The organism is Flavobacteriales bacterium, from assembly GCA_016779935.1.
Taxonomy (GTDB): domain Bacteria; phylum Bacteroidota; class Bacteroidia; order Flavobacteriales; family UBA7312.
In genome coordinates this window covers 1-57,671 of the sequence record JADHMQ010000003.1, presented here as the reverse complement: position 1 = coordinate 57,671, position 57,671 = coordinate 1, and the positions used below count along the sequence as shown (strand labels likewise).

At 33.4% G+C, this 57,671-nt stretch carries 50 protein-coding genes (1 of these 50 running past the window's edge); 17 read left to right on the top strand and 33 right to left on the bottom strand.

What is annotated here, in order from left to right:
- The 6 genes in view from ISP73_03025 to ISP73_03000 are tightly spaced (at most 59 nt apart) and all read left to right on the top strand, a layout consistent with a single transcriptional unit that may run on beyond the window.
- Window positions 1-195 carry the 3' portion of a DegT/DnrJ/EryC1/StrS family aminotransferase gene (locus tag ISP73_03025; protein ID MBL6657560.1) on the top strand. 924 nt of this gene lie to the left of the window's left edge, so the window shows 195 of its 1,119 coding nt (coding positions 925-1,119); its start codon lies beyond the left edge, outside the window; the stop codon is at window positions 193-195.
- On the top strand, window positions 188-2,047 hold the full coding sequence (locus ISP73_03020) for a polysaccharide biosynthesis protein (GenBank protein MBL6657559.1): 1,860 nt from the start codon (window positions 188-190) through the stop codon (window positions 2,045-2,047). The genes ISP73_03025 and ISP73_03020 overlap by 8 nt, the downstream gene beginning before the upstream one ends.
- A gap of 5 nt (window positions 2,048-2,052) precedes the next feature.
- Window positions 2,053-3,126 (top strand): DUF1972 domain-containing protein, encoded by a 1,074-nt coding sequence (locus ISP73_03015; GenBank protein ID MBL6657558.1) that lies wholly within the window; start codon window positions 2,053-2,055, stop codon window positions 3,124-3,126.
- A 59-nt stretch (window positions 3,127-3,185) separates the two neighbouring features.
- The gene (locus tag ISP73_03010; protein MBL6657557.1) at window positions 3,186-4,562 is read left to right on the top strand and encodes an undecaprenyl-phosphate glucose phosphotransferase; all 1,377 of its coding nucleotides are present in this window, start codon (window positions 3,186-3,188) and stop codon (window positions 4,560-4,562) included.
- Between the two features lie 48 nt (window positions 4,563-4,610).
- Complete coding sequence (locus tag ISP73_03005; GenBank protein MBL6657556.1) at window positions 4,611-11,621, top strand: T9SS type A sorting domain-containing protein; 7,011 nt, start codon at window positions 4,611-4,613, stop codon at window positions 11,619-11,621.
- Between the two features lie 59 nt (window positions 11,622-11,680).
- Window positions 11,681-13,288, top strand: a complete 1,608-nt coding sequence (locus ISP73_03000) for a hypothetical protein (GenBank protein MBL6657555.1) — start codon at window positions 11,681-11,683, stop codon at window positions 13,286-13,288.
- Window positions 13,289-13,365: 77 nt separating this feature from the next.
- On the opposite strand, the gene ISP73_02995 is transcribed toward ISP73_03000, so the two are convergent.
- The 6 genes from ISP73_02995 to pdhA form a co-directional block, all read right to left on the bottom strand.
- The gene (locus tag ISP73_02995) at window positions 13,366-13,722 is read right to left on the bottom strand and encodes a hypothetical protein (GenBank protein MBL6657554.1); all 357 of its coding nucleotides are present in this window, start codon (window positions 13,720-13,722) and stop codon (window positions 13,366-13,368) included.
- Window positions 13,723-13,771: 49 nt separating this feature from the next.
- A complete protein-coding gene (locus tag ISP73_02990) occupies window positions 13,772-14,968 on the bottom strand; it encodes a hypothetical protein (GenBank protein MBL6657553.1) in 1,197 nt (398 codons plus the stop codon).
- A 55-nt stretch (window positions 14,969-15,023) separates the two neighbouring features.
- The gene (locus ISP73_02985; GenBank protein ID MBL6657552.1) at window positions 15,024-17,450 is read right to left on the bottom strand and encodes a phenylalanine--tRNA ligase subunit beta; all 2,427 of its coding nucleotides are present in this window, start codon (window positions 17,448-17,450) and stop codon (window positions 15,024-15,026) included.
- 58 nt (window positions 17,451-17,508) lie between these two features.
- Window positions 17,509-19,602, bottom strand: coding sequence for an ATP-dependent DNA helicase RecG (gene recG, locus ISP73_02980; GenBank protein ID MBL6657551.1), 2,094 nt, complete (start codon window positions 19,600-19,602; stop codon window positions 17,509-17,511).
- Window positions 19,603-19,666: 64 nt separating this feature from the next.
- Window positions 19,667-20,908 carry a pyruvate dehydrogenase complex dihydrolipoamide acetyltransferase gene (locus ISP73_02975; GenBank protein MBL6657550.1) on the bottom strand — a complete coding sequence of 414 codons (1,242 nt, stop codon included), beginning with the start codon at window positions 20,906-20,908 and terminating at the stop codon, window positions 19,667-19,669.
- 4 nt (window positions 20,909-20,912) lie between these two features.
- The gene (pdhA, locus tag ISP73_02970; GenBank protein MBL6657549.1) at window positions 20,913-21,908 is read right to left on the bottom strand and encodes a pyruvate dehydrogenase (acetyl-transferring) E1 component subunit alpha; all 996 of its coding nucleotides are present in this window, start codon (window positions 21,906-21,908) and stop codon (window positions 20,913-20,915) included.
- A 234-nt stretch (window positions 21,909-22,142) separates the two neighbouring features.
- Here pdhA and ISP73_02965 point away from each other — a divergent pair, with 234 nt between their 5' ends.
- Window positions 22,143-22,775, top strand: coding sequence for a hypothetical protein (locus tag ISP73_02965; protein MBL6657548.1), 633 nt, complete (start codon window positions 22,143-22,145; stop codon window positions 22,773-22,775).
- Between the two features lie 3 nt (window positions 22,776-22,778).
- Here the strand turns inward: ISP73_02965 and ISP73_02960 are convergent, their stop codons facing one another.
- From ISP73_02960 to ISP73_02950, 3 genes are all read right to left on the bottom strand, one after another.
- On the bottom strand, window positions 22,779-23,366 hold the full coding sequence (locus tag ISP73_02960) for a hypothetical protein (GenBank protein MBL6657547.1): 588 nt from the start codon (window positions 23,364-23,366) through the stop codon (window positions 22,779-22,781).
- A 93-nt stretch (window positions 23,367-23,459) separates the two neighbouring features.
- Entirely contained in the window at window positions 23,460-25,460 is a 2,001-nt protein-coding gene (locus tag ISP73_02955) for a urocanate hydratase (GenBank protein MBL6657546.1), read from the bottom strand.
- Complete coding sequence (locus ISP73_02950; protein MBL6657545.1) at window positions 25,457-25,642, bottom strand: hypothetical protein; 186 nt, start codon at window positions 25,640-25,642, stop codon at window positions 25,457-25,459. The genes ISP73_02955 and ISP73_02950 overlap by 4 nt, the downstream gene beginning before the upstream one ends.
- 50 nt (window positions 25,643-25,692) lie before the next feature.
- Between ISP73_02950 and ISP73_02945 the strand changes: the two genes are divergently transcribed.
- Window positions 25,693-26,586 carry a pyridoxal-phosphate dependent enzyme gene (locus ISP73_02945; GenBank protein ID MBL6657544.1) on the top strand — a complete coding sequence of 298 codons (894 nt, stop codon included), beginning with the start codon at window positions 25,693-25,695 and terminating at the stop codon, window positions 26,584-26,586.
- A complete protein-coding gene (locus ISP73_02940) occupies window positions 26,568-27,431 on the top strand; it encodes a glucosaminidase domain-containing protein (protein MBL6657543.1) in 864 nt (287 codons plus the stop codon). The genes ISP73_02945 and ISP73_02940 overlap by 19 nt, the downstream gene beginning before the upstream one ends.
- Window positions 27,432-27,433: 2 nt before the next feature.
- Here the strand turns inward: ISP73_02940 and ISP73_02935 are convergent, their stop codons facing one another.
- The 7 genes from ISP73_02935 to ISP73_02905 are packed head-to-tail and all read right to left on the bottom strand — an operon-like array spanning window position 27,434 to window position 35,720.
- Window positions 27,434-30,067 (bottom strand): hypothetical protein, encoded by a 2,634-nt coding sequence (locus ISP73_02935; GenBank protein ID MBL6657542.1) that lies wholly within the window; start codon window positions 30,065-30,067, stop codon window positions 27,434-27,436.
- Between the two features lie 29 nt (window positions 30,068-30,096).
- A complete protein-coding gene (locus ISP73_02930; protein ID MBL6657541.1) occupies window positions 30,097-30,696 on the bottom strand; it encodes a ribonuclease HII in 600 nt (199 codons plus the stop codon).
- Entirely contained in the window at window positions 30,697-31,263 is a 567-nt protein-coding gene (efp, locus tag ISP73_02925; protein MBL6657540.1) for an elongation factor P, read from the bottom strand.
- A 4-nt stretch (window positions 31,264-31,267) separates the two neighbouring features.
- Window positions 31,268-32,047, bottom strand: coding sequence for an acyl-ACP--UDP-N-acetylglucosamine O-acyltransferase (lpxA, locus tag ISP73_02920; protein MBL6657539.1), 780 nt, complete (start codon window positions 32,045-32,047; stop codon window positions 31,268-31,270).
- A 5-nt stretch (window positions 32,048-32,052) separates the two neighbouring features.
- Window positions 32,053-33,435 (bottom strand): bifunctional UDP-3-O-[3-hydroxymyristoyl] N-acetylglucosamine deacetylase/3-hydroxyacyl-ACP dehydratase, encoded by a 1,383-nt coding sequence (locus ISP73_02915; protein MBL6657538.1) that lies wholly within the window; start codon window positions 33,433-33,435, stop codon window positions 32,053-32,055.
- Window positions 33,436-34,473, bottom strand: a complete 1,038-nt coding sequence (gene lpxD, locus ISP73_02910) for a UDP-3-O-(3-hydroxymyristoyl)glucosamine N-acyltransferase (GenBank protein MBL6657537.1) — start codon at window positions 34,471-34,473, stop codon at window positions 33,436-33,438. It lies immediately after the preceding gene.
- A 14-nt stretch (window positions 34,474-34,487) separates the two neighbouring features.
- Window positions 34,488-35,720 (bottom strand): HD domain-containing protein, encoded by a 1,233-nt coding sequence (locus ISP73_02905; GenBank protein MBL6657536.1) that lies wholly within the window; start codon window positions 35,718-35,720, stop codon window positions 34,488-34,490.
- Between the two features lie 47 nt (window positions 35,721-35,767).
- Here ISP73_02905 and ISP73_02900 point away from each other — a divergent pair, with 47 nt between their 5' ends.
- The 4 genes from ISP73_02900 to ISP73_02885 are packed head-to-tail and all read left to right on the top strand — an operon-like array spanning window position 35,768 to window position 39,336.
- The gene (locus ISP73_02900) at window positions 35,768-37,330 is read left to right on the top strand and encodes a bifunctional response regulator/alkaline phosphatase family protein (GenBank protein MBL6657535.1); all 1,563 of its coding nucleotides are present in this window, start codon (window positions 35,768-35,770) and stop codon (window positions 37,328-37,330) included.
- A gap of 5 nt (window positions 37,331-37,335) precedes the next feature.
- Window positions 37,336-37,752, top strand: a complete 417-nt coding sequence (gene tsaE / locus ISP73_02895; GenBank protein ID MBL6657534.1) for a tRNA (adenosine(37)-N6)-threonylcarbamoyltransferase complex ATPase subunit type 1 TsaE — start codon at window positions 37,336-37,338, stop codon at window positions 37,750-37,752.
- Window positions 37,745-38,956, top strand: a complete 1,212-nt coding sequence (locus ISP73_02890; GenBank protein ID MBL6657533.1) for an alanine dehydrogenase — start codon at window positions 37,745-37,747, stop codon at window positions 38,954-38,956. Before tsaE ends, ISP73_02890 begins: the two co-directional genes overlap by 8 nt.
- Window positions 38,956-39,336: a DUF4258 domain-containing protein gene (locus ISP73_02885; GenBank protein ID MBL6657532.1), complete on the top strand. Its 381-nt coding sequence runs from the start codon at window positions 38,956-38,958 to the stop codon at window positions 39,334-39,336. The genes ISP73_02890 and ISP73_02885 overlap by 1 nt, the downstream gene beginning before the upstream one ends.
- Here the strand turns inward: ISP73_02885 and ISP73_02880 are convergent.
- The 9 genes from ISP73_02880 to rsfS form a co-directional block, all read right to left on the bottom strand.
- Window positions 39,333-40,517: a proline dehydrogenase family protein gene (locus tag ISP73_02880; GenBank protein MBL6657531.1), complete on the bottom strand. Its 1,185-nt coding sequence runs from the start codon at window positions 40,515-40,517 to the stop codon at window positions 39,333-39,335. The two genes, ISP73_02885 and ISP73_02880, sit on opposite strands and share 4 nt — an antisense overlap.
- Window positions 40,499-41,143, bottom strand: a complete 645-nt coding sequence (locus ISP73_02875) for an O-methyltransferase (protein ID MBL6657530.1) — start codon at window positions 41,141-41,143, stop codon at window positions 40,499-40,501. Before ISP73_02875 ends, ISP73_02880 begins: the two co-directional genes overlap by 19 nt.
- Entirely contained in the window at window positions 41,143-42,363 is a 1,221-nt protein-coding gene (locus ISP73_02870) for an insulinase family protein (protein MBL6657529.1), read from the bottom strand. Before ISP73_02870 ends, ISP73_02875 begins: the two co-directional genes overlap by 1 nt.
- Window positions 42,364-42,442: 79 nt before the next feature.
- Window positions 42,443-42,817, bottom strand: a complete 375-nt coding sequence (locus tag ISP73_02865) for a hypothetical protein (GenBank protein MBL6657528.1) — start codon at window positions 42,815-42,817, stop codon at window positions 42,443-42,445.
- 40 nt (window positions 42,818-42,857) lie between these two features.
- A complete protein-coding gene (locus ISP73_02860; protein MBL6657527.1) occupies window positions 42,858-43,508 on the bottom strand; it encodes a phosphatidylserine decarboxylase family protein in 651 nt (216 codons plus the stop codon).
- A complete protein-coding gene (locus tag ISP73_02855; GenBank protein ID MBL6657526.1) occupies window positions 43,505-44,326 on the bottom strand; it encodes a phosphatidate cytidylyltransferase in 822 nt (273 codons plus the stop codon). Before ISP73_02855 ends, ISP73_02860 begins: the two co-directional genes overlap by 4 nt.
- Entirely contained in the window at window positions 44,313-44,495 is a 183-nt protein-coding gene (locus ISP73_02850; GenBank protein MBL6657525.1) for a DUF2007 domain-containing protein, read from the bottom strand. The genes ISP73_02855 and ISP73_02850 overlap by 14 nt, the downstream gene beginning before the upstream one ends.
- Complete coding sequence (gene ftsH / locus ISP73_02845) at window positions 44,482-46,428, bottom strand: ATP-dependent zinc metalloprotease FtsH (GenBank protein MBL6657524.1); 1,947 nt, start codon at window positions 46,426-46,428, stop codon at window positions 44,482-44,484. Before ftsH ends, ISP73_02850 begins: the two co-directional genes overlap by 14 nt.
- Before the next feature lie 2 nt (window positions 46,429-46,430).
- Entirely contained in the window at window positions 46,431-46,808 is a 378-nt protein-coding gene (rsfS, locus tag ISP73_02840) for a ribosome silencing factor (GenBank protein MBL6657523.1), read from the bottom strand.
- A 72-nt stretch (window positions 46,809-46,880) separates the two neighbouring features.
- Here rsfS and ISP73_02835 point away from each other — a divergent pair, with 72 nt between their 5' ends.
- Window positions 46,881-47,618, top strand: a complete 738-nt coding sequence (locus ISP73_02835) for a biotin--[acetyl-CoA-carboxylase] ligase (protein MBL6657522.1) — start codon at window positions 46,881-46,883, stop codon at window positions 47,616-47,618.
- On the opposite strand, the gene ISP73_02830 is transcribed toward ISP73_02835, so the two are convergent.
- Window positions 47,598-47,996 carry a hypothetical protein gene (locus tag ISP73_02830; protein ID MBL6657521.1) on the bottom strand — a complete coding sequence of 133 codons (399 nt, stop codon included), beginning with the start codon at window positions 47,994-47,996 and terminating at the stop codon, window positions 47,598-47,600. The two genes, ISP73_02835 and ISP73_02830, sit on opposite strands and share 21 nt — an antisense overlap.
- Entirely contained in the window at window positions 47,997-48,638 is a 642-nt protein-coding gene (locus ISP73_02825) for an orotate phosphoribosyltransferase (protein ID MBL6657520.1), read from the bottom strand.
- Between the two features lie 7 nt (window positions 48,639-48,645).
- Between ISP73_02825 and ISP73_02820 the strand changes: the two genes are divergently transcribed.
- Window positions 48,646-49,245: an NUDIX domain-containing protein gene (locus ISP73_02820; GenBank protein MBL6657519.1), complete on the top strand. Its 600-nt coding sequence runs from the start codon at window positions 48,646-48,648 to the stop codon at window positions 49,243-49,245.
- Here ISP73_02820 and coaD read toward each other — a convergent pair.
- The 4 genes from coaD to ISP73_02800 are packed head-to-tail and all read right to left on the bottom strand — an operon-like array spanning window position 49,237 to window position 51,659.
- Window positions 49,237-49,698 (bottom strand): pantetheine-phosphate adenylyltransferase, encoded by a 462-nt coding sequence (coaD, locus tag ISP73_02815; protein MBL6657518.1) that lies wholly within the window; start codon window positions 49,696-49,698, stop codon window positions 49,237-49,239. The genes ISP73_02820 and coaD overlap by 9 nt on opposite strands.
- Window positions 49,695-50,231 carry a 16S rRNA (guanine(966)-N(2))-methyltransferase RsmD gene (gene rsmD, locus ISP73_02810; protein ID MBL6657517.1) on the bottom strand — a complete coding sequence of 179 codons (537 nt, stop codon included), beginning with the start codon at window positions 50,229-50,231 and terminating at the stop codon, window positions 49,695-49,697. The genes coaD and rsmD overlap by 4 nt, the downstream gene beginning before the upstream one ends.
- Window positions 50,222-51,106, bottom strand: coding sequence for a DUF3822 family protein (locus ISP73_02805; GenBank protein MBL6657516.1), 885 nt, complete (start codon window positions 51,104-51,106; stop codon window positions 50,222-50,224). The genes rsmD and ISP73_02805 overlap by 10 nt, the downstream gene beginning before the upstream one ends.
- Window positions 51,042-51,659, bottom strand: a complete 618-nt coding sequence (locus ISP73_02800) for a hypothetical protein (protein ID MBL6657515.1) — start codon at window positions 51,657-51,659, stop codon at window positions 51,042-51,044. Before ISP73_02800 ends, ISP73_02805 begins: the two co-directional genes overlap by 65 nt.
- An 85-nt stretch (window positions 51,660-51,744) precedes the next feature.
- On the opposite strand from ISP73_02800, the gene ISP73_02795 reads away from it, so the two are divergent.
- Both ISP73_02795 and ISP73_02790 read left to right on the top strand, forming a co-directional pair.
- Entirely contained in the window at window positions 51,745-53,157 is a 1,413-nt protein-coding gene (locus ISP73_02795) for an AAA family ATPase (protein MBL6657514.1), read from the top strand.
- 8 nt (window positions 53,158-53,165) lie between these two features.
- Window positions 53,166-53,717 (top strand): 1-acyl-sn-glycerol-3-phosphate acyltransferase, encoded by a 552-nt coding sequence (locus ISP73_02790; GenBank protein MBL6657513.1) that lies wholly within the window; start codon window positions 53,166-53,168, stop codon window positions 53,715-53,717.
- Here the strand turns inward: ISP73_02790 and ISP73_02785 are convergent.
- A complete protein-coding gene (locus tag ISP73_02785; GenBank protein ID MBL6657512.1) occupies window positions 53,714-54,685 on the bottom strand; it encodes a hypothetical protein in 972 nt (323 codons plus the stop codon). The genes ISP73_02790 and ISP73_02785 overlap by 4 nt on opposite strands.
- Window positions 54,686-54,831: 146 nt before the next feature.
- Window positions 54,832-57,671 (bottom strand): T9SS type A sorting domain-containing protein (locus ISP73_02780; GenBank protein ID MBL6657511.1); only part of this gene is annotated, 2,840 nt, incomplete at its 5' end.

The following is a 57,671-nucleotide window of genomic DNA, read 5'->3' as shown; positions in this document are numbered from 1 at the left end:
TTAGAAGATGAGAATATTGAATCTAGACCATTATGGAAGCCGATGCATATGCAGCCAATTTTTAAAACTGCCAAAATGTATGGTGGTTCTGTTTGCGAGGAGCTTTTTCAAAAAGGATTATGTTTACCTTCTGGTTCTAATTTAACTAAAGATGACCTTAATCGAGTAATAAAGGTAATTAAAGACAATGCTTAAAGAAAAGTTCACACATCTCTCTAGAAAGCAGAAGCAAATCATAATGATACTTTCTGATGTTTTCATTTTACTGTTTTCTATCTGGCTTTCCTTTGCTTTGAGATTAGGTGAATTTTGGTCTGATAGGTTGTACATGAATCAATGGATTTTCATTCTCATTCCAATAGTATCTATCCCCTTGTTTATACGCTTAGGTCTATATAGGTCAGTTTTGAAATTTATGGGTACTAAAGTTATTGTTACAGCTTTTCAGTCCATAACTATTACAAGCCTTATAGTTGGTTTTACAATGATGATATTTAGAGAAGCAGATATGCCGAGAACGGTCATTCTTATATTTTGGTTTGTCTCCAGTATACTAATTATTATCATGCGATTTTTATACAAAGGCTACCTATATTCATGGGACAATTTTGTAAATGATAGAAAACCAACAATAATTTTTGGGGCAGGAAGTGCAGGAGCACAGATTGTAGAAAGTTTACGAAAAAACCATGAATACGCACCAATTGCATTTATTGATGACGACAAAAGTAAACAAGGAACATTCATTAACTTTACTAGAATTCACCCTTTTTCGGACTTAAAAGATATAATTAAGAAAAGAAAAGTAAGGGTAATTTTATTAGCAATTCCTTCACTATCTGAACAGAGAAAGCGAGATTTACTTAAAAAACTATCAAAGTATCCTGTTGAGGTAAAGCTATTGCCATCGCTTTCAGAAATAGTAAGCGGGAGAGTGTCTATGGAGAGCATTAGGCACGTACAAGTTGAAGATATTCTTGGCAGAACTCCAGTAAAACCCAAAACATCTTTACTCAAGAAAAATATTACTAGCAAGAATGTTTTAGTCACTGGAGCTGGTGGGAGTATTGGCTCAGAACTATGTAGGCAAATATTGGAGTTGAAGCCTAGTAAGATAGTCCTTTTTGAACACTCGGAATTTAATCTGTATTCAATTGATTATGAATTAACATCACTAGCTGAAAAGGATTGTGAAATTATTCCAGTTTTAGCGGATGTTAAGTCGATAAATAAGGTTGATAATGCTATCAAAGAAAATAACATTGATACCATATACCATGCGGCTGCCTACAAGCATGTTCCAATGGTTGAAAAAAACACAGTTGAAGGCGTATTCAATAATGTAATGGGCACTTATAATGTAGCTGTTTGCGCTAGGGATAATAATGTTGAGAATATGGTTTTAATTAGTACCGATAAAGCCGTAAGACCTACAAATGTAATGGGAGCGTCAAAACGCTTTTCAGAACTAGTGTTGCAAGCCTTAAACTCTGAAAAATCGAATACTTGTTTTAGTATGGTTCGATTTGGTAATGTACTAGACTCTGCAGGCTCAGTAGTGCCTTTATTTAGAAGGCAAATAAAAGAGGGAGGACCAGTAACCGTTACTCACTCAAAAGTTACGCGATATTTTATGTCTATACCAGAAGCTGTTCAATTAGTGCTTCAAGCTGGAGCTATGGCAAAAGGAGGAGATGTATTTGTATTAGATATGGGAGAGCCTGTTAGAATTCTTGATTTAGCACACCGAATGATTAATTTAAGTGGACTTAGTCCTATCACCTCAGAGAACCCTGAGGGAGATATAAAAATTAAATTCACAGGCCTTCGTGAAGGAGAGAAATTATATGAAGAACTATTGATTGGTAAGGATGTTACCCAATCGAAGCACCCTCAAATCATGCAAGCAAATGAGGATTTTTTGAGTTGGCAAAAGGTGAGTTCATTAATTGAAGAAATTAAAACTATTCATGAAAATCTTGATGATAAATCGATGAGGAAGGTTTTAATTGAAAATGTTGAAGGGTACAAGCCAGCAAAACATTAGCTGAAATGAAATTAGCCATTATTGGTACTAGAGGAATCCCTAATAATTACGGAGGGTTCGAACAATTTGCAGAATATTTGTCTGATGGATTATCTAATCAAGGACACGATGTCTATGTTTACAACTCGCACAATCATCCTTTCAAGGACAAAAAATGGAGAAAAGTAAATATTATTCATTGTTTTGATCCAGAATATAAGATTGGGACAGTTGGTCAATTTATTTACGATTTAAATTGTATTCTAGATTCTAGAAAAAGAGATTTTGATGTTATTCTCCAATTAGGTTATACTAGTAGCTCAATTTGGAATTTTTTATTCAAAAATAACATTAAGCTCGTCACTAATATGGACGGTTTAGAATGGAAAAGAACTAAATATTCTTCAATTACTAAGCTATATTTAAAGTATGCTGAAAAATTAGCTGTAAAACACAGTGATAAATTAATAGCGGATTCTGTTGGAATCAAAAATTACCTTCAAGAAAAATACTGTGTTTCCTCTACATTTATTCCATACGGTGCAACGGTATTTAATTCTCCAAATATTAAATACCTTGAGGGGTTTGGATTAGAACCTAAGGCTTATGATATGATTGTTGCACGAATTGAGCCAGAAAATAATGTTAAAACAATTATCGATGGTTTTTTAGATTCAGATGTTTCCAGAAAATTAGTGGTAGTAGGCAATATGAATACTAGTTTAGGTAAGGAATTAAAAACTTACGTGAATGATTCTCGAATAATATTCTTGGGTTTTGTTTCTTCAATAGACCTATTGAACAATTTAAGACATTATTCCAATTTGTATTTTCATGGGCATACTGTTGGGGGAACGAATCCTTCTTTATTAGAAGCAATGGCTTCAAGTAGTTTGATATGTGCTCATGATAATTCGTTTAACAAATTAATACTGCAGGAGCATGCGTTTTATTTTATTTCAAAATTTGATGTGACTAAAATTGTCAATTCAATCCATAAAACTGAGCACTTAAATTGGTGTAAAATCAATACAAAAAAGATAAACGATAATTATCAGTATTCAAAAATAGTCTCTCAGTATGAGCAATTGTTGATTTAATTTTGATTTAGTTACGATTCTTACTATATTTATATTTAGCCTTTTCTTAACAAGTTTTTATGAATATTAAAGCATTAAAATTACGTTTGCTATTTAGTTTTGGTGATGTTTTTCACCTTACCATTGCGTTCTTGTTGGCTTACAGAATTACTTTTTTTTCGCTTGATATTTCTGATAAATACTTGTTTCTTTTGATAATCGTAAACTTGAGTTGGTTGCTATTAGGGTTCTTTTTTGGATTATTTGACTACGAACGAGCCTCTAGGTTTGAATTAGTACTATCAAATTTATTAAAAGCAGTAATTGTTCACGCTCTTATTATCTCTACACTTTTATTCTCTTTAAAAACAAACTCCTTTTCTTATGACCATTTATATTATACTTTTGGGCTGAGTTATTTAATACTATTTGTTTGGAGAATATTTTCTGTTTTTCTTATTAAAAAATATAGGCGACTTGGATATAATTACAAAGAAATAGTAATTGTTGGTGCTGCCGAAAAATCTACCCAACTCGCTCAATTTTTTCTAAACAATGAGCATGGATATAAGCTTCAAGCATTCTTCTACTCCAAACCCTCTTCACAGAAATTAAGTTGCCCATGTTTTCATATTGATGAATTAGATGAATTTTGTAAAAATAATAGAGTAGAGGAGATATTCTATTCTGATTCGATTTATGATGAAAGTTTACTAATGAGCATCATTAAATTTTGTGATGATAATATGATTAGGCTTAAAATAACACCTGATTTTACCAGCTTTAAACAGCGAAAAATTAATATTGATTTGTATGGTGTTATACCCGTTATTACGTTAAGAGAAGAGCCTTTACAAGATGAGTTTAATAGGTTCGTAAAAAGAATATTCGATATCATATTTTCATTGTTTGTTATTGTGTTTATCTTATCATGGTTAACGCCAATAATAGCTTTGATAATCAAGCTTACTTCAAAGGGGCCAGTCTTTTTTGTTCAAAGGCGTTCAGGATTAGATAACAAAGAATTTGACTGTTATAAGTTTAGGACAATGTCATTAAATAAGTTGTCTGATGTCAAACAAGCGTACAAGGATGATCCACGAATAACAAAATTCGGCAGGTTTTTACGAAGAACAAGTATTGATGAAATGCCTCAGTTCTTTAACACATTGATAGGTAATATGTCTGTTGTAGGGCCTAGGCCTCACATGTTAAAACATACTAAAAGTTATTCTGAAATTATTGATGGATATATGGTTAGGCAACTCGTATTTCCTGGTATTACTGGGGCTGCCCAAGCCTATGGTTTTAGAGGCGAAACAAAGAATATTAAAGACATGGAAGATAGGGTGAAATACGATGTTTGGTATATAGAAAATTGGTCTTTATTGCTTGATGTTAAACTAATCTCTATAACGATAGTCAACCTTTTCAAGACTCAGAAAAATGCTGTTTAGATTGTCTTCTTTTTTATATCTTTGCTTTATTCTTAAAACCCTTGTATCATGAAGAATTTTTCTCTTTCTATTCTCTTTTTATTTTTCTCTTTTATTTCATTATCTCAATGCGTTCTGATTGACTTTCAAGTCTTATCTGAACCCTATTGTCCAGGCAGTTTGAACGGAGGGCAATTACAAGCCAATGTTTCAGGAGGAACGGGTTTCTATACTTACCAATGGTTAAATGAAAATGGAGGAAACTTACCTGGAGGGCCTCAAACAAGTTCTGTTACGAATAGTTTTTTACCAGCCAATCAAGCAATTTGGGTGTTTGTAACTGATACGTTTCAGAATTGCACCGATTCGGCCTCTTACACTTTTACTTCTTATTCCTGTGATCCAGACACTGCAAAATTAGAAGTGTCTAGTCCGTTTGATATTAACCCAGTAGGCTATAACACCTATACTGAGTGTGATGTAAAACTGACTAATCTTGGTTGTCAAGTGTCATTTAAGCCAGAGTTTATAATTTCTCATCTATCAGAACCTTTAGAACAAGGTGATTTTACGATAGAGTATTTTAATACTCAATCTATATGGGAAGTTATTCCATACACTATTAATTCTAATGGCGATGCAGTTGGGTATTGGGGTGGACAAAGTGGTCAAAATCTCAATTGCGAAGAAGAAAGAGTACGGCCAGTTCGTGTTAAATTTAATCAGTTTAATCCAGAAGCCCCATTAGGAGAATATACAGCCTCCTTGAGGTTATGGAATGTCGACCAAAGCGGAAATTTACTGTCTATTATTTCAGAACAAGATCAAGTGTCAGTAACACTAGTTGATACAATTTGTAATACATTATCAATTTCTTCAACCGTTACAGATGCTAGTTGCCCAGAACAAGCTGACGGTCAAATACAAATATCTTCAACAGGAGGATTATCCCCTTATGAATATTCTGTAAATAACAGTTTATTCTCAACCGATAACGTGTACACTTCATTGACAAGTGGTTCTTATACTTTGATAGTAAAAGATTCATTAGGATGTCAAAAGTCCGATACAGTATTTGTTTTTCCTGAGCCATCACTTCCAGATACTTTATGGTTTACAGGGCTTACCCCTTTCGAAGTTGTGATAAACTGGCAAGCCGACTCTACTGTTGATGGCTACCGCTTTAGATACAGAGAATTAGGAGGAACATGGCAAATTGTAGCTTCTGGAATTTTTGATGATAATATTCCTGAAATGTTGTCTAGTAAATCTATTTCAGGATTTTCTCCATCAACGACTTATGAAGTGCAAGTTAGAACTAATTCTTTGATAGATTGTATTGAAGGCTGGTCTTCTTCCTACACATTTACTACGCCTATGGAGTCGTATTCTTATGATGTAACACATACCTGTAGTGGCACTAATTCTGGTCAAATTTTATTTGATGTTCAAACACTTAACTCGTACACCTTTCTATGGAGTGGGCCTAATGGTTTCACATCTACCGACACCTCTATTTCTCAGTTGGCTGAGGGAGATTATACCTTAGAAGTCTCAGATGTTTCTCAGGTGATTTTTGACACACTAATTAGTATTGAAATAAGTAGTTCATTTATTAATTTAACATTAAACGGAGATACTAGTTTGATTTTCGAATTAACTAATGGATTGTTTTTTGCACAAACTTGTGATTTAAACAGCTACCTAATTGCAGATTCTGGATTCACCAACTATCAATGGACTGATGGAACTATTGGGCAACAATTACTTATAGATACTTCGAATATATTCGTTTTTGTAGAAGCATTAGATTCTAATAGTTGTCCTGCTGTTTCTGATTCAGTACATATTTCTATTATAAACGATTACGTTGATTTGATTCAAGCCAACACGAATGGAGCTTATATAAAGAGCGTATATACCTTATGTAGCTCAGACTCTTCAATTGATATTGATATTAGCCCATTTATAAGTGGTAACTATGTGGTTGAATGGCATCGAGTTGTAGGCCAAAATTTTGTAACATTGGGAGATTCATCAGTAATTGAAATTTCACCTACTCAATCCTCAAATTATGTTTTAGAGTTAGGAAATTGCTTTCTGGATTTTAGTATTGACTTCTATTCGCCAATCTTAGATGTAAATCATACAAACCTTGTATGTAATAGTGATAGTAATGCATATATAATTTTATCATCAGACTCCTCGTCTTCAACAGCTCATTTTATTTTAAGAGATTCTCTTGGGGTCGAACTATATAACAACATTTCAAATAACTTAATTGATACTATTTTCGGTTTATCTTCAAATCAATATACTGCTGAATTATTAGACGAGTGGATGTGTTCAGTTTCTACTCTTGTTGATGTTACTCAACCCGATAGTTTAAAAATAGATTCATTAGATATTCAAAATATATTGTGTTTTGGAGATAATTCTGGTCAAGCAACTTTCAAAATTGCTGGTGGTACGCCATCGTATACTATTCGCTTAAATGGAGACACCCTAAATCTATCTCCTAATTCACTTGATTATTATACTATTAATAACCTACTCCCAAACTCTTATATTATTGAAGTGTTTGATGTTAATGGATGTTATTATTCCAAATCATTCCAAATTCTCGAGCCATCCTTATTATCATTCTCTATTACTTCATCTTTAGATTCAATTGTTTGTTTTGGAGATTCAACTGGATTTATTCAAACTGCAGCGATTGGTGGAACTCCAGGATATAATTTCCAGATTTCTAAAAATGATACATTACTTTATTCCCAAACTAGTGACTATTTTGGCTCATTGACTGCAGGTAATTATAAGGTTTTTGTAACTGATACAAATGGCTGTCAAGATTCTGTTGCATTAAATATTTTTCAGAACCCTGACTTTTTAGCTTATGAAGATTCATTATTGCATAAAAATATTTTATGTTTTGGAGATAGCTCAGGAGAAATTGGATTTGATATAAGTGGTATTGGCTCACCTTATCAAGTTGGTTTGCTAAACGACACTTTAAAATATAATGATTCACATATTTTTGATAGTCTAGTTAGCGGAATTTATTCATTTGAAATTACTAATAGTCTTAATTGCTCTAAATATTTGAATATTGAAATTACTGAACCAAATGAATTAATGTTAAATCCCATAAATATTTCAAACCCGAATTGTCAAACTCCATTTGGTACTGCTGATTTTCAACTTTTAGGAGGTGTAGCAGATTATACATTTAAATTAAACGATTCGTTACAAAACATAACTTTAAATAATACTGGGGATTTTAGCCTTATTGATTTATTGCCAAATTCTTATGAGCTATCTGTCTTGGATTCAAACTTGTGTGTAGACACATTGGTGTTTGATATAATGAGTACTTCGAATTTTGTTTTGAGTCTATCTTCTTACACAACAGATACTTTAACGTGCTATGGTGATTCTACAGCTAGTGCTATAGTTAGTATATCTGGTGCAACTGGACCAATAGAATATTCTATTTCACGAAACGACACACTTTTATATACTCAAACAGATACTATCTTTCAAAACTTAATAGCAGGAAATTATCAGATTAATGCAATTGATTCTGTTCTTTGTATTGATTCTGTTCAATTTAGTATCTATCAAAACCCTCAACTACACTTATCTGAAGATTTTACATTGCATCAAGATGTATTATGTGTTGGATTAGGTTTAGGAAAAGTTACAATTGATGTTAGTGGCGGTATCCCTGATTATTCCATTGGAATAGTAAATGATACGATTACTTACGATTACCCTCATGAATTTATAGACCTTCAAGTTGGAACATATGTCTTTGAAGTAACAGATTCTTTGGGTTGTAAGAGTCAAATCACTTCAAATATTGTTACAAACCCAATTTCCCCTGAATTAATTACTCTAAATGTAGAGGATATAGATTGTCAAACATTATTTGGTAGTGCGGAATTTGAACTTAGTGAAGGAATATCACCACCTTTTTCATTTACGTTAAATAATCAGCCTATAACGGTTAATTTAGATGTAAACAATCAATTTATTATTGATAATCTTGATGACACTTCATACGTTTTAAAAGTTGAAGATAACAGTATGTGTACCGATACCGTATCATTTGATATAAACGATTTTACATCTTTTAAACTTAGTATTATTGATTATACTGATACGATAAATTGTTTTGGTGATTCTTCTGGTTATATAAATAGCTTAGCAACTCTAGGAGCCACACCATATGAATACATATTAATAAAAGAATCAGATACTATTTCAGTACAGTCTTCACCAAATTTCACTGGTTTAACTGTAGGTAATTATGAGTTGATTGCTATTGATTCAACGGATTGTCATAGTGCAGAACAACTTGTAATTTATCAAAGAGATTCACTTGAGGTTTCGGATAGTCTAGATTTACATTTGGATGTGACCTGTTATGGCTATAATGATGGCGAATTTATGCCCCATATTACAGGAGGCTTAGAGCCATATACCTATCATTTTGTAGATTCAGTTCAGACTTATAATTATCCGCATTTATTTCAAAATTTATACTCTCAAACATATGATTTAGAAATAGTAGATTCTCTAGGTTGTTCCAAACCCTTATCAGTTTTCATAAACCAACCAGATTCTTTCTATTTAGATTCTTTAGTTGTTACTGATGTGATCTGTAATGGTGATAGTAGCGGTGTTGTTGATTATTTTATTAATGGAGGGACATCACCTTTCAATTATATAATAAACTTGGACACTTCTATTTTGTCAAATGAATTGTTTTCTGGGGCGTTTACAATTGAAATAATAGATTCTAATAATTGCATCATAGATACTAATTTTGTGGTTAACGAGCCGCCAGTATTACATTTATCAGTTATCGATTCATTGACAAATAACATTAGTTGTTTTGGAAATAATGATGGTCAGATTGGTTTAACAGCTAGTGGAGGTGTTCCACCATATGAATTTAAGATTGATGGTGCTATTATTGACTATAATGTAGTAATCGAGTTATTAGCCGATACCTTCATTGTTTCTGTTGTCGATAGCGTAGGCTGTGAAGATACATTGGAAGTAGTATTAACTCAGCCACAACAAAATTTGTTTATAGATAATTATGTCTTATCTGATACGCTTGGCTACTGTGCACCTTGTTATGGTGATTCAACAGGTTTTATTTCGATAGATTTATTGGGAGGAGCAGCCCCCTATGAATATTTTATTGTAAGTAATCCAGATACGTTTAACACACTTCCAATTGAAAAACTAGTTGGTGGAGAAGAGTATGAAATTTATGCCAAAGATAGTTTAGGTTGTGTCTCTGATACGATAACAGTTGAGTGTAATTCACCAGATGAAATAGTAATGTCACTTGATCTGACAATAGATCCAAGTTGTTGTTATTCATGTGATGCCACAGTCGATTTAAAGGCAGTAGGAGGGATAACACCTTTTGAATATGGAATTGAGGCAATGCCTTTACAATCAGATAGTACATTTTCTCAATTATGTGGAGATACTTCATATTTGTTTAGCTTAAAAGATGCCTTCGGATGTCTTAAATCAGACTCAATGATTGTTCCTAATATTCCATGCCTTTCGGTTGATACCATCAACTTTGTTGATAGTCAATATCCAGCTGTTATCAGTGACTCTTGTAAAATCGATGGAACTGCTAAAATTCATGTGATAGCAACAGAAGGAACAGGAAATTATAATTTCTCTATAAATGACACTATGAATTTTATTGAAAGCCAGCAGTATACATTCAATAATCTATCACAAGGAGATTATACCATTTTTGTAAAAGATAGCTTGAGTTGTATTGATTCCATAAATATAGAAGTGCCTGAAATTACGCCAATAACCATACAATTATTACTTGATACTGTTTATTGTGCCAGTCCGTTCTTAAATGGCCTTACAAATCAACCAGATGAAGGGGGCTTTACTGTTCAAGCATTTGGAAGTATAAGTAATACATATTCTTACTCTTTAGATGAATGGGATAGTACAATATTTTTGAATCAAGGACTATTCACATCTCTAGATGCTGGAGATTATTCACTGAATGTGAAAGATGGTTTCGATTGCATTTCTGAATTTGAAGTTAGTGTACCGTCTATTTCTATGGATTTTGATTACACTGCCCACGACATATCATGTGCTGGCTTTAATGACGGTTATGTTCAAATAAATGCCCTTCAAGGCGATGTAGCTAATCCTTGGGTTGAAGTTGATAATTCCCCAAATTTGTTTACAAACTTAGGAGCAGGAGTACATGTGATAACAGCTTTTTATAATTATCCTGACGGAAGTAGTTTTTGTTATCAAACAGATACTTTTGAGTTTTTTGAAAAAGAAGAATTATACTTCTTGTTAGATGCTAATAACGTAAGCTGTTATGATGATTGTGACGCCTCTATTTTAATTGATTCTACATATGGAGGTGTTGAACCCTACACCTTTGTTTGCTTAAATAATTTAGACACAAATAATTTAATGTTTGAAAACTTATGTGCTGGAGAGTACTCTATCAAAATGATTGATGATAATGGATGTTTCTTAATTGAGGATATCTCCGTTAACGAAGGAAATGCAATTTATCCACTTATTTCCTTTGAAGATGGCGAATTGATTGTTGTTCAGCCAACCATACAAAACCCATCGATGGGAACACCACCTTACTCCTACCAGTGGTATGAAGATAATACGTTACTTGCAGGAGAAGATTCCGAAGTATATAGCCCAGATTATCCAGGTCTTTATAAAGTGGTTGTTACGGATAGTGTTGATTGTAAAGGAGAATCAAGTTTCTATAAAATTGAAGTTCTTGATTTATCAAATTGGTCATCAGGAGTTGATGTAAATATTTTTCCTAATCCTTTTGTTGACGAATTGAATGTAACTATCAATTCATCTAGCGAATACGAATGGAATTTAAGAGATGTTAGTGGTAAAGTTATTGGAAGTGGTATTGGTAAAAGTTCATGGAAAATAAACACATCTATTTTGCCAAATGGGATGTATATTTTACATGTTTTAAATGCTGAAGAACAACTTATATATAAGATAATGAAACAATAAATAATAGTTTTTAAATTTTCATTACCTTCGTAGAGTTTAAAACTTGATTAATAAATCGAATGAAAAGATTATTTTTAATTGTTGGAATTGTATCCCTTTTCTCTGTAAACGCTTTTTCGTCTTCTTATTTTTCTGATGACCAGCCAGTAGTTTCTATCGGAATTAATGATTTAATTATCATTTCTGACGTCAATAAGATTATGGAATACGCCAAGACTAAAGGACTGAATGATAGAGCTTTAGAACAAGTTAAATTGGCTGACGAGTCCTATGTCAAAGGAGTTCAATTTTTACAGCAGTCCAATCCAACCGAAGCAATTCAATCGTTTAAAACATCCTTTAAAAATTATAAAAGAGCTAAGCTTAGTGACGATGCTCTTAACTTTGTCAATCTACAACTTGCAGTAGCTCATCAGCTTAGTGACGATGATAGAAACAAGAAAAAAGTGATGAGATATTTAGAGCTTGTTACCAATTCTATTGACAAAGAAAAAGAGTGGGTATATAACTTAGCGATTCTTAATTACCTTAACAATAATGAAAGTCGTTCGGCAGAATTATTGGAATCTGTAATTAAAATGGATAAAGAGTTTTTTAAAGCATATGGTAATTTAGCCGCTGTTTATCAAACTATAAATCAACCAAAAAAAGCAGAAAAGACTCTTTCAAGGTTAAAGATAGCACAAGATGTATTGGCTGAAAAACAGAGAAAAGAGCAATTAGCTTTAGCGAAGAAGAAAGAAAAAACCAAAAAAGCTGGAAAACCTGAAGAGCCTGTCTTGGCTGAAGAGCCACCTAAAGGTATTAGTATTGACCCGTTATTATTGAAAGTTAAAGGGGACAGTAAATCTGTTTTAAAGAATGAATCAATTACTGCCTTTGATGACAGAATGAGAAAAAAATTAATAGAAGGTCAAGAGTATTATGATCAAGGTGTCGTATTATTCAACTCTGGTGAATTTCCATTAGCTGTTAAAGCATTTAAATCTTCTCTTAAGAAGTTTAATCAAGCTAAAGTCTCTCAACTTACTTTAAGTAATGTGAATGTAAATTTGGCTATGTCCTACTTTAGAAGCCCAGAGAAAAGAGATAAAAAGAAAGTAATCCCTATTTTAGAGACATTATCGAAGGCTGTTTATAACGATAGAGATGTAGTTTATAATATTGCCGTAATTCAACACGGTATGGGTAACAGTGAAAAGGCTTTAGACTTATTACAAGACTGTAATTCTTTAGACAAATACTTCTTGCTTTCTTATCAAAATCAAGTGGCTATTCACAATGATTTAGAGGACCTCAAAAGTGCTAAAAAAGCATTCAAGCTTCACGAAAAATATAAAAACGAGTTGACTGAAATTTATAAAGAGTACGTAAAGACTGGTGTTAAAAACGAAAATGTTGATTTATCCTTCTTGGAAGGAGCTGTTTTTAGAGTTGCATTAGGCGATTTTAGTGAGTTTAACATGCCAATTGATATTTATCTACACGATGATTTATTAACTATTCCACTTGGTAATGATTTCTATTCTTTCATTTGTGGTAATTACAGCACTTACAACAGTGCTGAGTCTTACCTTTCTAAGGTCTTTAATAATGGATATGAAAATGCATTTATAATTGCATTTAAAGATGGTGTAAGAACAGATTTTGCATCTGACTTAAAATAAATCCTCCTAACCACATACAGATAATAAAAAAGCACATCAGAATGATGTGCTTTTTTTATGATTAAAACTTAGATTCATTATTTACAAACCCAACTTTCGGACCAAAAGTATTTGAATAGTGCCGATGAATCACCAGTTACGGTTTCAAAAGAAACTGTAGAGTTATTAATATTTTTCAATTCATCCCCACACGTTTCTCTTACAGAAACAGGACTCAAATAACTGCTAAAATCACTCGTAATAGAAGTAGGCAGTGTGCTGTTGACATAGCCCTCTCCACTGTAAGAGTTAGATGCGGTTGAGTCTAGAGTACCATTAGAATAGTACTCAACTGTTAAACTTATATCAGTTGTACTTTGACAGTCTAAACAGTCAGAACAAGAAGAAAGCACTATTGCTGATAATATACTGAATGTAATTATTTTAAAATTCATATTGTTAAGGTTATTAAGTAAAATTAAAATTCTAAATTTTCAGGGAACACTAAAAAGCGTACCCTAATCTTATTTTGATTCTATATGTATCTATTTTAGCAAAATCAGTTAAACCAGGTAAGTCTCTATAAAATCCAGAAGTGAACTTTAATGACTCATTTCCTTTAGCTTTGATAACAACATTCGCACCACTCTCGTCTACGATTCCATAATATCCATTGGCAACATCAGAGTCTGGAGCAGTACCATCAAATGCATAAACATCACCAAATTTTGTTTGTAGATAAAAATCTGGAGAAACACCTGCTGCAGTAGCAACTGAATTTACATTGTCAGCTACTTGATTAACATTCCACGTATCATTTCCATTAAATACTCTTTCGCTTCTGCTAACCATTTTATACTGAGGTCCTATTTGAACGTCTAATGAAAGTTTATCGAAAAATAACCATTGACGACCGATAGCAATACCACCAATTAAGCTAAACTCACTTGTTTTGTGAGAAACATCATACCAACTTAAATCGTTATTTGATACAGTTGTATTGGTACCGTTAGGATTAGTTGAGATTGCTCCACTTGTACTCAACGAACCAAAGTTGTCTGCAGCTGGATCAGTGTTTTCTGAGCCTAACCACGGACCTTGGAAGCTGCCAAATACATCGCCTTCATATAATGATGGGTACATGAGGTAGTTCATTGCCTGATTAGTTTCTAGAGCAGTATTATCATCAAAGTCAATTGTTGTTGATTGTATATTTACAAAAGGTGCAACGTACCATCCTCTTGGTGGGTCACCTATCTTTTGACTATATGTTTTTATGTAACTTCTGTATTCAACGCCAAATCCAAAACCACTAATCTTTGTTGAAGTTTGTCGTGAAACTGAATGCTCTAGTGGGTCTGCTACAACTTGAAAGCCACCTACTAAATTTCCTGGGTCATGATTTGAATTAGTATCGATAACAGCTGTCAATCCATCACCAAATACTTGGTCATGCTTTGAGCTAAAAAAGGCAGCTGAGAATTGTATTGAACCTTTTGTGAGAATATTTGGCCATTTGCCTTGCTTTCTTGTTCTTCCAGAAGCATTTATATTGTTCATTCCTTCATTGAAAGTTCTTTCATAAGATACTTCATACATGCCAAATGCGGCATCTAATCCACTTACTTTAACGACACTCTCTTGGGCTTGGGACACAAATCCTAGAGACAAACCGAATAATACTAGGGCAACTTTTTTCATTTTAACTCAGCGTTTACTTAATAAATTTGTTGATGTCAAATATAACAAATTGAATTTACTTTCTAACTACAGCACCTACTTTCTGTTCAAACGATTGAATTAGGTTGCTCATAACCTTGTCAATCTCTTTATCTGTAAGCGTTTTTTCTGGGCTTTCTAGTGCAAAACTTAATGCATATGACTTCTTACCTTTTGGCAGTTTATCACCCTCATAAACATCGAATAAATTAACTGATTTTAACAGTTTGTTTTCTGTTTGTTTAGCAATGGTGTTGAGAGTAGAAAACTCTATATCCTTATCTAGCAATAAAGCCAAGTCTCTTCTGACTGATGGGAATTTATTTATCTCTTTATACGTTGTGTTATTATGCTTTAATCGACTTGTTAATAGTCCCCATTCTATCTCAGCATACAACACTTCATTTTTAATGCCAAACTTGCTAAGTAAAGAGTCTGAGACACTACCAAATTTAGCAATTACATCTTTTTTAATCGTATACGTATAAGCATCATCTAGGAAAGATAATTCAGAGGTTTTACTTTTGAAATTAGTAACTCCTAGTCTTTTTAGTATGTGCTCAACTCGCTTTTTCATCCAAAAGAAATCTTTTTGTTTGGATGGACTATACCAATTTTCAAAAGATGCATTTCCAGTTGCTAACAGAATTAATTTTCTGTTTTCTACATATTTACCATTCTCTAGGTGATACGTATTGCCAAATTCGTAGAAGCTTAAATCAGACGCTTTTCTATTCAGGTTGTATGATATGTTTTCCAAACCCGAAAATAGCATGCTTTGTCTCATTCCATCAAGCTCTTGACTTAATGGATTTAAAAGCACTATTTGCTTTTCGTCATCAATTTCTTCTATCAATTTTGAGTAAGAGGATTTAGATAGCGAATTATTCATACATTCATTAAACCCATTACTACTAAGAAGGTCAGAAATAGTATTCTGTAAATCATGTGAGTTGGGTTTCTTAGAGTATGAAATGGACGATTTAATTTGTTTTGGGATACTAATGTTGTTATATCCGTAAATTCTTAAAATTTCTTCAATAACATCTTCCTCTCTAGTAACATCTATTCTGTAAGGAGGTATAGATAGTTCAACTTGGTCATTATTTTTAGTTTCAACATCAATATCTAAGTCGTTTAAAATTGAAATAATTTGACTCCTATCAATTTTCTCGCCTATCAGAGAATCTACTTTGTCATAATTCAGTGTTAGAGAAGTGGGGTTAATTTTTTCTGGGTATAAATCACTAATAGTTGATGAAATAGTAGCTCCACAAATTTCAACTAAGAGATTAGCAGCTCTTTTTAGGGCATATATTACCAAGTTTGGGTCTACACTTCTTTCAAATCTAAATGATGCGTCTGTGCTTAATGAATGCCTTTTAGCTGTTTTTCTGACACTTACGGGGTTAAAGTATGCGCTTTCTAAAAATATACTTGTTGTTGAGTTGCTAACACCAGAGTCAATCCCTCCAAACACTCCAGCTAAACACATAGGCTCATTATCACCATTACAAATGATTAAATCTTTTGAGGACAACTTTCTCTCTTGTTCATCTAGAGTAGTGAATTTAGTGTTTTCGTTGAGCTGTTGAACTATAACTTTTTGATTTTTAATTTTTGAAGCATCAAAAGCATGTAATGGTTGACCTGTTTCATGCAACACATAATTAGTAATATCTACTACATTATTGATTGGAGTTAGTCCGATTGATGTTAAATTTTTCTTTATCCAATCAGGTGAGTTGCCAACAGTTATATTTTCAATAGTTAAGCCAACATATCTTGGGCATGCCTCGTAATCTTTAACTTCAATGGAAAATCCTTTTTCATTTCCTTCTTTGAAAGAGCTGATATCTGGAAATTTTAATTGACAGTCTATATTATTGTGGTGTAACACTGCTGCTAAATCTCTAGCTACTCCAATGTGAGACATGGCATCAGAACGGTTAGGTGTAAGTCCAATTTCGAAAACAATATCCGATTTAATATTAAAGTATTCACTTGCTAGTTGACCTGATTTTGCATTGGCATCAAGAACCATAATGCCTTCATGACTATTGCCTAAGCCAATTTCGTCTTCAGCACAAATCATGCCCTCTGAAACTTCTCCTCGAATTTTTCCTTTTTTAATTTTAAAAGAGTCATCGCCAGAGTATATAATTGTACCAATTGTGGCTACTGGTACTTTCTGACCAGCTTCTACGTTTGGTGCGCCACATACGATTTGTAGATTATTTTCTTTGCCAATATCAACTGTTGTAACACTCAGTCTGTCAGCATTTGGATGTTGTTCTTTTGTGAGTACCTCACCGATAACAATCCCCTTAAGTCCACCTTTTATACTTTCAACAATTTCTATTCCTTCTACTTCTAGTCCAGTGTCTGTTAAATACTTTGCAACGACATTAGCATCTAAGTCTATGTTTATATATTCTTTTAGCCAGTTGTATGAAATCTTCATCTACAATAAATTTATTAACAAAAGTAATAAAAAGAATGAGGTGATATCAGATTGGTTTTTATGATATTCTACTCCACTCAACTTGTCTGTTACTTACTTCTTTATAATGGTTTAAAATTGACTTGTTTTTGGATAGTTTTAGACTCGGGTCTTCCTTTAACACTTCTAGCGCGAGTTGTCTAGCATAATTTAGAATAGCATTATCTTTGATTAAATCTGCAATTTTTAATTCTAGCATACCGCTTTGCTGAGTACCCATAAGATCTCCTGGGCCTCTTAATTTTAAATCAACTTCAGCTATTTCAAAGCCATCAGTTGTTCTTACCATTGTTTTTAGTCGTTCTTGACCTTCTGAACTAATTTTATTTCCACTCATTAGTATACAATAAGATTGCTCGGCACCTCTTCCTACACGCCCTCTTAATTGGTGGAGTTGTGATAGTCCGAAACGTTCTGCACTTTCAATAACCATTATTGAAGCATTAGGAACATTTACACCTACTTCAATAACTGTAGTTGCTACCATAATTTGTGTTTCTCCTTTCACAAATCGATTCATCTCAAAATCCTTGTCCTCTGATTTCATTTGACCATGAACAATGCTTATGTTATAATCCTTGAACGTTCTGCAAATACTGTTATAGCCATCCATTAAGTCTTTATAATCTAGCTTTTCGCTTTCATTTATTAAGGGATAAACGATATATGCTTGTCTGCCTTTTTCTATTTCTTTTTGTATAAATCCAAGCATATTAAGCCTCCCGCTATCTAATTTCCAAATGGTTTTAATTTCTTTTCTGCCTGGTGGTAGTTCATCAATGACTGAGATGTCCAAGTCACCATATAGCGTCATTGCCAATGTCCTAGGAATTGGTGTAGCAGTCATCACTAGTATGTGAGGTGGCGTATTGTTTTTGAGCCACATTTTAGCTCGTTGTGCCACGCCAAAACGGTGTTGCTCGTCAATAACAACAAATCCAAGATTTTTGAATTTCACTTTGTCTTCTAATAAAGCGTGGGTGCCTACAAGTATGTTTATCTGTCCGTTTTCTAAGCCTTCATGAATTCCAGTTCGTTCTGATTTTTTGACTGAACCTGTCAATAGTGAAACTCTCAAGGGCATATCACTAAGTAGATTATTAAGTGTTTCAAAATGTTGTTGAGCTAAGATTTCAGTGGGTGCCATTAAGCAAGTCTGAAAGCCGTTATCTATCGCCATAAGAATAGACATTAAGGCTACAAGGGTTTTGCCGCTACCTACATCCCCTTGAAGTAGTCTATTCATTTGTGATTCTTTTGAGCAGTCCTGTCGTATTTCTTTTAACACTCTCTTTTGAGCGTTCGTGAGTTCAAATGGGAGATGATTATGAAAAAAGTCGTTAAAATGTTCGCCAATGGTTGAAAGTGGAAAGCCTTTCAATTTTTTTTGTCGTACAATCTTCATTCTTATGAGTTGAAGTTGAAGGAAAAATAACTCTTCAAACTTTAGTCTGTATTGTGCTCTTTGTAGTGTTTGACTATCTTTTGGAAAATGGATATTAATAAAGGCTTCTTTTCGTGGAAGAAGATTTAGTTTTTTAATGAGTTCATCGGAAATATTTTCTTTGACATCATTGATGACCTGTGGCAGAAGAACGTTTGTTAGTTTACCTATAGCCTTATTGGTGAGTCCTTTATTACTTAATTGTTCTGTAGTTGAGTAAATGGGCTGTAAACTATTGTGTCCCTCATTTTTGTTATTGCTTACTATTTCTAGCTCAGGATGTACAATATTAATCTTACCATTGTATAAGTTAGGTTTACCAAATACGATATAATCAACATTTGCTTTTATACCGTCCTTTACCCATTTTGTTCCTTTAAACCAAACGAGTTCAATTGCTCCATTTTCGTCTTTCAATTTAGCTGTTAGGCGTTTGCTGTGTCTCGCTCCAATTTCTTTAAGGTCTATTATTTTCCCAATAATTTGTACATATGGTAACTCACTATTTACATCATTGGTTTTATAGAATTTTGTTTTGTCAACGTATCTAAATGGAAAATAGTTGAGCAAGTCGTTAAAGGTATGAATGCGTAATTCACTTCTCAATAGTTCGGCTCGTTTTGGTCCAACTCCTTTTAAGTATTCTATCGAAGTGAATAATTGTTGCATGGCATAAAGATAAAAAAAAGCCCTATCAGAATTGATAGGGCTTAAATTACTTTTCCACTCTAATTTATATGTTATTTGAGCCCATAAATAGGACTGGATTTTCTAAATACCCTTTTAGAGTTCCTAAGAATTTTGAACCTACCACGCCATCTACTACTCTATGATCGCATGAAAGTGTTACTTTTAGAGTATTTCCAATTACTATTTCTCCATTTTTCACAATTGGCTTCTCAACTATACTTCCAATTGCTAGAATGCATGCGTCAGGAGGGTTTATTATTGCAGTAAATTCCTCGATATCAAACATTCCAAGATTTGAGATAGTAAAGGTATTGCCTTCCCAATCTTCTGGTTGAAGTTTCTTAGCTTTAGCTCTAACGCCGTACTCTTTAACTTCAGATGATATTTCAGAAAGTCTTTTATTGTTAGCAAATCTTACTACCGGAACGAGCAGACCATCTTCAATTGCCATAGCTACTCCAATATGAATGTGTTCATTGAAACGAATTCTATCTCCTAACCAACTTGAGTTTACTTGAGGATGTTCCTGTAATGCCATTGAAGTTGCTTTAACTATCATGTCATTGAAAGATATTTTTACTGGTGAAACAGTATTAATGGCTTTCCTAGCTTCAATGGTTCTGTCCATATTTATCTCACATGTCAAATAGAAGTGAGGTGCTGTAAATTTACTTTCTCCAAGTCTTTGTGCAATGACTTTTCTCATTTGAGACACTTCAACTTCAGTGTAACGTTCAATAGAAGGTGCTGAGTTTCCACCAGAGTAATTGTCAATATCTCGTTTTACTATTCTTCCAGCATCGCCGGTTCCTTTGACTAGTGAAAGGTTTATATTTCTTTCATCAGCTAATTTTTTAGCTAGAGGAGAAGCTATAGCCTTTCCATTGCTTTCAACAGTTGTTTCTTTTGTTTTGGTAGGGGCAGGAGCTGCTGTTTTTACCTCTTCTGTTTTAGGTTTTTCGACCGCCTTTGGAGCTGCTTTTGCTGACTCTTCTTTTTTAGGTTCTGGAGCTGCTTCAACTTTCAATAGTTCAGTAATGTCCTCGCCTTTTTCACCCAAGATAGCAAGTATTCTATCAACAGGGGCTTTGGCTCCTTCGGCAACTCCAATATGTAATAAGAATCCTTCTTGAAAGCTTTCGAATTCCATCGTGGCCTTATCTGTTTCTATTTCGGCTAATAAATCACCTTCTGAAACTTGGTCACCAACATTTTTGTGCCATTTTGCTACCACACCTTCAGTCATTGTATCACTGAGTCTGGGCATATTTACTACTTCTGCCATCTTCTTAGTCTTTAATAAATGGATAATCTACTTGTTCATAAACACTATCATATAAATCTTGTTTTGTAGGGAATGGTGATTCATCAGCAAATTTAATGGCTTCAGCTATCGTTTCTTTTACTTCAAGATTTATTGCTTCGATTTCTTTTTCACTAGCAAACTTATTCTTTTTGATGTGCTCTAGTGTAGTGTTAATAGGGTCAATCTTTTGATACTCATTAACTTCGTCTTTTGTACGGTAATGTTGAGCGTCAGACATTGAATGTCCTTTATATCTGTATGTTTTAGCCTCTAAAAATGTAGGACCATCTCCTTTTCGTGCTCTAGCTACTGCTTCTTCAACGGCTTCCATCATTGTTACAGGATTCATGCCATCAACTGGTTTGCTAGGCATTTCATAGCCTAATCCTAACTTCCATATTTCAGTATGGTTAGCTGTTCTTTCGACAGATGTTCCCATGGCGTAACCGTTATTTTCAACGATAAAGACTACAGGTAATTTCCACAGCATAGCAAGGTTAAATGTTTCGTGTAGAGACCCTTGTCTAACTGCACCATCACCCATGAAGCATAGTGTAACGGCATCACTTCCATTGTACTTATCAGCAAAAGCTAATCCAGCACCTAAAGGAATTTGCCCACCAACAATTCCATGACCACCGTAAAAGTTATGTTCTTTACTAAACATGTGCATTGAACCCCCATTCCCTTTAGAACAGCCAGTTATTTTTCCCATTAGCTCAGCCATTACATGTTTAGGATCTACGCCCATAGCAATGGGCTGAACGTGATTTCTGTATGCAGTAATCATTTTATCTTTTGTAGGATCAATAGCGGCTCTACATCCAGCGAGGATAGCTTCTTGCCCATTGTAGAGGTGCAAAAATCCTCTAATTTTTTGTTGGATATAAAGAGCAGATGCTTTATCTTCTAACTTTCGCCACAAAAGCATATCTCTGTACCAATTTAAATAAGTTTCTTTTGAAATCTTTTTCGCCATAGGTTTAATTATAATAGTCGCAAATTTAACACAAAAAGAGTTAAAAAAATAAGTTTTGACTTTTAGTGATTATGTATATTTTGTTAAAATTTAAAATATCTACTTTAATCTAGTAAAATTCTATATTATCAGTCAAAAAATGTTTAAATCGTGTAATTATTACACTTTGAAGGCGTAATATTTTATATTAACGGATGCAAATAACTTATAAAATAATGCTGATATTTGTACATCATGATTAAATACCTTGTTTCAATATTAATGCTTATGTCTGTTGTTTGTCAATCTCAAACATTCAGAGTGCCTGATAATGTTTTGAGCACGAGCCTATATCAGCCTTTTGCTTCAATAGAGGGGTACACCTTAGCATTTGAACGTTTGCTTGACCCTGGCTACAGTAGAAATGCTGCCCAGTTTTCTTATAAAGTTAATGTGACTCTTCTTTCAGATAAGAGAAAGGCGGAAGTCGCTAACATAGATGGACAGCCCTTTTATGATCCTGACGCATTCAGATATAATGGTTTTATGCTTGTTCCTGAGCTAAAGTATTATTTTACTTGGGATGCTCCTATGGGAGTATATCTTAATCTTTTTGGTACTTACTCAACTTATACTGAATCTTATACTGATGAAAAAGTGAACAGCAATGGAGATTATGACAAGAAAATATCGGAGTTAGGAAGGGGTTTAGGTGCTGGCATTCAGTACATAATCTTTAGAAATATAACTATGGATATTGTTGGAGGTTATCACTTAAAAGATATATCCTCGAAAACAAAGCCAATTAATTCTGATGAGTTTACTTCTAATCCAGATTTTAAAACGGATAAGCTTTATTTAAATATTTATTTAGGGTTAAATTTTTAAAGGCTATTTCAAAACAAAGCCGACACCTATTTGAATGTATAGTGTCTCTAGGTATTCATAATTATTAATAATTCTTCCAGTATATTCTGTGTAATGTGACTTTCCTATATTAAATTGGGGTCCTACGCTTACTTTAAAGCAAAGTTTCCTCTTATCCTGAAATCGATAACCAATTCTAGGTGTTAAGTATACTAAATTAGAGTTGGCTACTAGTTTTTCTTCAAAATTGAAGTGATTATGGTGAACATAATCTTTTGTGAAAAATAATTGAGGACGAATTGTTGCTCCAATTTCAAAAAAACTATTTCTATTTCCGTATAAGAAACTACTATTGATTGGAAAACCAATATTTGGCGGGACTATGTATCCCTTTTTTTGATCGATTGTACTAAATCCTCCCGAGAAGCTATAACCATATTTTTTGTCTATTATCTTTGAATAATCAAAAGTTAATGCTGGCATAAACAACAAATGGTTGGTTTCTAAATAAAAGCTTTTTTGGCTTTTGTTTAGAGGGTTGGTAGCGGATATTTCATTTAGGTAAATGGTAGAAAATATAAATACTACAAGTATGTAGAGAAATTTCTTCATGTATGCTTTTTCATGTTTTAAGTAGTGACAAAACTAACTCTGACTAGAGAATGATTCATGTTACATTCACCAGCTAAAAGTAACAAAAAATTACTATTCTAAGTCCAAAGAGTCTAAAATTTTATTGTCTGCTACATTAGGAATTGTAACTTTTAATTTTGGTGTTCGTTCCATTTCACGTTTAATAGCAAAAATAGATTCTTCGTTTCTTGCCCAACTTCTTCTTGCAATTCCATTATTTACATCCCAATGCAACATCATTTTTAATCGGTTATCGCTTTCATCACTACCATCAATAAGCATTCCAAATCCTCCATTTATAACTTCTCCCCAGCCAACTCCACCACCATTGTGAATGGATACCCATGTGGCACCTCTGAAGCTATCGCCAATAACATTTTGAATGGCCATATCAGCAGTAAAACTTGAGCCGTCATAAATGTTAGAGGTTTCTCTGTATGGTGAATCAGTTCCAGAAACATCATGGTGGTCTCTTCCTAAAACTATTGGGCCAACAATGCCGTCTTTTATGGCTTTATTAAAGGCTTTTGCTATTTCTATTCTGCCTTCTGAATCAGCATAAAGTATTCGTGCTTTAGAGCCAACAACTAGATTGTTTTCTTCAGCACTTTTAATCCACCTGATATTATCCTCCATTTGCTGCTTAATCTCTTCAGGCGCTGTTTCCTTAATACGTTCTAAAACTTGACATGCAATTTCATCTGTTTTAGTTAAATCTTCATCTTTTCCACTTGCACAAACCCATCTAAACGGACCGAAACCATAGTCAAAACACATTGGTCCCATAATATCTTGTACATATGATGGGTATTTAAATCTGAGTTTATCTTCAGACATAATATCGGCCCCTGCTCTAGAAGACTCTAACAAGAAGGCGTTTCCGTAATCGAAAAAATAGGTTCCTTTTTCGGAATGCTTATTCACTAAATCTGCGTGAAGTCGAAGAGTTTTTTGAATTTCAATTTTAAATTTTTCAGGTTCATTTGCCATCAAATGGTTTGATTCTTCAAACGTTAATCCCATAGGATAGTAACCTCCTGCCCATGGATTGTGTAATGATGTTTGGTCTGAGCCTAAGTCAACATAAATATTTTCTTCTAGGAATTTTTGCCACACTTCAACAACATTACCTAGATAGGCAATAGATACTACTTCTTTATTTTCTTTAGCTTTTTTTACTCTAGAACACAGTTTATCTAGGTCTTCAATTACTTCATCTACCCAGCCTTGAGAATGCCTAGTATGTGTTGCTTTGTGATTGACTTCAGCAACTACAGTGATGCATCCTGCTATATTTCCAGCTTTTGGTTGTGCACCACTCATTCCGCCAAGACCAGCAGTTAAGAACAATTTACCACTAAGTCCATCATCACAGATTTTCCTGCCAGCATTAAGTATAGTAATGGTTGTGCCATGAACAATACCTTGAGGACCTATGTACATATAAGAGCCAGCTGTCATTTGCCCATATTGTGTTACGCCCAATGCATTGAACTTTTCCCAATCGTCAGGTTTAGAATAATTAGGTATCATCATTCCATTGGTAACGACAACTCTAGGCGCGTCTTTGTGTGATGGGAAAAGACCCATGGGATGACCGGAGTACATAACTAAAGTTTGGTCATCGGTCATTTCAGCAAGGTATTTCATGCACAGTCTGTATTGAGCCCAGTTTTGAAATACACCTCCATTACCTCCATATGTAATGAGTTCATGAGGGTGCTGTGCTACTGCGTAATCCAAATTATTCTGAATCATTAGCATAATGGCTTTTGCTTGATTTGATTTACCTGGATAATCATCAATATTTCGAGCTTTCATTTCATAATCTGGACGATATCTATACATGTATATCCTTCCAAATTCCTTTAGCTCTTCAGAGAATTCTTTAGCTAAAAATTCGTGTTGTTCTTTCGGAAAATACCTTAATGCATTTTTAATGGCTAATTTTTTCTCTTCAATGCTAAGAATATCCTTTCTCTTTGGAGCGTGGTTAATGCTAGCTTCAAATTCTTTTTTACATGGAATTTCCTTTGGAATACCTTCTAGTATGCTGTCTTTAAAAGTGCTCATTTCTTTTTTCCTTTGGTTAGAGAGTCTGTTTTCTTATCATATCCATAGGGGCAATGCTTGCAGCCACTTTTGCAACAATACCCTCTTTTAAGGTGGTATTTTTCTGTAAAAATGATGTAACCCTCACTGCTTTTATAGAAGTCTTCTTCTGAAAGTTTACCCTGATTTGATAAGTTTGCCATAAAATTTTTGTGAGGTACAAATTTACAACAATCATTATTTATATTAGAGGATGTTTTCCGAAGATAAAAAACAAATCATTGTTGAGTTACATTCCCCATTATTGTCATCTAAAGGCGTTAAACTTTTAGTTCAAAGGGAAGACATGAATGATTCAGATTGTATGGGCAATAAATGGTGGAAATTAAAGTATAACTTAAGTAAAGCTATTGAGCTTAAAAATGATACTGTAGTCACTTTTGGCGGAGCATTTTCAAATCATATTGTTGCTACGGCTTCAGCTTGTCAACGTATGGGGCTAAATTCAATTGGAATTATTAGAGGTGAAGAGTCTTCAAAACAAAATCCAACTTTAAAAAGAGCAGCTAGTTTTGGAATGAAATTTAAGTTTATAGACCGAGAGTATTATAGGCGTAAAGAGAGTGTTGATTGGTCTCAAGAGTATCAAAATTCATACATCGTGCCTGAAGGGGGGACGAACGAATTAGCTGTGAAAGGTTGTGCTGAAATGCTCCAAGATGTGGATTTCGATACTGTATGTGTGCCGGTTGGCACTGGAGGTACACTTTCTGGTATTGTTAACGCATTAAAAGGCAATCAATTTGCTTTAGGGTTTTCATCATTAAAAGGCGGGGTGTTTCTAATTGAAACCATTAATGAATATGCTAGTTCCAAGAATTGGAAATTAAATACGGATTATCATTTTCGAGGTTATGCTAAAATTTCAGAGGAGCTTATTACATTCATGAATGCATTTAAAGAACAGCATTCTATTGTGTTAGACCCAGTTTATACTGCAAAGATGTTTTATGGTATTTTTGACATGCTAAAAAGGGACTTGATTATTCCAAATAGTACTATTTTAGCTATTCATACTGGAGGAACTCAAGGCATTGAGGGCATGAATGAACGTATAAAATCTAAAGGATGGAAAATAGACTTCTAATACTTTTTTTGTTTTTGGGGCAGTATCTTTTTTCTCAAAATATAAGTCGTAGCGAATACATTGATCGTTATAAAGGTGAGGCTGTAATTCAAATGAAAAAGTATAATATCCCTGCAAGCATTACATTAGCTCAAGCTATTCTTGAGAGTGCAGATGGTAATAGTGAACTAGCCAAAAAATCTAATAATCACTTCGGAATAAAATGCCACTCTAATTGGGATGGAGAAAAAGTCTTTCATGATGACGATAAGTCGGATGAATGCTTTAGGGCATACAATAATGTTGAGGAGTCTTTTGAAGACCATTCTAAATTCTTATTAAAGGATCGCTACTCTGATTTATTCAAACTAGACATAGACGATTATAAATCATGGGCTAAGGGTCTTAAGAAAGCAGGATATGCTACAAACCCAGATTATGCAAAACACCTTATTAGAATTATTGAAGACAATAATTTGAGTCGTTTTGACAAAGAATCAGATGTTGAAAAATCGCTTTATAGCGGCTTCTCTATTGGCTGGGAGGATGTTGTTACACAATCTTATGTACTGGTTAAGGAAGAGAAAAAGTTTTATTTAAGCAGTCGTCTTTCAGCCTCATTTGAAGATTTGAGTTTAATGCTAGGTGGTGGTTACTTACTAAATTCTAGAGTTGGAGTTGGTGTTGAATCTGGTGTTCTTTCTCCTTTAGGTAATGTAGATAATGTTGAGTTTAAAACTAACTATGGCCTGTCAACACATTTTTTATTGCCAATAAAAAGAAAGAAACTTAATGTTCGATTAAGCATCACTACCGTTGATGGTAAGAACTACAAGCCTACAATTGCTATAGGATTGTTGAGGTGATTTTATTCTAAAGTGTAATTGTTTAGAATATTTTCATTGACAACAATAAGATTGATTTTTCCGTCCAAATCTAAGTCAACACATTCAAAATCACCGCCACCAAAAAGAGGTTTTTTGGTAAATGGTGATTCATCGGAAGAAAATAAGTGACAATATCCGTTGCTTGAAATTCCAAGTATTGACTTGTCTTTGAGCTTGAAAATTTTAGGTGTTTTATCCGTAGCAACATCAAAAGTCATTAATTTAGATTCTAAGTTGTAGCATTCAACTTCATCGCCATCGGAGATAATTAAATCAATCATTTCATCTTCATTGAACTTTGCAGCAACAAATTGATGGGATTCTAATTCAGATGTTTTAACCTTACTTTTAGTTCCATCTAGTTTGCTTAACCAAACACTTCCATTTGAATCGGAAGTATATATATAGCCAAATTTATCATCTAAATAAAATTCATCTGTAATCGAGATTTTATCCACTTTAGCTCTTTTTTTACCATCTCTGCCAACAACACTTATATTACCAGCATCATCAACAGCGTATATGTAATCTTTACCTGAAATAGAAAGGTGTTTTGCTCGGTGAGTAATAGGGTTCTTCATTGCCTTAAATTTCCAGCCTACTACCTGTTCGCCACTTTTAGAATAGTTATACAGTGTGCCGTCTTGTGAAGGAACTAATATTCTATATTTTCTATTCTTATCATAATCGATTAGAGTATGCCCTCTTTTTGCTTTTGATATTAAGCTGACAGGAAAGTTTTCTACATTTCTACCCAGACGGTCTAGTACATATAAACTGTCCTCAGTATTGAAAAGGTACTGTAGCTTTCCATTTTTATAGAAATCAATTTGACTGACTTCATCAAGTATTTTGCCACCAAGACTTTTTCGCCATAATTCTTTACCTTTTTCATCTATTAGGTAAGTGATTTTATTTGCATCCTGAATTATGATGTTATTTTTTCTAGTGGAATGGTTATAAACGATTTGAGGAGAGTTTATAATAGTGTTATCTAAATCTACAATCCAATCAAGTTGACTTTCTTCTTGTAGGTTGTCCTCAAAATGTAAAACGACATTATTGTAGAACAACTCATTTTTTGAGCTTAACTGATAAACGTAACCATTGATATTCGTCCATTTTTCTTTTAATATGATAGGACTTAAGTTGTTATTTAATGTAGTATTCCAATTTGAAATAGAAGGGTTTGAATACATTAAGAAATTGCATTTTGTTCCGATTTTGTCTTTGAAGTTGATAAAGCTTGGGTTGTTACTCAATACTTTTTCGGATAAAAAGTTGTTGATGAATGTTTTTAATTCAGCAGGAGAGTCAGAGAAAATTAGAAAGCCTTCAATCCAAGTAAAGTAGTTGTTTTTTACAGATTTAAAAATATAGCCGTATAACTTTTTGAATAGGTTTGGAATGTTGAGTTGGGAAATTTTAAATCCTCTATATTCTTCAGAATAATTATTTTCTTCAATAGATTTACTTAAGAAGGTAATAACTTCTTGGGATTCTTTCTTTGTTTTAAAAAATAAATAGTTTTCACTTTTCCCAGATGATGAGTGGGTAGTCAATTGTCCCATTTCATTTTCAACGATACCATTTAAAGCGTTCTCTATGTCTAAATTGTATTTACTGTTAATGTCATTAATTGCTTTATTGTGTTCATAAAGGTTGTTGTGTTTTGCAAGAAACTCTTTATAGTTTGAATAAAACATTTTTACGTTTTCAATCCCTAAGGCTAGAATTTTACTGGTGTTTCTAGGAGCAATTTCACTTATCTGAATTTTTTGTTCTACTTGTCCGAAAAGTGAAGTGAGATAATTTGATGAGGAATCTTCTACAAGTGTAAAGCCTGAAAAAGTCAAGTCATTATTTGAAATTTCAAGGTCTAATTCTGCCCAACTTGCCCATCGACTAACCCATTTAATATCGGTATCGCTTAGTGATGTATTCTGTGAAATGAGCTTGGATAAGTATTTATAATTTACGTAAACATGGGTTTTTACAAATGAACTTTTAGTGCTTTGAACTTGAGTAAAGGATGTGTTTTCTAGTAAACTAATTTTATTATTTAACTGTCGAATACCATCTTCAACAAGAAGTTCTGAATTACTGACAAATAGTATATCCTTATGGAAACTTAAGTTTAAATTATTTGAAAGTTTGTAAATAACAATTCCATCATACTCTCTCATTTCATAAGTACCTATTAGGGAGTCGTTTGCTAAAATGAAATCCATATCATTTTGAGAGCACGATGTAGATAAAAAGTAATAGTATGAATTAGTAGAATGATGAAAGGATAGGTATAGTTTTTGATTTTCGAAAAAATGTTTGAGCTCTAGTGATTCTTCCCATTTACTTTTTATGCCATTTAAGGATGAGTCCAATTCCACCCACTCAGTATTTTGTGTAATGGTATTCCAAATAGTTGAGTTTTCTAATTCATTGAATGAAGCACTCCAATTATCACTTTCTACAATTACTGCTGCATTTATTGGTACTGCTTGTACAGCATCGGTTTCAAGCTGATTTAGTTCTTGATATTTTTGAAAAATGAGTAAGAATATTACAATCAATAGGAGTATAAAACTTATTGAAATTATATTTTTATTATGCTTCATAATTTTTTGAAAATGATATTCAAATTTAATTAAAATTCAATTTCATATTGCAAGGGAATCAATTGAAAACTTTTTCGGTGATGCTCAGTAATTCCATGAACTAAAATTGCTTGCCGATGTTTTTTTGTTGGATAGCCCTTGTTGTTTTTCCAGTCATAAATCGGATATTTTTTATCTAATCCAACCATAATTTCATCTCTATAATTTTTTGCCAAGACTGAAGCCGCAGCAATTGAAAGAAATTTCGAGTCACCTTTCACTATGCATTCATGTTTAATAGTTTCGTGTTTATTAAATCTATTACCGTCAATTAATAACAAATCAATTTTAGTTTTTAGTTGATTGATTGCTCTGTGCATAGCCAAAAAAGAAGCGTTTAGAATATTAATTTCATCTATTTCTTCTGGTGCAACGATGCCAATCGCCCATTCGATAGCTTGCTCTTTAATTATTGGCTCAAACTCTATTCTTTTTTTGTGACTTAAAAGTTTTGAATCGTTGAGGCCTTTTAGCTTTATTTTGGGCGGTAATATCACCGAAGCTGCAACAACGGGTCCAGCTAAACACCCTCTTCCGGCTTCGTCACAACCGGCTTCAATCAGTCCTTTTTTATAAAAAGGTTTTAACATTTAGCTTTTTACTCGTTCTGAATAAGCTCCTGTTCTTGTGTCTATTTTTATCTTATCGCCAATGTTAATGAATAGAGGAACATTTACTGTCGCTCCAGTTTCAACTGTTGATGGCTTAAGAGTGTTTGTCGCAGTATCGCCTTTTACCCCTGGTTCAGTATAGGTCACTTCTAAAACAACTGATGCTGGTAATTCGCATCCTAGAACTTTTTCTTCATCTGCATGAAATAAGATGTCAGCATTTTCGCCTTCTTTTAAGAAGTCTGGGGCATTGATTAATGCTTTATCTAAAAATACTTGTTCGTAGTTGTCGGTATTCATGAAATGATAAGAGTCACCATCTGCATATAAAAACTGATGTTTTCTATTTTCAATCCTAACGATATCAATTTTCACTCCTGCAGTAAAGGTATTATCAAGACGTCTACCATTTGTTAAGTTTTTCAGTTTTGTACGAACAAATGCCGGTCCTTTTCCTGGTTTTACGTGTTGAAATTCAACAATTTGCCACAAGTCATTATTGTGTTTGATGCATAGTCCGTTTCTAAAGTCTGATGTAGATGCCATAAAATTATTTTTTTTGTCCTTTTACAATGCCTCTTTCCGATTCTTTTATGAAGCTAATGATTGAATCTCTTTCAATTGAAGGGGTAAACTCACTTTCAACTTTTTCGATAGCTTGGGTATAATTGAAGTTTTCCTGAAATATGACCCTGTATATATTTTGAATTTCATTGATTTTTTCTTCTGCAAACTCTTTACGCTTAAGTCCAATAGAATTAATGCCGATAAAAGTAAGAGGTTCTTTTGCAGCTTTGATGTATGGTGGAACATCTTTTCTTACTAGCGAACCCCCTGATACCATACAGTATTCACCAATTTTTACAAACTGATGGACAGCACTAATTCCTCCAATAATGGCATGTTTTCCAATTTCAACATGACCACCTAATTGGACACTATTTACTAAAATAGCATAATCGTCTATATGGCAATCATGAGCAATATGTACATATGCCATTATTAGGCAATTATTACCTACCGATGTTACCCCGCTGTAGTTAGTTGCTCTATTAATTGTCACACATTCTCTGATGGTAGTATTGTCACCAATTGTAACTACACTGTCTTCTCCTCCAAATTTTAAGTCTTGAGGTATAGCTGAGATTACACTTCCTTGAAAAATTTTACAATTTTTTCCAATTCTTGCTCCATTCATTATCGTAACGTTAGAGCCAATCCAAGTGCCTTCGCCGATTTCTACGTCTTCATGTATTGTTGTGAATGAATCAATAGTGACATTATCCCCAATTGTAGCATTTGGGTGAATATCTTTGAGATTTGTAGACATTTAAATTATTTTACTTTTTTTATTTGAGCCATTAGCTCAGCTTCCATAACTAGCTTTTCCCCTACATATGCTTGTCCAAACATATGGCATATACCTCTTCTTATTGGAGTTATAAGTTTGCAATCAAATATCACGGTGTCACCAGGTAGTACTTTTTGCTTGAACTTAACTTTATCAATTTTCATGAAATAGGTTAAGTAATTTTCTGGATCTGATACAGTACTTAAAATTAGTATACCCCCAGCCTGAGCCATAGCTTCGATTAATAATACGCCTGGCATCACAGGAGCACCTGGAAAGTGCCCTTGGAAAAATTCTTCGTTCATGGTTACGTTTTTAAGCCCAACAACATGTGTTTCGCTTAAATCCATAATTTTGTCAATCAAAAGAAATGGAGGCCTATGAGGTAAAATCTCCATGATTTGAAATATGTCTTTTACTGGAGTTTTGTTAATGTCATAAAATGGTGCTTCAGTTTTCATAATCTCCATAATTTTTTTTGCAAATGCTATATTTGATTTATGGCCAGGTTTTGAAATTTTAAGATGCCCCTTTATAGAGATGCCCATCAATGCAAGATCTCCAATGACATCTAATAATTTGTGTCTAGCCGGTTCATTTTCGTAGTATAAATCTACATTATTTAAAATTCCTTGTTCTTCTTTTACTGATATATCTTTTTTCTTAAATATATCCGCTAATTTAAAAAGTTCTTTAGAATTTACTTCATCCTCAACAAAAACTATTGCATTACTTAAGTCTCCGCCCTTTATTAATCCGTTATTAAATAGGCTTTGTATCTCATGTAAAAATACAAAAGTTCGAGCAGAAGAAATTTCATTTACGAATTCATCAATTGAATTTAAATTTGCTTCGGATTTGGGTAAAACCTTGGAATTATAGTCAATTGTAACATCAATTTTGAAGCCATCATAGGGCTCAAGAGTATATTCACTTTGAGTGTCTTCGTCTTTAAAATAAATTTTTTTATTGACTTTAAATGTTCTTCTATTGATGTTTTGTTTTTGAATTCCACATGTTTGGAGAGCTTCTACAAATGGTTTAGCGCTTCCGTCAAGTATTGGTAATTCTGGACCATCAATCTCAATTATAAGATTGTCTATCTCAAGCCCTCTAATAGCAGCTAACAAGTGTTCTGTTGTTTGTACACTAGCAGAGCCAGACTTTAATTGTGTGCTTCGTTTGGTTTCGTGAAAGTTAGATAAGTTAACAGCAATTACAGGCTGTCCTTCCAAATCTGTTCGGATAAAGCATATGCCATTATTTTCTGAAGCTGGCTTGAATCTAATGTTTGTCATTAGGCCAGTATGAAGTCCAACTCCTTTTAGTGTATTTTGAGATGAAATGGTGTTTTGGAATTCTGGCATTTATTTATTGAGTAGATTGTTTAACTCTTTTTCTATTTTGATTAAAAGGGAACTCATTTGAGGTAGTTTCCTAAAGTACACATACGATCTTTTGTAATCAGAAATAGAAAAGGCCGGGGAGCCTTGAACAATATCATTATCTTTTATGTTTGACGAAATTCCTGACTGAGCGGCGATTTTAACATTATTGCCAATCTCTAAATGACCAATAATACCCACTTGGCCTCCAATCATACAATTTTCTCCAATTTTGGTTGACCCTGCAATTCCTGACTGCGCAGCTATAACAGTATTTTTACCAATTTCTACATTGTGAGCAATCTGTATTAGATTATCTAATTTTACTCCTGAACGTATGATTGTTGAGCCTAGTGTAGCTCTATCAATTGTAGTATTTGCGCCGATTTCTACCTTATCTTCGACTATTACGTTTCCTATCTGAGCAACTTTGGTATATTCATTATCATTGTTTTGAGCAAAACCAAATCCGTCACACCCAATGATAACTCCTGACTGAATGATGCATTCATTACCTATTTCACAGAATGAATTGATATTTACACCTGAATAAATAATGGTATTATCACCAATTTTGACATTATTACTTATGCTACAATTAGCATAAATTTTCACGCTATTTCCAATTATAGAATCTTTGCCAATATTAACATTCGGACCAATAAAAGTGTCGGCACCGATTAAAGTTCTCTTATCAAGAACTGCAGAGTTATGAATTCCTACTTCTGAATGTTGCTCTTTACTGAACTCGTTTAGAACTTGCGCAAAACTTTGGTAAGGGTCATCAACTTGAATCAAGGTTGTAGAAATATTTTCCTCTTCGAAATCAAAATCAGTGCTTATAATCACAGCACTTGCCTTAGTCGACGAAAGAAAATGGTTGTATTTAGAATTTGCTAAAAAAGTTAAGCTGCCTTCATTTCCGCTTTCAATTTTTGAAAGAGAACGGATGATAATTTGTTCATCACCAATAACTTTTCCTTTTATTATTTCAGCAATTTCTCCTACTGTAAATTTCATTCTGTAAATCTATTTTAAATATGCAAGTCTTTTGGAAGACAATAAAAATATTTTTTAACGTTTTTGGTCAATGCTGAAATAGTGGATTTATCTGCCGATGATATCAAGTCTTCAACTCGTTTATCTTTGTAAATAATGTTAATATCTGAATCATTTAGCCTGTATGTACTATTCGTAATTTCACCTGAAATGAAAAAATAATCAATTTCTCCTTCATCCAACGCATATTTTTTAGAAATATTTTTTTTGAATTCAGAAATTTTAGAATTGGTTAATGGCTTGTCTTTTAATTTTACTTCAAATAGTGTTCTATTAACAATACACTTTGAAAGTGAAGATAAAATTTTGTCAGAATGATGCTGCCAATCTTTTAAGGCTGAGTAGATGTCGTAGTCGTCAAGAGCAGTGAAAGCAGAAAATATACCAGAGTTATTTATAAAGTCTGAAGTAGAAACTTTCTTATATAAGAATATTTTTAGTGATGAACTACAAGCTAAATCAACATCATTTCTACTTAACTCTTTAGCTCGTTTAAGAATTTTAATAAGAATTTGTTCTGCACAAACTACAGTTTTATGAAAGTATACTTGCCAATACATAAGACGTCTAGCAATGAGGAATTTTTCTACAGAATAAATGCCTTTACTTTCTACAACAAGATTGTCTTCAAAAACATTAAGCATATTTATTATACGTTCGGCACCAATAATTCCTTCTTGTACTCCAGAATAAAAACTATCTCTGTTAAGATAATCTAGCCTATCCATATCCAATTGGCTAGATACTAACTGATGCAAAAATGCTTTGGAGTATTGGTTCTTGAAAATGCTAATAGCAAGATTTAATTTACCTTCAAATTCATGGTTCAATTTTTCCATAAAAATTAAAGACAACTCTTCATGAGAAATATCTTCGGCAATACTGTTCTCCAATGCATGAGAAAAAGGTCCATGTCCAATATCATGAAGAAGTATTGCAATTTTTGTTGCATCTGCTTCTTCAACCGATATTTCAATTCCTTTAAATCTTAAAACTTGTATGGCTTTGTGCATAAGGTGCATTGCTCCCAATGCATGATGAAAACGCGTATGATTTGCGCCTGGGTAAACCATATTAGTTAAGCCGAGTTGAGAAATTCTTCTGAGTCGTTGGAAATAGGGATGCTCTATTAGGTCTAAAATAATTCCACCCTTTAAGCTAATAAAACCATACAATGGATCGTTTATGATTTTTGATGACTTCTTCATTTAAAAAATAACTGTAATTTTAATCCTTTATAAATCTCGTTGAAGATATGAATTTTAATGATAAGATAACGATTCTGTGGGCAGATGATGAAATTGACCTTTTGAGGCCTCACATTATGTTTTTGGAAGAAAAAGGGTACTCCATTCAAACTGCTAATAATGGTGTGTCAGCAATTGAATTATTGGATGGCAATCATTTTGATTTAGTCTTTCTTGATGAAAATATGCCTGGATTATCAGGACTTGAAACATTATTAGAATTAAAAAATAAGCGTCCTAATCTTCCAGTAATAATGATTACAAAAAGTGAGGAAGAAAGCATTATGGAAGAGGCTATTGGGTCTAAAATTTCTGATTATTTAATTAAGCCAGTTAATCCCAATCAAATTCTATTGTCTATCAAAAAACATATTGACAGTGATAGACTTGTTTCAAAAAAAACCAATGCAGATTATCAAAAGGAATTTAGAGATATTGGCATAAAACTTGGTGGAAATCTGTCTATTGAAGAGTGGGAAGAGTTATTTAAAAAAATCACTTTTTGGGAGTTGGAACTTGAAAAGTCGGGAGATGATAGTATGAAGCAAATTCTTGAAATGCAAAAATCTGAAGCAAATGCTATGTTTTTCAAGTTTATTAAATCAAACTATGAATCGTGGTTTTCTTCTTCAGAAAATTCACCGTTAATGTCACATCAGATTTTCAAACATTCAGTATTGCCTGAATTAAACGAAGATAAAACCACTTTTTTTATTGTTATTGACAACCTTAGATACGACCAGTGGAAAATGATTCAGCCAAGTCTTATGAATGATTTCAGAATTCAAGATGAGTCGTTGTACTTCAGTATTTTACCAACTGCTACCCAGTATTCTAGAAATGCTATTTTCTCTGGATTACTTCCTTTGGAAATGGAACAGCAACACAAAGACTGGTGGAAAAATGATACCGATGAGGGTGGTAAAAATTTATTTGAAAAGGAGTTTTTAGAAGCTCAAATGAGACGTTTAGGTAAAGCTCATTTAAAAGTATCCTATAACAAGATTACTAATATTGACGCTGGACGAAGGTTGGTAGATAATATGCAAAACCTTATGAATAACCATCTTAACGTTATTGTGTACAATTTCGTTGATATGCTTTCTCATGCTAGAACTGACATGAAGGTTATAAAAGAGCTTGCCGAAGGCAATGCAGCATATAGGTCACTTACAACGTCTTGGTTTGAGTATTCTCCACTAAAAGATATGTTTGCTTTTATTGCGAATAATAATTCAAAAGTAGTAGTTACTACTGATCACGGAACGGTTTTAGTAAAAAAACCAACTAAAGTATTGGGTGAAAAAGACCTAACTACAAATTTGAGGTACAAATTGGGCAGAAATATGAAGTATGATTCAAAAGAAGTATTTGAAATAAATCAGCCTAAAAATGTATTTTTGCCGATAGTGAATATGAGTAGTAAATATATTTTTGCAAGAGAAGATTACTTCTTTGCGTACCCCAATAATTATAATCATTACGTCAACCATTATAAAGAAACCTTTCAGCATGGAGGCATTTCCTTAGAGGAAATGATTATTCCTATTATAACGCTGTCATCCAAGTAAGAAAAATGAAATGGATTTGTGAAAACCTTGTAGACTTAGATGAAATAAGTAGAGAAATTCTCAATGAATGTTCTTCTAGAAAATTAGCTTTTTATGCCGAAATGGGAGCCGGTAAAACTACTCTCATAAAATTGCTTTGTAAACATCTAAAAGTGATTGATGTAGTGAAAAGCCCGACTTTTTCAATTGTAAATGAGTATATTAGTGAATCAAATCAGACTGTTTATCATTTTGACTTTTATCGCTTAAACAATAGGCAAGAAGCAATTGATATAGGATTAGACACATACTTTAACGATTCATCCTATTGTTTTGTTGAATGGCCAACGGTTATTGACGACTTACTGCCAGCTGATTTTAATAGTATTTATATTGAAGTTGAAGAAGAAAAAAGAATTATAAAACTATCATTAAATGACTAGTACTAGTATTTCATCGTTGGGAAGTGGCAATCTCTTGCCGCAAGAGGAAAAATTGGAGATTAAAAAACAATCCAAATCGTTATTCATTGGAGTGCCAAAGGAAATTGCTTTTCAAGAAAGCAGAATTGCTATTGTGCCTGATGCTGTTCAACTGTTAGTTAGTCACGGGCATGAGGTCCTTATAGAGTCTACTGCTGGAGAAGGGGCAAACTTTTCTGATAACGAATTCAGCGAAGCTGGAGCAAAAATAATTTTCGATACAAAAGAAATTTATCAAGCAGATATCATTTTAAAAGTTGAGCCACCTACATTAGAAGAGATAGAATTAATGAAAGGAAGGCAAACATTAATTTCAGCCTTACAGATTACTACTAGAAATCAAGAATTTATTAATCGATTGATTGAAAAAAAGATTACTTGCCTGGCCTACGAATTTATTCAAGATGACTCAGGAATGATGCCTTTAATTCGTTCTATGAGTGAAATTGCTGGTAATACTTCTGTGCTCATCGCGTCAGAATGCCTGAGTAATGCTAATGATGGTAAAGGCTTGCTTCTGGGTGGGATTGCTGGAGTTACGCCAACAGAGGTAGTAATAATAGGCGCAGGTACTGTTGGTGAGTTTGCTGCCCGTTCATCAATGGGGCTTGGAGCATCAGTGAAAGTATTTGATAATTCATTATCGAAATTGAGAAGACTGCAAAATGACTTAAATACTAGAGTCTATACTTCTATTATTCAGCCGAAAGTTCTATCAAAGGCACTAAAGCGTGCCGATGTTGTTATAGGTGCTTTACGATCTGGAGACAAAAGAACACCATGTGTGGTAACTGAAGAAATGGTTAGTGATATGAAAGATGGTGCTGTAATTATTGACGTAAGTATTGATCAAGGTGGTTGCTTTGAAACATCGGAACTGACTAATCATGCTAAGCCTACATTTAAAAAGTATGGCGTTATTCATTATTGCGTACCAAATATTCCGTCTAGAGTAGCTCGAACAGCATCTTATTCATTAAGTAATTTACTTACTCCAATTATACTAAGAATTGGAGATTTTGGAGGATTAGATAATGTTATATCATCTGATGTAGGGTTGCGTCAGGGGGTATATATTTGCAAAGGAATTTTAACAAATAAGATGGTTGGTCAATGGTTCAACCTAAATTATAAAGAGATTAATTTAATTATAGCCAGTATTTAATGTTCAGACGTTTCGGAATCTTTTTCTTTGGTATTCTTCTTGGAGTTATGATAATTAGATTTGCCTTTCCAGGCAGGTTTACAGAATACACCCAATATTTTAGTTTAGATTATAGAGTGCTTTACCATCTCAATCAAGACACCATTTACTTTAGTAATGAGGCTCAATGTTTAATGGAATGCTTAGATGTTGAACAAGCCGATGTTTTAGATGTTTTTGAAGGAGGAGAAGTTAACTTTGATTTGAGTGATAAAAATACTACACCTTGCAAACTTTACTTGGTAGAAAAAGACGAACTTGAAGTGTCTTTTGAACTGTGTGAGGATAAAGTGAAGCTTAAAAGCTTTTCCTTAGGTGAAGATACATGCTCTTGTAATTAGGTAGCTCTCCTAGTTTTCTCTTTAATTATTAAACTCAGTTCTCTACCTGTTTGTCCAGAAATAGAAGTGTTCTCTTGAGCTCTTCTTATGAGATATGGCATCACAAGTTTAACAGGTCCATACGGCATATATTTTACCACATTGAAGCCCTCATTAGCAAGGTTAAAACTGATGTGGTCACTCATGCCTAAAAGTTGAGAAAAATAAACCCTTTTATCATCTTTCAGTATATTATTTTCTCTCATTAAATCAATTAATTTCAAGGAGCTTTTTTCATTATGAGTGCCAGCACAAAGTGCAATTTTATCAATATGATTTATACAGTAGGCTAGGGCTAAGTCATAGTCCTGATCGCAACTTTTTTTGTCTTTCTGAATAGGAGAGGAATACCCAAATTCAGAAGACCGCTCACGCTCTTTTTCCATGTAAGCCCCTCTAACAATTTTTAGTCCTAAAAAGTAGTTCCCATTTTCAGCATCCGCATATGATTGCTTCAAAAAGGCTATTCTATCCCATCGGTACATTTGAAGAGTATTATAAACTATGGCTTTGTCAGTGTTATACGTTCTCATCATAGAAATTGCTAGATCGTCTATTACATTTTGAATCCAACTCTCTTCGGCATCTATAAAAATTCGAACATCAAAATCAAATGCTTTTTGACAAATGCTTTTCACTCTTTCTTTTAAACGTTTAAACTCTTCTTTTTCATTTTCGTTTAATGATATGTTCGAACTTACTTTTTCTAATAATTCTATTCGGGCTAAACCTGAAGTTTTGAAGACAGCAAAAGGGATATTTTCATCCTCTTTAGCTCGCTCAATAGTTTTGATAATTTCGTTAGCAGTTAAATCAAAGTTTTCTTTATTGCTTTCGCCTTCAACGGAATAGTCAAGGATAGTCTGGACATTATATATTGCTAGTGATTGAATACGTTCTTCACAGTCCTTTATTGATTCGCCACCACAGAATTGTTTAAAAATGGTGTTTTTGATGATAGACTTAATGGGTAATCTAAGGAAGAATGCAATATTTAGTAGAGTTGGTCCTAATTTCACTAATGCATTATTGCTAACTAACTTAAATAACCAATAGGACTTTTGTAAATCAGATGTGGATTTAGACTTAAAAGCTATTTCTGTGTTATCGAAAGAAACTTTACTCATTTTACTTTTTGACATATCATTAAACCATCTCTTACTGGCAAAAGCAAATTTTCTACTCTTTCACTTTGTTGAATTTTGGTATTATAATCTATCAATGCTTTTGTTTCAGAATCATTTTCTTTCACATCTTCAGCTACTTTTCCGCTCCACAATACATTATCTGCAATGATAAAACCACCAACTGGTATTTTATCAATAACAATATCAAAGTAGTTGGAGTAATTTTCTTTATCAGCATCAATGAACACTAAATCAAAGCTATCATTAAGAGTAGGGATTATTTCTAATGCATTTCCTACATATTGCTTTACATTGTCTTTTATTCCTGCTTTTTCAAAATAAGAAGAAGACATTGACTCAAGCTCTTCATTAATATCTATTGTGTAGAGTTTACCACCTTCTTTAAGGCCTTCAGATAAACAAATAGCAGAATAGCCTGTGTATGTTCCAATCTCTAGAATTACTCGTGGTTGAATCATCTTACTAAACATGCTCAATGCTCTCCCTTGTAGATGTCCTGACAACATTCTGGGGATTAATACTTTTGCCCATGTTTCTCTATTGAGTTCAGATAAGATAGGGCTTTCATTTTGAGTATGACTACAGGCGTAGTCGTCGATGTTTTTAGGTAAAAATTCCATTATACTTTATAAATCAGATGTGAGAGTTTATCTTCATCAAAAATTTCATTTGCCACTTCAAGTATTTGTGTAGAGCTTACCGCTTCCACTTTTTCTTTTACGATTTCAAAAGTATCAACTTTATTGTAAAGTAAAACACTTTTTGCTAGCGATAACATCAAATTTACTTCATTTTCTTGACCTATAGCTATTTGACCAATCAATTGTTGTTTAGCTTTTTTGAGTTGTAAAGTACCAAGCGGTTTTTCACATAATTTTATGAGTTCTCTTTTAGTCAGCTTTATACTTCTATTAATTTTATCCGTGTCTGAGGCCAGATAAACTGAGAATATACCTATATCACTGTAAGGAGTATAATTAGACTCAATTGAGTATGTAAAGCCGTATTTTTCTCGTATCGCTAAATTTAACCTTGAGTTCATTCCTGGGCCGCCCAAAATATTATTTAAAAGTGTTAATGGAGTCTTTTTAGGGTGTTTTACACCATAAGCTACATTGCCAATAATACAATGCGATTGAAAGCCTTTTTTATTAGAAGTGACTTGCTTTTTTTTATAGTTAGAAAATTCTATTTGATTTCTATCAGTTTGACTTTTAGGAATATAAGAAAAATGTTTTTCCGCTAATGAAATTAACTTATCCATAGAAATATCTCCTACTGAACTTATAACTATTTCATGAGTGAGGTAATTTCTTTTAATAAACTCGTTAATCATATTTTTATCAAAAGAATTTATGTGTTTTGGAGTTCCTAAAATATTTTTTCCCAATGAATGATTTCCAAACATTTGCTCTTCAAATTCATCAAAAATTAATTCTGATGGATTGTCTTTGTAATAATTGATTTCATCTAAAACAACTGTTTTCTCTTTTTCCAATTCTTTTTTAGGGAAACTAGAATTGAAAATTATATCGCTAAGTAGTTCTAATGAGCGTTCGTAATATTTTGGAATGAATGAGGAATGAATACACGTTTCTTCTTTAGTGGTGAAAGCGTTTATTTCGCCACCAACATCTTCCATTCGACTTAGTATATGAAAAGCTTTTCTTTTGTGTGTGCCTTTGAATATAACGTGCTCAATAAAGTGTGCCAGACCTTGCTCGTGTTCTTGTTCATCTCTTGAGCCACCCTTAATAATCAATCCGCAATGAGCTACTGCTCTATTGGTCTTTTTGTGAACAATACGAATTCCATTTGCCAATTGGTGATAGAAGTGCATTCTGAACTTTATTGAGTGTGAAGAAAAAAAAACTCGAACAGAGAATTTCCATTCGAGTTTTAATAAATTATTAAAATGTTTAGCTTGTTGGTTTCTGTTTTGAACTGCAACAACCTTGTTTTTTATTATCGCAGTTAGCCACTTTCTTGCCCGTTTTTGTGCAACATGCGTCACCTTTAGAACATTTTTTAGCTGAAGTTTCCTTTACTTCTTCCTTAGAGCATGTCGCTTTTTCACCTTTGCAACAAGATTTAGATTTCTCTGAACTTGCTTTCGCATCACTACTAGAGCACTTTTTTTCTTCTTTAGAAGAGCATTTTTTAGCCTCTTCGGAAGAACATTTTTTAACGGTTTGCTCAACTTTTACATCTTCAGATTTTGAAGAAGTGGTTGTCTGAGCAATCATATTAGCGGATAAAAATCCGAATAATAAAATAAAAATTAATTTTTGCATTTGTGTATGGTTTTAGCTTCTTCGAAGTTACTAAAAAAAATTAATATGTAGCTAGTACAGTTTTGTTTCCTTTCACAACTTGATTCATTTCAACATTTATCTTTGTCCCAAGTGGAAAAAAAACATCTACTCTTGAGCCGAATTTAATGAATCCATAATCCTCACCTCTTTTGGCAACAGCATCTTTCTTAGCGTAGAGTACAATTCTTCTGGCAACTGCGCCTGCAATTTGACGAAATAGAAGTGCTATTTTATCATTTTCAACTACTACTGTAGTTCGTTCATTCAATGTAGACGATTTGGGATGCCATGCTACAAGGTATTTTCCAGGATGATATTTGGAGTATTTCACAGTACCACTGATTGGGTATCTATTAACATGAACGTTAATTGGAGACATGAAAATTGAAACTTGAATTCTTTTGTCTTTGAAAAACTCAGGCTCTTCTACCTCTTCAATGACAACTATTTTTCCGTCTGCAGGAGCAACAACCTCATTTTCCCTTGCGGTTACTACTCTTTTTGGATTTCTGAAGAATTGTACAACCAGTATTAATACAATAAATGAGGCAATTTGGACAAGTGAATTAAGCCAAAATATTTCTGATAGGCTAACTAAGTAATTTATAACTAATAAAAGAACTATTGTTGTTGCAATGATTCTATATCCTTCTTTGTGAATTAAGTTCATGAAATTAAAATTATATAAATATATACTATTGGTATTACAAGTAGAGCACTGTCAAAACGGTCGAGTATACCACCATGACCGGCTAAAATAGTTCCACTGTCTTTAACATTTGCAGATCGTTTTATCATAGATTCTATTAAATCGCCAATAACTGAAGAGATACAAATGATAATCCCTAAAATTATCCATTCAATGAGGTCCAAATTAGTAAGGAAGTTTGATAGAATCACAGAGCTAAGAACACATAGAATGAACCCTCCTATTACTCCTTCCCAGCTTTTTTTTGGTGAGACACGTTCTAATAGTTTGTGCTTACCAAAATTAACCCCAGCAAAGTAGCCTCCAATATCACTCATCCAAATCAAAATAAAAATACTCAGCAGAAACATATATTCATACTGATTGGCATCATTATGGTTTAGAAAGAAGGTTAAAGACATTGGAACTGAGATGTAAATTACGCCCATTAAGGTAAGTCCAATGTTGTTGTAGCTTACATTTTCTTTTCTGAATAATTCAATAATAAAAACTAATAGAGTGAAAAAGCAAGTTATCGAAAAACTAATTTTAGAGAGCTCGAAATTTTTAAAATATAAAAATGAAGAAGCAAATAATCCTAATGAAATGAGCATTCCAAGGTAAATCTGTGGTTTGCTCTTATCATTATCGACTAATTCATAAAACTCTTTAATGGCGAGTAACATTACAACAAGAAAGAAAATAGAACTGCTAAGTTCACCGAGTACGAGACTGGAAATGAAAACAATGCCATACAAAGCTCCAGTTATGGTTCTTGTCATTAATTTACTCTTGGACATCTTTCAGAATATCTTTTGCTGCTTCAAGGTCAGATACTTTTACTTTTAGTTCGGCTTCACCAAATTGCAGGTAAGAAGAGTCAATTTTATTGATAATAACAGATTGGATTTCATGTTCTAACAATAAACCTTTCATCAATTCTAGCTGATAAGGCTTAATTGTTGTCATTAGAGTTGTCCAGTTGTTTTGAGTCATCTTCTTTAACTTTATCCCATGGTCGTGGGCCAAACAAATCTAGTAAATCCTCTTTAAAGATGACCTCTTTTTCGAGTAAAAGTTCAGCTAACTTGGTCAGTTTAGTTTTATGCTTTTTAAGAAGTGTTAGTGTTTTCTTGTAGCAATCTTCAATTAATTTACTGACTTCATCATCAATTAACTTGGCTGTAGCTTCACTGTAAGGCTTTGTAAATCCATCTCTGCCGCTAGAGTCATAGTAGCTTATGTTTCCAAGTTTGTCACTAAGACCGTAAACAGATACCATTGAATAGGCTTGTTTGGTTATTTTTTCTAAATCGCTGAGTGCACCAGTTGAAATCTTATTGAATATGATTTTTTCGGCAGCTCTTCCGCCCAGAGTGGCACAAATTTCATGAGTCAGTTGCTCAGTTGTTGTTAGCTGTCTTTCTTCTGGTAAGTACCATGCAGCACCTAAGGAGCGGCCTCTAGGAACGATAGTTACTTTTACCAAAGGAGAAGCGTATTGCATAAACCAACTCACTGTTGCATGACCGGCTTCGTGGAAAGCAATAATTCTTTTTTCTTCTTGAGAGATGATTTTGTTTTTCTTTTCAAGTCCCCCAATAATTCTATCTACAGCATCTAAAAAGTCTTGCTTCTCGACAATCTTTTTATTTTTACGTGCCGCTATAAGAGCCGATTCATTGCACACATTGGCAATGTCTGCACCAGAAAATCCTGGAGTTTGTTTTGATAAGAAGTCAATATCAACATCTTTACCCAAGGTAAGTGGCTTAATATGAACTTGGAAGATTTCTTTTCGTTCTCTTAAGTCGGGTAGATCTACAAAGATTTGTCTGTCAAACCTACCAGCTCTAAGAAGAGCTCTATCTAAAACATCAGCCCTGTTTGTTGCTCCAATGACAATTACACCTGAGTTTGTGCCAAAACCATCCATCTCTGTAAGTAACTGATTCAGGGTGTTTTCTCTTTCGTCATTTCCGCCAGTGATGTTATTTTTCCCTCTAGCACGACCAATAGCGTCTATCTCATCTATAAAAATTATTGATGGGGATTTCTCTTTGGCTTGCTTGAATAAATCTCTTACTCTGGAAGCACCTACACCTACGAACATTTCAACGAAATCAGAACCTGATAAAGAAAAGAATGGTACTTGAGCTTCACCAGCAACGGCTTTGGCTAACAGAGTTTTACCAGTTCCTGGAGGGCCTACAAGTAGCGCTCCTCTTGGGATTTTACCACCCAATGCAGTATATTTTTTCGGATTTTTAAGAAAGTCAACAATTTCTTCAACTTCTTCTTTAGCTCCCTCTAGACCAGCGACATCTTTGAAGCTTACATTCACCTTTGTCTTGTCAAATAAAGTAGCTTTTGATTTTCCGATATTAAAAATTTGACCAGTTGCGCCACCTGCTCCTCCGCTCATTCTTCTCATAAAGAAAATCCAAATAGCAACCATTATTAGAATAGGGAATATCCAACTAAATGCATCGCCAATTATGTCCTTTTGAGTTGAATATTTTATTTCTATTCGGTCTTCCTCATTAAAATTGGCTTGCGCTTCTTTTAGCTTTTCTTCTAAATTATCAGGGGATGATATCTGAAAATAATAATGAGGACCTTTGTTAGTGGCGTTGCCAAAAGACTTTTCACTAACAGATTTATACTTTTCTTTTTTTAGGGCAGATTCTTTTATATAGATTTGAGCAATGTCTCTATTAACAACAACTAGCTTTTCTACTTCTTCAGTTTGAAGCATGGTACGGTTAAATTCCTGCCAAGAAGTTTCTTTTGTTGTATTGACATTGAAAATCTGAATACCGAAAAATAGTACGGCAATTATTGCGTAAATCCAGTAAAAATTAAACTTGATTCCTTTTGGTTCTTGTTTTTTATTCTTCATTTTTAAGCGGATTCTTTGAAGAGTTGAATTTTAGCATCTCCCCATAATTTTTCAATATTATAGTACTCCCTTGTCTCTTTTTGGAAAATATGAACAACGACATTACCATAATCAAGCAGTACCCAATCGCCATTCGTCAGACCTTCCTTTTGCCAAGGTTTTTCTTTTACGTCTTTTAACGTTTCCTCAATAACTGAATCTGCAATAGCTGATGCGTGAGTATTCGATGTGCCATGACAGATTACGAAATAGTCGCAAACGGATGATTCAATTTCTCTTAAATCTAAACAAACTATATCTTTTGCTTTTAGGTTTTTCATTCCTTCGACTATTGCATTTGCAAGAATATCAGAAGTAATTAATTTTTTGTTTTCAGCCATTAAAAGCAATAAAAAATAGAGTGTTTGTTTTAAGGTACAAAAATACAGAAATTTATCCGTTAATTTGCTTTAATGAATACCTTGTTTATAGGACAAAATCTCATCAGTCTAAAGTCGGTTGATTCTACTAATACTTTCTTGTTGAATTTATCAAATAATGAGAAGTTAGTTGAAGGCACTGTAGTTTATGCAGAACATCAAATTAAAGGAAGAGGGCAAAGAGATAATCCCTGGTTTTCTGAGAGTGAAAAGTCCTTGTGCATTAGTGTTTTGTATTATCCTAAACTTGATTTATCCCATCAATTTACATTTAATAAAAGCATAGCCTTAGCCTTAGTATCTTCATTTAATCGTGTAGGTGTAAAGTCTCATATCAAATGGCCAAATGATATTTTTGTTGAAGATAAAAAGATAGCGGGTGTACTTATTGAAAATTCAATAAGGCAGAAAAAACTGCAAAAAAGTGTTGTTGGAATTGGGATTAATGCAAATAATAATTGTCAGGAGATACAATCAGCAACCTCCTTAAAAGAAGTGTTAAAGGGTGAAATAAGTCTTAATGAGCTTTTTTCAATCTTATGTCAGGAACTTGAAAAGTATTATTTATTATTCAGAAACGACAAAAAACAAATTCAAGTATTATATCATTCTTATTTGTACAAAAAAGATTGTTTGGTAAATTTCACTAAAAATGGCAAACAATTCTCAGCAATCGTAAAAGAGGTTGATGATTTTGGACGTTTAGTGCTTATTGAGGAAGGGATGGAAAAGGCGTATTCTGTTGGAGAGTTAAGCTTTAATCTCTTTTAATTTTTCTGCCAATAAGTTCAGAAAATTAGTAAGCGGTTTTTCAACCATCATTTTCATCATCATATTCAGTTCAGCATTAAAATGAAATTGTGCCTGGCATTTTTCTTCATTTACCTTTTCCAAACAACATTTTAGTTCAAACGGCAGCTTGCCATCTTCTGCACTCATAATTACACAACTAAACGGCGTACGTTCTGTAATTCTAAGACTAACATTTGGCATACCATCTATTGAAAAAGAACAGCTATCTCTTGTAATTTTTAAATCCTTTACTTGAGGAGGGAATAAGGTGCTGAAATTTGTGAAATCACTAATAAAATTGAAGATTTCTTCTTCAGATTTATTTATTTCAACGGTTTGACTTTTGATTTCGCTCATTTATTTTTTCCAAGTTGAAGGGCTTTCTCTCCATTCTTTTAATAGTTTAACTTCATCATTAGAAATATACTTAGTTTCAAGGGCTTGACTTATGAGTGTTTCGTAATTTCCTAAAGTAAAAAGTTCGCAATTGGCGTTTTTGAAGTTTTGCTCAGCTTCCTGAAATCCGTAACTGAATATAGCTCCCATGCCATTTACTTTAAAGCCGCCATCTTCTAAAGCTTTGACAGCTGCAAGACTGCTTTTTCCACTACTAATTAAGTCTTCAATTACAACTACAGACTGTCCACTTTCAATCTTACCTTCTATAAGGTTTTGTCTGCCGTGTTCTTTTGCAGAAGCTCTTACATAAACAAATGGAAGACCTAATTCTTGAGCAACAAGAACGCCATGTGCAATAGCGCCTGTAGCTACACCAGCAATAACGTCAGGCTTGCCATACTTTGAAAGTATTCCTTCGACTAAATGTTGCCTAATAAACGTTCTTACCTCCGAATGAGATAGTGTAATTCGGTTGTCACAATATATTGGTGATTTCCATCCAGAAGCCCAAACGAAAGGGTCACTTGGGTTTAAAATTATAGCTTTGATTTGCAATAAGGATTTTGCAACTTGCTTGGCTGTTTCTGTATCCAAAATCATGGTGCTAATGTATGAAGTTTTTATAAATCATCACTCTTTAGTTATCTCTAATTATCAAGAAAAAGAGATGGACTATTCATTTCATTTTGACGACTCATTCTCTTGGCCTAAATTGTTTAAGCATATCAACGTTAAAAAACCTTTGAAATTTTGTGTGTATGCTGATAATTATGAGTTAATCTGGAAGACTTTCAAGTCGAACTTTGAAACAATCATTGCAGCTGGCGGATTGGTTGTCAATGATCAGAAGATACTTATGATTTACAGGAATGGGAAATGGGATTTGCCTAAGGGTAAACTAGAAGAAGGAGAGAGTATTGATGTTTGTGCAAGAAGAGAAGTTCAAGAAGAATGTGGTCTTAATGATTTAGAAATTATGACTAAGCTCACAAATACATACCACACTTATGAACAAAATGGTCAAGCTATTTTAAAAGAAACACATTGGTATTTGATGAGCTCTTCACAAAACAGTGGTTTATTGCCTCAAATTGAAGAAGGAATCGATGAAGTAAAATGGGTAAATAAAGGCGATATTTCGACTTACTTAAAAAATACATTTGAAAATATTAAGCGAGTTTTTGAAAGCTATAATGGCTTAAAGTGATATATCTTTAGGTAAAAATTGACTAACGTCACCGCCGTTTTTAATAATGTCTCTAACAATTGTTGAACTTATGTGAGAGTATTTGGGTTCAGTAATTATAAAGATAGTTTCAATGCCATTTTCCATTGAATGATTCATCTGAGCAATCCCTTTTTCATATTTAAAGTCGTGGGAATTACGTAGACCTCTAAGTATATATTTAGCTCCCATCTTTAAACAATGATCAATCGTTAGCCCTTCATAGCGTTCTACTTTAATATTATCGTAGTTTTTGAATACGCTTTCTGCCCATTGAACCCTTTCGTCAATAGAAAAATAATCATTTTTAGCAGAATTAATTCCGATACTTATAATTATTTCATCAAATAAAGGTAATGCCCTTAGGACAATGGATTCATGCCCTTTTGTGAAAGGGGAAAAAGAACCTGGGAAAACAGCGATTTTCTTACTCATGCGTTAAAGTTAAAAAAACTAAACATTACTCGACCATACTGTCGAACATTTTTGAAATAAGGTGATTCACTAAAATCAGTATTATTATCGTGTTCTATTACAAGTATACCGTCTTTTTCTAAAATATCATTATTGAAAATATAGTCAGGAAGTTCTCCGATGTTATCTAGATTGTAAGGAGGGTCGGCAAAAATAAAATTGAATTGGTTTTTACATGATTTTATGAAGCGAAAAGCGTCAGAACGAATTACCGTATTTTTTAAATCAAGCTCTCTATTTACTTTTTTAATAAACCTAATGCAGTTAAAGTTTAAATCTACAGATGTTATGTGCATACACCCTCTTGAAGCAAATTCGTATCCAATATTGCCTGTTCCAGCAAAGAGTTCGAGAAGTTTAATAGAATCGTAATCAATTTGATTTCTAATAATGTTGAATAAACTTTCCTTTGCAAAATCTGTTGTAGGTCTTACGGGCAAATTTTTTGGGGCAATAATTGATTTGCCTTTATATTTTCCGCCAATTATTCGCACAAGTGCTGATGTATTAAAGAATAAAAATTATGAGAATTTATTTTTTCAATATTTTGGCTTACACTTACTTTTCGTTGGCTAAATTCTATTGTTCTAACGTAGGTGTATGCTAAAGTAAATATTTCATCATCTTTTGAAATATCACCCATGAATTCAAGAACTATATTCTCTGGATTTAATTCGACTTGTTCGCAAGTAAACAATACATAGTAGATACAGTCATGTGCATTCTTATAATTGAAAACGTTATGGTAAATAAATTTAGAGTGGTCAAAAACACTAATACATATCTGATTGTGGGTGACATTAACAATCATTTTTTGACCATCAAAATTTTTATTTTCAGAGAGTAAATGGGGAATGTATCTACTAGAAAAGTGTTTTACTTTTGAGCTGGGCAGATGGGTTGTAATTATATCTTGTTCAGCTTTGGAAATCCCGTAAACACAATGGCTATCAAGAATACTGATTTCATCTGTGAGAATATCCAGTTCCTCTATTTTCCTATGGTTGAGCTTCAATAGGTCTTTTCTATACTCGTTTGAAAAAATTGTTGAAGGAACTAATGTGCTTTTCTTGGTTGTAATACTAATAATAGAAGAGACATATCTTTTAGATAGCCAGTTATTTTCTTTAAAAATTTTTTCTATTTGAGAGAGGGATTGTTCGTAAGATTCAATGCCTAAAATTTCCTTGTCATTCCTAATGCAGTAGGAGAGGCCGTTGAGTCCAATTTGAATTGATATGTGACACTCTTGGGGTAAAGAATGTAGTTCTAATGCTTTTAGGTCAAATGATGAAAAAGCTGGATTATTCACCCCAATTTCCGTTGATAGACGCATCTGACATTGATCCAACTCTAATGGTTTTTTCAAGGTCAATACCCTTATTGGAAGCGTCTAAGCCATTCAGAAAGGTTGCGTAATTAGTTGAAACTTCAAATACTTGAACGACTACTTTACCTTTTTCAATGTTACCTGATTCGATAGAAAAAGTTTCTTCTGAAAAAGGAACTGAGGAGAGTTCATCTAAGTTGAAAGTAAAACGGTTATCACGAGTAGATAAATAATCGTCACTAAAAATGGATTCGTATGCAGGGACAAAAACAGTATCTCTACTAATTATTCCAGCCTTTAGTGCTTGATCTTCAGTTAGTGAATCTGGAACTTCACCGATGGCTTTAATCAAAACTAGTGAATCATTTTTCACAAAGCTTATGAGCGTATTAAAATCACCAGCATAAACTCTATATTTGTCTTTAAAAGCGATTTGAGCTGTTCTAATATCCTTTAAATCTTGAATTACTGCAGACTTCCTGAAATCAGCAACTTCTTGAAATTCCTTTAAACTAATTGGACTTCTGTATACTAACCAAGCTAAAATGATTATTACTGGCCATAATAAAAGTTTAATTGTTTTTGTATTCATGATTTTTCGAATAAAAGTTAATACACGCAAATCTACAATTTTTTTGAGTATATTATGGTAAATTTGGCTCTACTTCAATTCTCTAATGAATACAAATAAACTTCAGCAATTACTCGTTAAAAATTTTAAGCACGATCTTACTACTCAACAGTCTGAAGTGGTTAATCAATTATCTGAATTTGTTGAAGAATCTAGCTCCAACAGCCTTTTTCTTCTAAAAGGGTATGCAGGTACAGGAAAAACGACCTTAATAAGCTCACTTATAAATAGTTTGTGGTCAGTCGGCAAGAAAGTAGTGCTTTTAGCGCCTACAGGCAGAGCTGCTAAAGTCCTTTCGACTTATTCTAAAAAATCAGCATTCACTATACACAAAAAAATATATTGGATTCGAACCAATTCTCAAGGTAATTCATACGTAGCTTTACAAGAGAATAAGCATACAAATACAATTTTTATTGTAGATGAAGCCTCGATGATTCCTGATGTGAATGATAAAGGGTTTAGTGGAAGAGTATTGTTAGATGATTTGATCGACTACGTCTATTCAGGTCTAATGTGTAAGTTGATTTTTGTGGGCGATACCGCTCAATTACCCCCTGTACATTTAGATATAAGCCCAGCCTTAGATCACAATCTTCTAGGGGTTAAATATAGAAAAGATGTATATAGTGCCGAGCTTACTCAGGTTGTCAGGCAAAAGTCATCTTCTTTAGTATTGAAAAATGCTACAGACTTAAGAAACACTATTACAAAAGATGAAACTTCATATCCAAAAATTAGTTGCGATGATGATGTTTTGCGCTTAGATGTTGGAATGGATATTCAGGATGCTTTAGAAGATGCTTATTCAACCTCTGGTGTTGAAGGAACTGTTGTAATATGTCGTTCGAATAAACGCGCCAACCTATACAATCAACAAATTCGTTTGCGAATAAGAGGACATGAAGAAGAGATTTCCTCAGGTGATTTTCTAATGGTTGTGAGAAATAATTATTTCTGGTTACCAGAAGGCAGTAAAGCTGGTTTTATTGCTAATGGAGACACTATTGAAGTGATGCGGATTTATGAAATTAATGAACTTTACAATCGTCGTTTTGCCCGTATTTCAGCAAGACTTGTTGACTATCCTGACGAAGATTATATCGAATGTGTGGTAATGTTAGATACATTGACTTCTGAGAGTCCCGCTATGACTTATGAAGAATATAAAGCATTGTATGATGAGGTGTCGAAAGACTACAACGATATTCCTCAAAAAGCAAAACGCAATAAAGAAATTAAATTGAACCCATTTTTTAATGCCCTTCAGGTAAAGTTTGCATATGCTATTACATGTCATAAATCCCAAGGGGGGCAATGGGAGAATGTTTTTGTTGAACAAGGTTATTTTATTGATGATATGTTAAATAAAGAATATTTTAGATGGTTGTATACTGCTATGACAAGAACAACAAAAAGATTATTTTTGATTAACTTTAAAAAGGATTTTTTCAATTAATACCATTTATGAAGAAGGTAATATCACATGCTATTTTAAAAATTATGGGATGGAAAATCGTTGGTGATATTCCATCAGTAAAAAAGTATGTCATTATACTTGCCCCTCACACCAGTAACTGGGACTTTATCATTGGTAGATGCTTTGGATATATATTAGGTATTGAAGCAAAATTCTTAGGTAAAAGCCAGCTGTTTAAATTTCCTTATGGATGGATTTTTACTTTGATGGGGGGTATTCCTGTCGATAGAAGTAGGCACAATAATTTAGTATCCTTTGCTATTGATTTGTTCAATAAAAGCGATGAACTAGTTTTAGGGTTAGCTCCTGAGGGTAGTCGTTCTAAAGTAGATGCTTGGAAGTTGGGTTTCTATCACATTGCAGTAGGGGCAAATATTCCTATAGCTATTTCATATTTAGACTACAAGAACAAAGAAGCCGGTGTAAAAACGATGTTTTTGCCAGAGGGTGAAATTGAAAAAGATTTAAAGAGCATTGAAGACATTTATAAAAATGTTCATGCAAAACACCCTAAAAAATACAATTCTAAAATTTTCTAAAGATTATTTAGAATAATTTCCAATTCTGCTTCAGTTACTTCAGTCATAGAGCCAATAATTTCAATATGGTCTAGAGCAATAGTTGCGTTTACAAGAGCATAAAAATAACTACCGTTTGATTCAGAAATTACTACAAAACTGACATCCATTCCTACAGGGGTAGAATAATTAGCTCCTAAATCAAAGGTGCCATCAGTATCATAATCACTAAGGCTTGCTACCGAGTTTATATCATCGTAATAGATGAATACAGCCGAATTGTCTCCATTGAAAGTGTCAGGTAAAACCACTTGAACTTGTGTGAGTGGATCGCCAGAATTGTAAAAATAATCGCAGTTTATCCAGCCAATAGAGTCGATTTCAAAATCAAAACTAAACCAAGATTCTTGACCTGTGCTATCGTTGGCATTGGTGTTGGTTATCACAGTATCGTCTACACTTTCATCCCAACCAAATCCGCCTTCATTATTAAAGCTTCCGTCAAAGAAATCCATTGAAACATATGAGTTAGTAGGTATGCTAACTGATACAGGGTTGTTATCATCAATACTTAGTTGCTGACCATTTTGAGTGGCATTTAAGTACACAATACCGCCAGATACTAAGAGGTCGCCACTATGTGTAAACGTTGGCCTATTCATCAACATCATTTCTTTTTTTGTCAAAGCCTCTATTAACTCAATATCGATATTTCCACTTACAGCAACACCTGATGAATTAACAAAAGTATATGTGTTAAATGTGTAGGTAATCCCTTTGTTACTAGTAAATGTTTGACTTGTTGACGGGTTTATATTAACTGTTTGCGTGGCGTTTTCAAGATTGTCTTCAAAAAATTTATTTATCTCACTTGTAGGTGTAGGGCTAATAGTTGAAGGAAGAACGATTACTTCAGTTTCTTTTTCACATGAATTAAAAGTGAATAAAGCGATAGATGTTAGAGTTAAAATTGATAATATTTTCTTCATAATGTATTGTTTTAGATTTTTATACCTTATTCAAAGTTAATAAAATAATAATCAATTGACATTAGTCAATTTCGTATTCTTATGAATCCAAATTGAAAAAAGCACCAATTTTGGTGCTTTTTTCAACTGATTTAATGTTAAAAAAATTAATCAATAATTAAACGTTTTGTTTCATTGATTTTGTCACCAATTATTTGAATGAGATATATTCCATTTGGTAATTTTCCAGAATCATATGATAATTTATTTTTAGATGTTGAATGGCTTAAATTGACTTCTCTTCCTTGTGAATCTAGAATATTAATTTCAGCATTCTCCACTTCTTCTCCTTCAACAAAAAATATATCATTAGCAGGGTTAGGGTAAATGCTAAGCCTAGAAGTCTCATAAAAATCTTCATATTTAAGAGGAGACCCTACTGTAAAGTTGAAATTAATGTTATCACCAAAATCACCATCGAAATTCTTAATTAAACCAGATCCAGGCTTAAAAATTCGACACGCACCCACACCATTATTGTTTGCCCAAAAGTCGATTCCATCATCATCAGAGTCATCAACTCTAAATGTATAGCAGCCGTATTCTAGTTGAATAGTATCTCGGTAAGTGGTGTTATTACCCAATCCACTTCTTGAGAATACACTATTTCCTTCATTGTCAATTATTTTATAGCTACTCTCACTTCCAACATTATTTGTTTTGAAGTAAATGACAATTTCTTCGGGTAATACATCTGGAATTTCGAATTCAGAATGGTATAAGTTATTGTGTTCATACTCGTCGGCACTTCCATTTGGTGAACTTACTTCAACATGAAAAACATTATTTGAAGGGTTAACAGTAAGCCAAAGTGATAGTGGAGAAGGTAAACTTACTGTTTCAGTCTCGTTAAAATCAAGACTACCAGTCCAATTATAACTTTGCGGACTTGTAGCATTATTAATCCAATACTTAATAACTAATGTCGTTAAGGTCGTTTTACCTGTATTTTTAATCACTACCTTAGGAGTATGACATATTGAATTATACCTACTAAATTCAACTCTATTGGATGGTTCTCTGACTTCAACAACAGAAGCGTCTAAATCATGGTTTATTTCACCGTATGTGATTAACTGGTTATTGATAATATAGTTTGATGTTCCACTAGCGTTCAATACACCATAATCAATTGATACTGTTGAGTTATTACCGACAAGTTCAGTAATATCGTAATGTTTTACATCTGTAGGAGCCCCTGGACACCATCCTGCTCGGTCATAAATCCATGTTCCTCCTTGAGGGTAGATAGGGTTTTCTGCACATTCTTTCCATACTTGCCAATTGAATTCCGTTGCTCCGCCATTAATGTTTATGTAGTGTTGTCTAGGAATGAATTCGCCTTCCTGCCCATGACCAGTGATGGCTGAACGTATCTTATAGTATTTGGCGTTGGTATTGAGTTTGATATCTCTAGGAGCAAAGTAACGGTCACTTTCTAAAGAGCTATACGATCTGCTTACAGGTCGCCATAACTGATTAAAGCCGATAACGTCTCTTGGTGGTGTACCTAAAATAAATAAAAACTTAATATCCATGTCTTCCATCCATTGCCCCCCTCTTTCCATTGTCATTCTTTTTTTACCATTAAAAACAGGCAAGAAGTCAGTCATATCAAAAGTCCAAGTTTTTCCTGTAGGACCTAAATTAAGCCCTAAGCCATAGGGTGTAACGAAAGACATAATTTCAATTTTTGCTGGCCATCGTCTATAATATTCTAATTGATTAATTGTAATTGTGCCTTCGCTATTTACTGATGTGGATGAAATTTCTTGACCAGTTTCCCCATTAAATGTTTTTGATTCTAATCCCCAATATGAATTTTCGAAGACGGTATTTACTTCATCATCTTCTAGCGTTCCAGGGTTTGGGTTAATGTTATATTCTTGCACAAGATGTGGTTCTATTAAAACTGAGTCAGTAACCGTAGTTGAGTTAACGTTTAGAGTATAATCTCCTCTGAATAATGTTAATTTAGGACGCTTTGAGCTGGACTTGAAAAAACGACTTAGTGATTTTCCTCGTGTTTTTTTCCAAAAATATGGGCTAGAAGAATTAGCAACTAAATTATTAGTTGAAAGATCATTTAACAAAGTGTCTGAGCCTTCATCCATTTTATAATAAGCAACCAGATTACTATAATTTGGATGACTATTATTTAATGAAATGCTTTTCCATTCACTGATTTCAGTTTGTGATAATTCTTTGTCCCATATTCTAACCTCATCCATTATCCCTTTATACCCTTTGATTTTCATAGAACTTATATCTATTGGTTTTGTCTTACCTGTTCCGCTATGCCATAGGCTTCCGTTGAGATAAATTTTCATTTCTCCAGAATTGGTGTTTTTTGTAAAAGCCCAATGGTTCCATTGCCCCTCCAATTCATCGACATTTGCAGATTTATAAATTCTATCAAAATCAGAATTTTCACTACCACAGTCAAAATACACATTACTATCACTCCAAGGTAAGTGAACATTAAAGGCTCTTACGCCATCTGTTTTAATGGCATCAACGGTCCATGTGTTAGAGGGTAATAATTCTGGATATCCAAATACCCAAAAGGATATTGTAATTTCATCAGAAATAGATGATATGGCATCAACAGGAACTTCAATAGAAGCGTTATTAGATAAATCCACAGCATAGCCATTATTTGCAATCAACCCATTATTAGAAGCGTTTTCTGCACTCAACTGTATGGAGTTTGTAGGTTCAGAGTTTGTAAATGAAAATTCTATAATTAGATTGTCAGTTCCGTTCCAAACAAAAGGGCTTGAAAAAATAATTTTATTAGCTCCACTATTGAAAGTGCAGTTGCTGTTATAAACTTCTGTGAAATTTGAGAGTTCTGGTGTTTTGGGGTCTAATTCAGCAAGTGAAGTTTCTTTAATTTTTACTTTAAAAAAGCTTAGAGCCCCAGCATTTGAACTTTCCAATTCTA

Coding starts and splice junctions, on each gene's coding strand:
- ISP73_03020 (MBL6657559.1), top strand. CDS start 188: ATGCTTAAAGAAAAGTTCACACATCTCTCTAGAAAGCAGAAGCAAATC.
- ISP73_03015 (MBL6657558.1), top strand. CDS start 2,053: ATGAAATTAGCCATTATTGGTACTAGAGGAATCCCTAATAATTACGGA.
- ISP73_03010 (MBL6657557.1), top strand. CDS start 3,186: ATGAATATTAAAGCATTAAAATTACGTTTGCTATTTAGTTTTGGTGAT.
- ISP73_03005 (MBL6657556.1), top strand. CDS start 4,611: ATGAAGAATTTTTCTCTTTCTATTCTCTTTTTATTTTTCTCTTTTATT.
- ISP73_03000 (MBL6657555.1), top strand. CDS start 11,681: ATGAAAAGATTATTTTTAATTGTTGGAATTGTATCCCTTTTCTCTGTA.
- ISP73_02995 (MBL6657554.1), bottom strand. CDS start 13,722: ATGAATTTTAAAATAATTACATTCAGTATATTATCAGCAATAGTGCTT.
- ISP73_02990 (MBL6657553.1), bottom strand. CDS start 14,968: ATGAAAAAAGTTGCCCTAGTATTATTCGGTTTGTCTCTAGGATTTGTG.
- ISP73_02985 (MBL6657552.1), bottom strand. CDS start 17,450: ATGAAGATTTCATACAACTGGCTAAAAGAATATATAAACATAGACTTA.
- recG (MBL6657551.1), bottom strand. CDS start 19,602: ATGCAACAATTATTCACTTCGATAGAATACTTAAAAGGAGTTGGACCA.
- ISP73_02975 (MBL6657550.1), bottom strand. CDS start 20,908: ATGGCAGAAGTAGTAAATATGCCCAGACTCAGTGATACAATGACTGAA.
- pdhA (MBL6657549.1), bottom strand. CDS start 21,908: ATGGCGAAAAAGATTTCAAAAGAAACTTATTTAAATTGGTACAGAGAT.
- ISP73_02965 (MBL6657548.1), top strand. CDS start 22,143: ATGATTAAATACCTTGTTTCAATATTAATGCTTATGTCTGTTGTTTGT.
- ISP73_02960 (MBL6657547.1), bottom strand. CDS start 23,366: ATGAAGAAATTTCTCTACATACTTGTAGTATTTATATTTTCTACCATT.
- ISP73_02955 (MBL6657546.1), bottom strand. CDS start 25,460: ATGAGCACTTTTAAAGACAGCATACTAGAAGGTATTCCAAAGGAAATT.
- ISP73_02950 (MBL6657545.1), bottom strand. CDS start 25,642: ATGGCAAACTTATCAAATCAGGGTAAACTTTCAGAAGAAGACTTCTAT.
- ISP73_02945 (MBL6657544.1), top strand. CDS start 25,693: ATGTTTTCCGAAGATAAAAAACAAATCATTGTTGAGTTACATTCCCCA.
- ISP73_02940 (MBL6657543.1), top strand. CDS start 26,568: ATGGAAAATAGACTTCTAATACTTTTTTTGTTTTTGGGGCAGTATCTT.
- ISP73_02935 (MBL6657542.1), bottom strand. CDS start 30,067: ATGAAGCATAATAAAAATATAATTTCAATAAGTTTTATACTCCTATTG.
- ISP73_02930 (MBL6657541.1), bottom strand. CDS start 30,696: ATGTTAAAACCTTTTTATAAAAAAGGACTGATTGAAGCCGGTTGTGAC.
- efp (MBL6657540.1), bottom strand. CDS start 31,263: ATGGCATCTACATCAGACTTTAGAAACGGACTATGCATCAAACACAAT.
- lpxA (MBL6657539.1), bottom strand. CDS start 32,047: ATGTCTACAAATCTCAAAGATATTCACCCAAATGCTACAATTGGGGAT.
- ISP73_02915 (MBL6657538.1), bottom strand. CDS start 33,435: ATGCCAGAATTCCAAAACACCATTTCATCTCAAAATACACTAAAAGGA.
- lpxD (MBL6657537.1), bottom strand. CDS start 34,473: ATGAAATTTACAGTAGGAGAAATTGCTGAAATAATAAAAGGAAAAGTT.
- ISP73_02905 (MBL6657536.1), bottom strand. CDS start 35,720: ATGAAGAAGTCATCAAAAATCATAAACGATCCATTGTATGGTTTTATT.
- ISP73_02900 (MBL6657535.1), top strand. CDS start 35,768: ATGAATTTTAATGATAAGATAACGATTCTGTGGGCAGATGATGAAATT.
- tsaE (MBL6657534.1), top strand. CDS start 37,336: ATGAAATGGATTTGTGAAAACCTTGTAGACTTAGATGAAATAAGTAGA.
- ISP73_02890 (MBL6657533.1), top strand. CDS start 37,745: ATGACTAGTACTAGTATTTCATCGTTGGGAAGTGGCAATCTCTTGCCG.
- ISP73_02885 (MBL6657532.1), top strand. CDS start 38,956: ATGTTCAGACGTTTCGGAATCTTTTTCTTTGGTATTCTTCTTGGAGTT.
- ISP73_02880 (MBL6657531.1), bottom strand. CDS start 40,517: ATGTCAAAAAGTAAAATGAGTAAAGTTTCTTTCGATAACACAGAAATA.
- ISP73_02875 (MBL6657530.1), bottom strand. CDS start 41,143: ATGGAATTTTTACCTAAAAACATCGACGACTACGCCTGTAGTCATACT.
- ISP73_02870 (MBL6657529.1), bottom strand. CDS start 42,363: ATGCACTTCTATCACCAATTGGCAAATGGAATTCGTATTGTTCACAAA.
- ISP73_02865 (MBL6657528.1), bottom strand. CDS start 42,817: ATGCAAAAATTAATTTTTATTTTATTATTCGGATTTTTATCCGCTAAT.
- ISP73_02860 (MBL6657527.1), bottom strand. CDS start 43,508: ATGAACTTAATTCACAAAGAAGGATATAGAATCATTGCAACAACAATA.
- ISP73_02855 (MBL6657526.1), bottom strand. CDS start 44,326: ATGTCCAAGAGTAAATTAATGACAAGAACCATAACTGGAGCTTTGTAT.
- ISP73_02850 (MBL6657525.1), bottom strand. CDS start 44,495: ATGACAACAATTAAGCCTTATCAGCTAGAATTGATGAAAGGTTTATTG.
- ftsH (MBL6657524.1), bottom strand. CDS start 46,428: ATGAAGAATAAAAAACAAGAACCAAAAGGAATCAAGTTTAATTTTTAC.
- rsfS (MBL6657523.1), bottom strand. CDS start 46,808: ATGGCTGAAAACAAAAAATTAATTACTTCTGATATTCTTGCAAATGCA.
- ISP73_02835 (MBL6657522.1), top strand. CDS start 46,881: ATGAATACCTTGTTTATAGGACAAAATCTCATCAGTCTAAAGTCGGTT.
- ISP73_02830 (MBL6657521.1), bottom strand. CDS start 47,996: ATGAGCGAAATCAAAAGTCAAACCGTTGAAATAAATAAATCTGAAGAA.
- ISP73_02825 (MBL6657520.1), bottom strand. CDS start 48,638: ATGATTTTGGATACAGAAACAGCCAAGCAAGTTGCAAAATCCTTATTG.
- ISP73_02820 (MBL6657519.1), top strand. CDS start 48,646: ATGTATGAAGTTTTTATAAATCATCACTCTTTAGTTATCTCTAATTAT.
- coaD (MBL6657518.1), bottom strand. CDS start 49,698: ATGAGTAAGAAAATCGCTGTTTTCCCAGGTTCTTTTTCCCCTTTCACA.
- ISP73_02800 (MBL6657515.1), bottom strand. CDS start 51,659: ATGAATACAAAAACAATTAAACTTTTATTATGGCCAGTAATAATCATT.
- ISP73_02795 (MBL6657514.1), top strand. CDS start 51,745: ATGAATACAAATAAACTTCAGCAATTACTCGTTAAAAATTTTAAGCAC.
- ISP73_02790 (MBL6657513.1), top strand. CDS start 53,166: ATGAAGAAGGTAATATCACATGCTATTTTAAAAATTATGGGATGGAAA.
- ISP73_02785 (MBL6657512.1), bottom strand. CDS start 54,685: ATGAAGAAAATATTATCAATTTTAACTCTAACATCTATCGCTTTATTC.